This is a genomic window from Bacillus sp. CGMCC 1.60114, from assembly GCF_042676365.1.
GTDB classification, from domain to species: domain Bacteria; phylum Bacillota; class Bacilli; order Bacillales; family Bacillaceae_G; genus Bacillus_A; species Bacillus_A rhizoplanae_A.
Genome location: NZ_JBHTHG010000118.1, coordinates 117,513 through 174,943 on the forward strand (window position 1 = coordinate 117,513; position 57,431 = coordinate 174,943).

General features: G+C 34.9%; 60 protein-coding genes and 4 pseudogenes. 47 read left to right on the top strand and 17 right to left on the bottom strand.

From position 1 onward, the window contains the following. A pseudogene (locus ACFQZ1_RS21885) lies at nt 1–268 on the top strand (chemotaxis protein); the annotation flags it as partial. 75 nt (nt 269–343) lie between these two features. Here the strand turns inward: ACFQZ1_RS21885 and ACFQZ1_RS21890 are convergent. Continuing rightward, nucleotides 344–1,384 carry a YkvI family membrane protein gene (locus ACFQZ1_RS21890; RefSeq protein ID WP_377884267.1) on the bottom strand — a complete coding sequence of 347 codons (1,041 nt, stop codon included), beginning with the start codon at nt 1,382–1,384 and terminating at the stop codon, nt 344–346. Nucleotides 1,385–1,726: 342 nt separating this feature from the next. Here ACFQZ1_RS21890 and ACFQZ1_RS21895 point away from each other — a divergent pair, with 342 nt between their 5' ends. Together ACFQZ1_RS21895 and ACFQZ1_RS21900 are read left to right on the top strand one after the other, a co-directional pair. After that, entirely contained in the window at nt 1,727–2,185 is a 459-nt protein-coding gene (locus ACFQZ1_RS21895; protein WP_377884268.1) for a DUF3939 domain-containing protein, read from the top strand. A gap of 74 nt (nt 2,186–2,259) precedes the next feature. Beyond that, nucleotides 2,260–3,525: an MDR family MFS transporter gene (locus ACFQZ1_RS21900; protein WP_377884269.1), complete on the top strand. Its 1,266-nt coding sequence runs from the start codon at nt 2,260–2,262 to the stop codon at nt 3,523–3,525. 178 nt (nt 3,526–3,703) lie between these two features. Here ACFQZ1_RS21900 and ACFQZ1_RS21905 read toward each other — a convergent pair whose 3' ends face one another. Continuing rightward, entirely contained in the window at nt 3,704–4,705 is a 1,002-nt protein-coding gene (locus tag ACFQZ1_RS21905) for an LLM class flavin-dependent oxidoreductase (protein ID WP_377884270.1), read from the bottom strand. A 75-nt stretch (nt 4,706–4,780) separates the two neighbouring features. Continuing rightward, nucleotides 4,781–5,191, bottom strand: a complete 411-nt coding sequence (locus tag ACFQZ1_RS21910) for a DUF1259 domain-containing protein (protein ID WP_377884271.1) — start codon at nt 5,189–5,191, stop codon at nt 4,781–4,783. 108 nt (nt 5,192–5,299) lie between these two features. Here ACFQZ1_RS21910 and ACFQZ1_RS21915 point away from each other — a divergent pair. Then, nucleotides 5,300–5,581, top strand: a pseudogene (locus ACFQZ1_RS21915) (insertion element protein); the annotation flags it as partial. 359 nt (nt 5,582–5,940) lie between these two features. Further along, nucleotides 5,941–6,939 carry an FUSC family protein gene (locus ACFQZ1_RS21920; RefSeq protein WP_377884940.1) on the top strand — a complete coding sequence of 333 codons (999 nt, stop codon included), beginning with the start codon at nt 5,941–5,943 and terminating at the stop codon, nt 6,937–6,939. A 138-nt stretch (nt 6,940–7,077) separates the two neighbouring features. Here the strand turns inward: ACFQZ1_RS21920 and ACFQZ1_RS21925 are convergent, their stop codons facing one another. Further along, on the bottom strand, nt 7,078–7,269 hold the full coding sequence (locus ACFQZ1_RS21925) for a DUF3896 family protein (RefSeq protein ID WP_377884272.1): 192 nt from the start codon (nt 7,267–7,269) through the stop codon (nt 7,078–7,080). Nucleotides 7,270–7,449: 180 nt separating this feature from the next. Here ACFQZ1_RS21925 and ACFQZ1_RS21930 point away from each other — a divergent pair, with 180 nt between their 5' ends. Further along, nucleotides 7,450–8,922 (top strand): flavin monoamine oxidase family protein, encoded by a 1,473-nt coding sequence (locus tag ACFQZ1_RS21930; RefSeq protein ID WP_377884941.1) that lies wholly within the window; start codon nt 7,450–7,452, stop codon nt 8,920–8,922. A gap of 39 nt (nt 8,923–8,961) precedes the next feature. Here ACFQZ1_RS21930 and ACFQZ1_RS21935 read toward each other — a convergent pair whose 3' ends face one another. Next, a complete protein-coding gene (locus ACFQZ1_RS21935) occupies nt 8,962–9,864 on the bottom strand; it encodes an aldo/keto reductase (RefSeq protein WP_377884273.1) in 903 nt (300 codons plus the stop codon). A gap of 180 nt (nt 9,865–10,044) precedes the next feature. Here ACFQZ1_RS21935 and ACFQZ1_RS21940 point away from each other — a divergent pair, with 180 nt between their 5' ends. Next, nucleotides 10,045–10,995, top strand: coding sequence for a CobW family GTP-binding protein (locus ACFQZ1_RS21940; protein ID WP_377884274.1), 951 nt, complete (start codon nt 10,045–10,047; stop codon nt 10,993–10,995). A gap of 148 nt (nt 10,996–11,143) precedes the next feature. Here the strand turns inward: ACFQZ1_RS21940 and ACFQZ1_RS21945 are convergent, their stop codons facing one another. Together ACFQZ1_RS21945 and ACFQZ1_RS21950 are read right to left on the bottom strand one after the other, a co-directional pair. Beyond that, a complete protein-coding gene (locus ACFQZ1_RS21945; protein ID WP_377884275.1) occupies nt 11,144–11,620 on the bottom strand; it encodes a hypothetical protein in 477 nt (158 codons plus the stop codon). A gap of 516 nt (nt 11,621–12,136) precedes the next feature. Beyond that, the gene (locus ACFQZ1_RS21950) at nt 12,137–13,072 is read right to left on the bottom strand and encodes a metal ABC transporter substrate-binding protein (RefSeq protein ID WP_377884276.1); all 936 of its coding nucleotides are present in this window, start codon (nt 13,070–13,072) and stop codon (nt 12,137–12,139) included. 270 nt (nt 13,073–13,342) lie between these two features. On the opposite strand from ACFQZ1_RS21950, the gene ACFQZ1_RS21955 reads away from it, so the two are divergent. Both ACFQZ1_RS21955 and ACFQZ1_RS21960 read left to right on the top strand, forming a co-directional pair. Next, complete coding sequence (locus ACFQZ1_RS21955) at nt 13,343–13,486, top strand: hypothetical protein (protein WP_377884277.1); 144 nt, start codon at nt 13,343–13,345, stop codon at nt 13,484–13,486. A gap of 77 nt (nt 13,487–13,563) precedes the next feature. After that, nucleotides 13,564–14,223: an oxidoreductase gene (locus ACFQZ1_RS21960; protein WP_377884278.1), complete on the top strand. Its 660-nt coding sequence runs from the start codon at nt 13,564–13,566 to the stop codon at nt 14,221–14,223. Nucleotides 14,224–14,251: 28 nt separating this feature from the next. Here the strand turns inward: ACFQZ1_RS21960 and namA are convergent, their stop codons facing one another. Continuing rightward, nucleotides 14,252–15,292, bottom strand: coding sequence for an NADPH dehydrogenase NamA (gene namA / locus ACFQZ1_RS21965; protein ID WP_377884279.1), 1,041 nt, complete (start codon nt 15,290–15,292; stop codon nt 14,252–14,254). A 239-nt stretch (nt 15,293–15,531) separates the two neighbouring features. Here namA and ACFQZ1_RS21970 point away from each other — a divergent pair, with 239 nt between their 5' ends. From ACFQZ1_RS21970 to ACFQZ1_RS21990, 5 genes are all read left to right on the top strand, one after another. Continuing rightward, the gene (locus ACFQZ1_RS21970; protein ID WP_377884280.1) at nt 15,532–15,984 is read left to right on the top strand and encodes a methylated-DNA--[protein]-cysteine S-methyltransferase; all 453 of its coding nucleotides are present in this window, start codon (nt 15,532–15,534) and stop codon (nt 15,982–15,984) included. Between the two features lie 248 nt (nt 15,985–16,232). Beyond that, nucleotides 16,233–17,885 carry a peptide ABC transporter substrate-binding protein gene (locus ACFQZ1_RS21975; protein ID WP_377884281.1) on the top strand — a complete coding sequence of 551 codons (1,653 nt, stop codon included), beginning with the start codon at nt 16,233–16,235 and terminating at the stop codon, nt 17,883–17,885. 208 nt (nt 17,886–18,093) lie between these two features. Then, on the top strand, nt 18,094–18,510 hold the full coding sequence (fosB, locus tag ACFQZ1_RS21980) for a FosB/FosD family fosfomycin resistance bacillithiol transferase (protein ID WP_377884282.1): 417 nt from the start codon (nt 18,094–18,096) through the stop codon (nt 18,508–18,510). Between the two features lie 22 nt (nt 18,511–18,532). Next, nucleotides 18,533–19,078 (top strand): short-chain dehydrogenase, encoded by a 546-nt coding sequence (locus ACFQZ1_RS21985; protein WP_377884283.1) that lies wholly within the window; start codon nt 18,533–18,535, stop codon nt 19,076–19,078. A gap of 14 nt (nt 19,079–19,092) precedes the next feature. After that, a complete protein-coding gene (locus ACFQZ1_RS21990) occupies nt 19,093–19,710 on the top strand; it encodes a phosphoserine phosphatase 1 (RefSeq protein WP_377884284.1) in 618 nt (205 codons plus the stop codon). 162 nt (nt 19,711–19,872) lie between these two features. On the opposite strand, the gene ACFQZ1_RS21995 is transcribed toward ACFQZ1_RS21990, so the two are convergent. Beyond that, complete coding sequence (locus ACFQZ1_RS21995) at nt 19,873–20,571, bottom strand: CotG/ExsB N-terminal domain-containing protein (protein WP_377884285.1); 699 nt, start codon at nt 20,569–20,571, stop codon at nt 19,873–19,875. A 568-nt stretch (nt 20,572–21,139) separates the two neighbouring features. Between ACFQZ1_RS21995 and ACFQZ1_RS22000 the strand changes: the two genes are divergently transcribed. Next, the gene (locus ACFQZ1_RS22000; protein WP_377884286.1) at nt 21,140–22,213 is read left to right on the top strand and encodes a CotH kinase family protein; all 1,074 of its coding nucleotides are present in this window, start codon (nt 21,140–21,142) and stop codon (nt 22,211–22,213) included. A 78-nt stretch (nt 22,214–22,291) separates the two neighbouring features. Beyond that, a complete protein-coding gene (locus ACFQZ1_RS22005; protein WP_377884287.1) occupies nt 22,292–22,909 on the top strand; it encodes an NUDIX hydrolase in 618 nt (205 codons plus the stop codon). 204 nt (nt 22,910–23,113) lie between these two features. Here the strand turns inward: ACFQZ1_RS22005 and ACFQZ1_RS22010 are convergent, their stop codons facing one another. Next, nucleotides 23,114–23,317, bottom strand: a complete 204-nt coding sequence (locus ACFQZ1_RS22010) for a hypothetical protein (RefSeq protein ID WP_377884288.1) — start codon at nt 23,315–23,317, stop codon at nt 23,114–23,116. A 154-nt stretch (nt 23,318–23,471) separates the two neighbouring features. Here ACFQZ1_RS22010 and uptA point away from each other — a divergent pair, with 154 nt between their 5' ends. From uptA to ACFQZ1_RS22035, 5 genes are all read left to right on the top strand, one after another. Further along, a complete protein-coding gene (uptA, locus tag ACFQZ1_RS22015; protein WP_377884289.1) occupies nt 23,472–24,074 on the top strand; it encodes an undecaprenyl phosphate transporter UptA in 603 nt (200 codons plus the stop codon). A gap of 240 nt (nt 24,075–24,314) precedes the next feature. Then, nucleotides 24,315–25,694 (top strand): putative polysaccharide biosynthesis protein, encoded by a 1,380-nt coding sequence (locus tag ACFQZ1_RS22020; protein ID WP_377884290.1) that lies wholly within the window; start codon nt 24,315–24,317, stop codon nt 25,692–25,694. A gap of 187 nt (nt 25,695–25,881) precedes the next feature. Then, on the top strand, nt 25,882–26,823 hold the full coding sequence (locus ACFQZ1_RS22025) for a magnesium transporter CorA family protein (RefSeq protein ID WP_154711628.1): 942 nt from the start codon (nt 25,882–25,884) through the stop codon (nt 26,821–26,823). A gap of 211 nt (nt 26,824–27,034) precedes the next feature. Beyond that, entirely contained in the window at nt 27,035–27,931 is an 897-nt protein-coding gene (locus ACFQZ1_RS22030) for a permease (protein ID WP_377884291.1), read from the top strand. 3 nt (nt 27,932–27,934) lie between these two features. Further along, the gene (locus ACFQZ1_RS22035; RefSeq protein ID WP_377884292.1) at nt 27,935–28,825 is read left to right on the top strand and encodes a TIGR03943 family putative permease subunit; all 891 of its coding nucleotides are present in this window, start codon (nt 27,935–27,937) and stop codon (nt 28,823–28,825) included. A gap of 223 nt (nt 28,826–29,048) precedes the next feature. Here the strand turns inward: ACFQZ1_RS22035 and ACFQZ1_RS22040 are convergent, their stop codons facing one another. Further along, entirely contained in the window at nt 29,049–29,138 is a 90-nt protein-coding gene (locus ACFQZ1_RS22040) for a YjcZ family sporulation protein (RefSeq protein ID WP_098310481.1), read from the bottom strand. A 158-nt stretch (nt 29,139–29,296) separates the two neighbouring features. Here ACFQZ1_RS22040 and cls point away from each other — a divergent pair. Together cls and ACFQZ1_RS22050 are read left to right on the top strand one after the other, a co-directional pair. Then, nucleotides 29,297–30,467: pseudogene (cls, locus tag ACFQZ1_RS22045) on the top strand (cardiolipin synthase). A 32-nt stretch (nt 30,468–30,499) separates the two neighbouring features. Further along, a complete protein-coding gene (locus ACFQZ1_RS22050) occupies nt 30,500–30,958 on the top strand; it encodes a spore coat protein (RefSeq protein WP_377884293.1) in 459 nt (152 codons plus the stop codon). A gap of 80 nt (nt 30,959–31,038) precedes the next feature. On the opposite strand, the gene ACFQZ1_RS22055 is transcribed toward ACFQZ1_RS22050, so the two are convergent. Beyond that, nucleotides 31,039–31,824 (bottom strand): SDR family oxidoreductase, encoded by a 786-nt coding sequence (locus ACFQZ1_RS22055; RefSeq protein ID WP_377884942.1) that lies wholly within the window; start codon nt 31,822–31,824, stop codon nt 31,039–31,041. Nucleotides 31,825–32,011: 187 nt separating this feature from the next. On the opposite strand from ACFQZ1_RS22055, the gene ACFQZ1_RS22060 reads away from it, so the two are divergent. Both ACFQZ1_RS22060 and ACFQZ1_RS22065 read left to right on the top strand, forming a co-directional pair. Next, nucleotides 32,012–32,218 (top strand): hypothetical protein, encoded by a 207-nt coding sequence (locus ACFQZ1_RS22060; RefSeq protein WP_377884294.1) that lies wholly within the window; start codon nt 32,012–32,014, stop codon nt 32,216–32,218. A 105-nt stretch (nt 32,219–32,323) separates the two neighbouring features. Next, a complete protein-coding gene (locus ACFQZ1_RS22065; protein WP_377884295.1) occupies nt 32,324–32,944 on the top strand; it encodes an NAD(P)-dependent oxidoreductase in 621 nt (206 codons plus the stop codon). 25 nt (nt 32,945–32,969) lie between these two features. Here ACFQZ1_RS22065 and ACFQZ1_RS22070 read toward each other — a convergent pair whose 3' ends face one another. From ACFQZ1_RS22070 to ACFQZ1_RS22080, 3 genes are all read right to left on the bottom strand, one after another. Beyond that, the gene (locus ACFQZ1_RS22070) at nt 32,970–33,452 is read right to left on the bottom strand and encodes a DUF456 domain-containing protein (RefSeq protein ID WP_377884296.1); all 483 of its coding nucleotides are present in this window, start codon (nt 33,450–33,452) and stop codon (nt 32,970–32,972) included. Continuing rightward, nucleotides 33,449–34,762, bottom strand: a complete 1,314-nt coding sequence (locus ACFQZ1_RS22075) for a hemolysin family protein (RefSeq protein WP_377884297.1) — start codon at nt 34,760–34,762, stop codon at nt 33,449–33,451. Before ACFQZ1_RS22075 ends, ACFQZ1_RS22070 begins: the two co-directional genes overlap by 4 nt. 244 nt (nt 34,763–35,006) lie before the next feature. After that, nucleotides 35,007–35,894 carry a hypothetical protein gene (locus ACFQZ1_RS22080; protein ID WP_377884298.1) on the bottom strand — a complete coding sequence of 296 codons (888 nt, stop codon included), beginning with the start codon at nt 35,892–35,894 and terminating at the stop codon, nt 35,007–35,009. A gap of 265 nt (nt 35,895–36,159) precedes the next feature. Here ACFQZ1_RS22080 and cbpA point away from each other — a divergent pair, with 265 nt between their 5' ends. Beyond that, the gene (gene cbpA, locus ACFQZ1_RS22085) at nt 36,160–36,807 is read left to right on the top strand and encodes a cyclic di-AMP binding protein CbpA (RefSeq protein ID WP_377884299.1); all 648 of its coding nucleotides are present in this window, start codon (nt 36,160–36,162) and stop codon (nt 36,805–36,807) included. A 161-nt stretch (nt 36,808–36,968) separates the two neighbouring features. Beyond that, nucleotides 36,969–37,298: a chaperone CsaA gene (gene csaA, locus ACFQZ1_RS22090; protein ID WP_377884300.1), complete on the top strand. Its 330-nt coding sequence runs from the start codon at nt 36,969–36,971 to the stop codon at nt 37,296–37,298. Between the two features lie 365 nt (nt 37,299–37,663). On the opposite strand, the gene ACFQZ1_RS22095 is transcribed toward csaA, so the two are convergent. Beyond that, a complete protein-coding gene (locus tag ACFQZ1_RS22095) occupies nt 37,664–37,954 on the bottom strand; it encodes a hypothetical protein (protein ID WP_377884301.1) in 291 nt (96 codons plus the stop codon). A gap of 89 nt (nt 37,955–38,043) precedes the next feature. On the opposite strand from ACFQZ1_RS22095, the gene spoIIP (ACFQZ1_RS22100) reads away from it, so the two are divergent. From spoIIP (ACFQZ1_RS22100) to ACFQZ1_RS22180, 17 genes are all read left to right on the top strand, one after another. Next, the gene (spoIIP, locus tag ACFQZ1_RS22100) at nt 38,044–39,198 is read left to right on the top strand and encodes a stage II sporulation protein P (RefSeq protein WP_377884302.1); all 1,155 of its coding nucleotides are present in this window, start codon (nt 38,044–38,046) and stop codon (nt 39,196–39,198) included. 344 nt (nt 39,199–39,542) lie between these two features. After that, nucleotides 39,543–40,283 carry a M15 family metallopeptidase gene (locus ACFQZ1_RS22105; RefSeq protein ID WP_377884303.1) on the top strand — a complete coding sequence of 247 codons (741 nt, stop codon included), beginning with the start codon at nt 39,543–39,545 and terminating at the stop codon, nt 40,281–40,283. 583 nt (nt 40,284–40,866) lie between these two features. After that, a complete protein-coding gene (locus ACFQZ1_RS22110) occupies nt 40,867–41,298 on the top strand; it encodes an NfeD family protein (RefSeq protein WP_377884304.1) in 432 nt (143 codons plus the stop codon). Further along, complete coding sequence (locus tag ACFQZ1_RS22115) at nt 41,298–42,254, top strand: SPFH domain-containing protein (RefSeq protein ID WP_377884305.1); 957 nt, start codon at nt 41,298–41,300, stop codon at nt 42,252–42,254. Before ACFQZ1_RS22110 ends, ACFQZ1_RS22115 begins: the two co-directional genes overlap by 1 nt. Nucleotides 42,255–42,540: 286 nt before the next feature. After that, nucleotides 42,541–43,686 carry a stage II sporulation protein P gene (gene spoIIP, locus ACFQZ1_RS22120; RefSeq protein ID WP_377884306.1) on the top strand — a complete coding sequence of 382 codons (1,146 nt, stop codon included), beginning with the start codon at nt 42,541–42,543 and terminating at the stop codon, nt 43,684–43,686. 352 nt (nt 43,687–44,038) lie between these two features. Then, a complete protein-coding gene (locus ACFQZ1_RS22125; RefSeq protein WP_377884307.1) occupies nt 44,039–45,514 on the top strand; it encodes a 4-hydroxyphenylacetate 3-hydroxylase family protein in 1,476 nt (491 codons plus the stop codon). A 160-nt stretch (nt 45,515–45,674) separates the two neighbouring features. After that, nucleotides 45,675–46,421 (top strand): IclR family transcriptional regulator, encoded by a 747-nt coding sequence (locus ACFQZ1_RS22130; RefSeq protein ID WP_377884308.1) that lies wholly within the window; start codon nt 45,675–45,677, stop codon nt 46,419–46,421. Between the two features lie 33 nt (nt 46,422–46,454). After that, on the top strand, nt 46,455–46,997 hold the full coding sequence (locus ACFQZ1_RS22135; protein WP_377884943.1) for an adenylyltransferase/cytidyltransferase family protein: 543 nt from the start codon (nt 46,455–46,457) through the stop codon (nt 46,995–46,997). Between the two features lie 22 nt (nt 46,998–47,019). After that, a complete protein-coding gene (gene nbaC / locus ACFQZ1_RS22140; RefSeq protein WP_377884309.1) occupies nt 47,020–47,559 on the top strand; it encodes a 3-hydroxyanthranilate 3,4-dioxygenase in 540 nt (179 codons plus the stop codon). Continuing rightward, on the top strand, nt 47,544–48,587 hold the full coding sequence (locus ACFQZ1_RS22145) for an amidohydrolase family protein (protein ID WP_336480330.1): 1,044 nt from the start codon (nt 47,544–47,546) through the stop codon (nt 48,585–48,587). Before nbaC ends, ACFQZ1_RS22145 begins: the two co-directional genes overlap by 16 nt. Then, nucleotides 48,559–49,017, top strand: a complete 459-nt coding sequence (locus ACFQZ1_RS22150; RefSeq protein WP_377884310.1) for a RidA family protein — start codon at nt 48,559–48,561, stop codon at nt 49,015–49,017. The genes ACFQZ1_RS22145 and ACFQZ1_RS22150 overlap by 29 nt, the downstream gene beginning before the upstream one ends. A gap of 12 nt (nt 49,018–49,029) precedes the next feature. Next, nucleotides 49,030–50,499 (top strand): aldehyde dehydrogenase, encoded by a 1,470-nt coding sequence (locus ACFQZ1_RS22155; protein ID WP_377884311.1) that lies wholly within the window; start codon nt 49,030–49,032, stop codon nt 50,497–50,499. A 70-nt stretch (nt 50,500–50,569) separates the two neighbouring features. Continuing rightward, complete coding sequence (locus ACFQZ1_RS22160; RefSeq protein ID WP_377884312.1) at nt 50,570–51,349, top strand: 2-keto-4-pentenoate hydratase; 780 nt, start codon at nt 50,570–50,572, stop codon at nt 51,347–51,349. Nucleotides 51,350–51,382: 33 nt separating this feature from the next. Further along, nucleotides 51,383–52,291 carry an acetaldehyde dehydrogenase (acetylating) gene (locus ACFQZ1_RS22165; RefSeq protein ID WP_377884313.1) on the top strand — a complete coding sequence of 303 codons (909 nt, stop codon included), beginning with the start codon at nt 51,383–51,385 and terminating at the stop codon, nt 52,289–52,291. Between the two features lie 3 nt (nt 52,292–52,294). After that, entirely contained in the window at nt 52,295–53,320 is a 1,026-nt protein-coding gene (gene dmpG / locus ACFQZ1_RS22170; protein ID WP_377884314.1) for a 4-hydroxy-2-oxovalerate aldolase, read from the top strand. Between the two features lie 5 nt (nt 53,321–53,325). Then, nucleotides 53,326–54,114, top strand: a complete 789-nt coding sequence (locus tag ACFQZ1_RS22175) for a 2-keto-4-pentenoate hydratase (RefSeq protein ID WP_377884315.1) — start codon at nt 53,326–53,328, stop codon at nt 54,112–54,114. Between the two features lie 21 nt (nt 54,115–54,135). Beyond that, nucleotides 54,136–54,330: a 4-oxalocrotonate tautomerase gene (locus ACFQZ1_RS22180; RefSeq protein WP_377884316.1), complete on the top strand. Its 195-nt coding sequence runs from the start codon at nt 54,136–54,138 to the stop codon at nt 54,328–54,330. A 73-nt stretch (nt 54,331–54,403) separates the two neighbouring features. On the opposite strand, the gene ACFQZ1_RS22185 is transcribed toward ACFQZ1_RS22180, so the two are convergent. Next, a complete protein-coding gene (locus tag ACFQZ1_RS22185; RefSeq protein WP_377884317.1) occupies nt 54,404–54,865 on the bottom strand; it encodes a DinB family protein in 462 nt (153 codons plus the stop codon). Nucleotides 54,866–55,031: 166 nt separating this feature from the next. Between ACFQZ1_RS22185 and alr the strand changes: the two genes are divergently transcribed. The 3 genes and pseudogenes from alr to ACFQZ1_RS22200 all read left to right on the top strand — a co-directional run bounded on the left by alr (nt 55,032) and on the right by ACFQZ1_RS22200 (nt 57,243). Beyond that, complete coding sequence (alr, locus tag ACFQZ1_RS22190) at nt 55,032–56,207, top strand: alanine racemase (protein ID WP_377884318.1); 1,176 nt, start codon at nt 55,032–55,034, stop codon at nt 56,205–56,207. Between the two features lie 287 nt (nt 56,208–56,494). Beyond that, nucleotides 56,495–56,815, top strand: a pseudogene (locus ACFQZ1_RS22195) (cysteine hydrolase family protein); the annotation flags it as partial. Nucleotides 56,816–56,844: 29 nt separating this feature from the next. After that, a complete protein-coding gene (locus ACFQZ1_RS22200) occupies nt 56,845–57,243 on the top strand; it encodes a YrvL family regulatory protein (RefSeq protein WP_377884319.1) in 399 nt (132 codons plus the stop codon). Nucleotides 57,244–57,431 lie beyond the last annotated feature (188 nt).

A 57,431-nucleotide genomic window follows, 5' to 3' on the forward strand; every position in this document is an offset into this window, starting at 1 on the left:
AGAGATTCTACAATCTACAAATGAAATTGCAAAACAAATTGGTAGTATGGTTGACATAGCGCAAAAAATGTCCAAAGGGGCAGATGAAGTGTCAGTTTCAGTTGGTGAAATTGCAGTAACCGCACAAAATAATGCATCTAGCACACAAAGTGTAGCGGCATCGGCTGAAGAACAATTAGCATCTATAGAGGAAATTAGTTCAGCGGCTGGAACACTATCACAAATGGCTGAAGAGTTACAAGTGTTAATTGAACGATTTAAAGTGTAATGAAAAGGCGCGTGGATAAGGTAATTCACGCGCTTTTAATTGTGAAAAAAACATCCGTTACTAACGGATGTTTTTTTATGTTTTTTGCTGTTGTTTGAAAGCGATTATTGGAAGAAGAATTAAGCTAATCCATCCAATTACAGGATATAGCATATGGAGTAATTCGCTATAACCGATATAACTAAAACAATAACTAATAAGTAAGATGAAATAAATAATGATGTTACTCTTCCACCCAGTGATAGACTGGAGTTGTTTTGTCATACCAAATACATTACCAACAAGTGTTGTAAATACTTCTCCAAAAATAATTAATACAAAGAAGAAATGAAAAGTATCATTGAAGCGTCGTACTACTTCTGCCATTGGAATATTGTATTGATAAAATTGTTCAACAGATAAAATAGCGAAGTGACTACATAACAAAATTAAACAAAGGCCGGTTCCACCTAATATTCCACCCCATTTAATAGCTTTCTGATCTTTCACTTCACTTGCTAATGGCACAAGTACACTTTGGGCAAGGGAGAGGTTGAGTGCAACATATGTGATTGGACTTGTAATCCATTTAGTATTCCACTCTTCAGAAGGTATTACGTTGTAAAGAGAAGTTGCATCATGAAAGAGTGTTGTAATAGATAGGCCTATAACAAAAATCATCATTATTGGTACGACAAGCGAGTTGACTTCAAAGACCCCTTGTAATCCTCTGCTACCAATTACAATGCAAGCAAGTATCGTAATAAAGATACCAAGCTGTCTTGGTAGGCGAAGTTGCTCTTCAAACACCGCTCCAGCTCCGGAAAGCATGACACTTGTTACACCAAATAATACAAGAAGTAATAAAATATTTACAACGCTACCAAAGACATCCCCAAATAAATATTTATTAAATTCTTGAGAAGAAAATGCTCCGATTTGTGAAGCGAGAAGCATCATTTTTGTACCTAACCAAATAAAGAAAATGCCGCTTACTAAAATACCAATTGTCCCGTATGTACCATGGATTGTAAAGAATTCAACGATTTCTCTTCCTGTTGCAAATCCAGCTCCAACAACAGTACCTATATAAGTAGCAGCAATTTTCTTTGCTACTTTCCAATGTTGATTATCCATTTAATCCCTCTTTCTCGTATGATGAGCTTGACTTATCTTACACCCTTATCCTAACCTTCACTTTATTCCAACTGATAGAAAGCTTGACTAATAGGGTTATAACGAGCGGTTATTCCCTGCCTGACTGTGAATCTTTAGGTGAGGGTTATACTACTGTTTACAAGGATTGAGGCAACTAACAAGCAATGAGAGGTAAAGCACTTACTCACTACTGAAATTTTCACTTTATTACATACATATGAATGAGTTTGGACAAACATACGATGAAGTGATATTTTTTGCATTATTCATATTTGTCTTGTAATTTATGGTATAATGAAGCAAAAAAGGGGGGAAGAGAAAATGTTTCGCTTTTTTAAAAAAGGCAAGGAAGAAAGGGAAATTACACAAGATGAGCTAGAACTTGCTATGGCGAAATTTCTTGAAACGAATGCGAACGTGGTATATACGGTATTAGTAAATGATGATTACACGGTTAATTATGATTTATTAAAACCATATTTACCGGCCTTTCCTACAAATGCGTTTATTATTACGAAGGAAACACTTGAAGTATTTGAGAATACACAAGAAAATCTTGCTCTTGTCAAAGAAATTGATGATGTACAGCGCGCTGTCGATCAATATGTAACAGAAAAAGAATCCTTTCCAATCGTTGAAGGAAATAAGAATCGACTAATATGTTCGATAAAGTTAGGACCATACTTAAAAAGGGCGTTAGATCGTGATTTATATATATCAGAGAAACATTATTTAGTGACAAGTAAGCCTGATAAAATGAATAAAAGTATTGTACAATAAAGAAACAACAATGGAGAATTGTTGTCTTTTTTTTGTAAATATTATGTGCAAGGGCATAGAGATGAGGGAACATCATGATTTTAAAGGAATGGGATGTAAATTTAAAGATTCGTCTAGTAGGAGAATGGCTCTTTGGATTGTTCTTTTGGATGTTTCTTCCGTTTATGGCAATATATTTTGCGGAAGAACTAGGAAAAACGATGGCCGGAGTATTACTTGTATTATCGCAAATATTATCTGTTTTGGCTAATTTAGTAGGTGGTTATTTAGCAGATACATATGGCCGTAAGCGTATGATGGTGATTACCGCATTTGTACAAAGCGCTGCATTTGTATTATTTGCTTTTGCAAATTCACCGTGGTTGCAATCTCCTATCTTAACATTTGTAGCTTTTTCTATTATTGGTATTATGGGTTCTTTATATTATCCAGCAAGTGCAGCAATGGTTGCGGATTTAGTATCTGAAGAACAGCAAAGTAAAGTATTTGCTGTTTTTTATACAATGATTAATATTAATGTTGTGTTAGGCCCGATTTTGGGAGCGTATTTCTTTTTCTCTCATCGCTTCGAATTGTTAGTAGCAAGTATTGCAATTAATTTTATAGTAGCATTTGTATTACTTAAGTTTATAAAAGAGACGTTACCAGAGAAGAGGAGAGAAGTAGAAAGGCAAACAGGATGGCTTACTGTTGTGAATGAACAGGTAAAGAATTATCGAGTTATTTTTCAAGATCGTGTCTTTTTTCTATTCATTATTGCAGGTATTCTCGTTGCCCAAACTTTCACGCAACTTGACTTATTGTTAGCAGTATACATAAAAGAAAATGTTCCTACGCAAGAGTTTTTTCATTTAATTTTAAATAGAGAAAACTTGTTCAGTTGGATTATTGCAGAAAATGGATTTTTGGTTGCTCTATTTACAGTATATGTAACAAGACTAGCGAATTACTTTTCTGAGCGGACTATTTTTCTTTTATCTTCTTTTGCATATGGGATGGCAATGATTATTTTTCCTCATACTATCTCAGTTTGGGGTCTCATTATTGCTATGCTCATTTTCACGTTCGGTGAGCTATTAGTTGTTGGAATTCAAAATAGTTTTGTTTCTAAATTGGCGCCTGAACATATGCGAGGACAATATTTTGCGGCAGCAACACTTCGATGGTCTATCGGCCGAACAATTGCACCGATTGCGATTCCTTTAACAGCGTGGATAGGTTATCAATACACATTTTACATCATTGCAGTACTTGCGTTTTTGAGTGCATTTTTATATTCCGTGATGTTCAGGTTGTTACAAGGACGAAAAATCCAGGTGAAAAAGGCGATGAATGAATAAGTAAAATAAAACGCTCTCTTTTTGAAAGGGCGTTTTATTTTATACATAGATTTTCTTTTTCGTTCTAGTACTAGTTTAATTTCGAATTTTGTAAGTGCAATGTCTGTAATACTTTTCATAATGCGTGGGTGAAAGTTTTTTTCATAAATGTACGAACATGATGAATGGAGGTTTCACTTTACAATTGAAAAGCCTCTGCTAATAAGCGGTAGGAGTTTAATTTATCTTCAAAATCATGCGTGATTGTTACAATCATGAATTCGTCTGTGTTATAAGCTGTGTTTAAAATAGAGATTTGTTTTTTTACTTGATTTGGATTGCCAACAATCATTCGTTTTCGATTTTCTTTTATACGTAAAAAATCAAATGCACTATATGGATAATTGAGAGCTCTTTCGATTGATGGTGTGCCGCTTGAACGTACACCTTGTTCAATTAATAAAAGGGCTAGATCTAAGCTAGATGCAATTTTTTGTGCTTTTTCTTCTGTTTCTGCACAAATGACAAAAATAGCTACGATTGATTGCGGTTGTTCTCCTAAGAAAGAAGGCTGGAATTGATTTTGATAATTTTTTATGATTTCTGGACCGCCATAACTATTAATAAATTGTGCAAATGTGAAAGCTGTACCTTGTTTAGCGGCAATTATCGCACTTTCTCCGCTAGAACCAAGTAAAAAAAGATTTGGTGCAGTTGGAATAGCTGGAGAAGCATGTAAATGTGCAAAGCGATGATTATCTGGTAAACGGTCGTGTAAATACAGGGATAAATCTTGAATTTGTTCAGGGTATTGATCGATTGAAACCATTTTACCTTCTTGGAGAGCCCGTGTGGCAATAGGCATTCCGCCTGGAGCTCGTCCAACTCCAAGGTCAATACGATTTGGGTATAGTGCTTCTAACACGCGAAAATTTTCGGCTACTTTATAAGGGCTATAGTGAGGAAGCATAACACCGCCAGAACCTACTCGAATATGATTTGTTTTAGCAGCTATGTGAGAAATTAAGATTTCTGGACTTGAACCTGCTAAGCTAGTAGAGTCATGATGTTCTGATACCCAAAAACGAGTATAGCCAAGTTGTTCAACTTCTTGTGCAAGTCGAACTGTATTTGAGAACGCTTCTACTGCTGTACTTCCTTCTGCGATAGGAGATTGGTCAAGAACGCTTAATTTTATCATATATAATACCTCTTTTTTGTTATTTACGAGGTATTATATATCTACTTACTAAAAATGTATAATAAAATGCTTACCTTATCTATCAGCAACGGGATAGCTACTTAAGACTGAAAAAGAATTTGCCATTTTTTTTGCAAAATTTAATGGTGGCTCTACTGATTGGACATGAATATACATGATTACTGGATTCGTATATAACCAATGATTATGTAGAGCACTAACAATAATTCCCTGTTGTACAATGGATTGCATAAATGAAGGAATTTCTTCTTGCAAAACAGCAATTTCCCCTAAATTCAACGAATTACCATTTTGATCCAAAGATTCAAAGCCAACTCCTGCGGGTATTACAGACATACTTGGTTTCCCTTGAACAAGCACTCTAAAATTGCGATGGAAAGATACCGAACAAGCACCTTGATCTATTTTGCTTTTTCCTTTAAGGATTGTAGCAAATTGTTCGCAAAGAAAATTAAAGTTGTTCATAAATTTAATCCCCCCTTTATCACACAAAATGATGCATTTAGAGATTTAATATAAAAAAGGATTTAGTCCAAATTCCATTTATAAATTGGCTTATTTAAGATTGGCAAACCAATTGAGCATCCTTTACCATCAAAAGATAAAGGTGATTTTCTTGTAGATTGTAAAACAGATTTAAGCTCATATGATGCTGAGTATATTGCAGATATGGTTTTATAAGTAAGCGATAGAACAACAAACAACTTTATGCAACAAATGAGAAGAAGGTTATCAATATTAGAAAGACCGCTTGTTACAGCCAGAGGCGATGGCAAGAGTTACATTTATGCAAACTTCAATCCAAAATATGCTCAAATGGCTGTAACTATTCTAAGAACTTTCAACAACTTTTGTACTAAAAAATAGTGTGTTATTTTACGTTTTACACTTCATAAGTAAACTTGTTAAGAAAATCTGAAGGGGTTTTATTTTTACATAATCAGTGTTATCGGAAGTTCGACTGTTGGAAAAGATATAGCTATATGGTTAATCAGGGGATAAAAAGTATAGAACAGGGCAGGGGGAATAATTATATCCATGAGATATCCGTTTTTGTAACCATTTTTACAGTAAATGTAGGAATGCAAGAACTGTAACATATCAAAAATGTATGTAAGATTATTCTTTGAACAAGGGAGTTTTTATGCCAAAAAAAAACGGGTAAACAAAAAACAGGTAAACAAAAAACTGGACTACGAAAAGGATTAATACTGATAACAAAAATAGCTTTAGCTTCTGGTCTATCATGGGAATTAGCAAAAATGTTAGGATCAAAACACCCTTATTTGGCACCATTAACTGTTATTCTTTCTATGCAAGAAACCGTCCAGCATTCTGCCACGTATGCCTTTTACAGAATTATCGGCACTATTTTTGGAATTTCTATTACTGTTTTTATTGTCAGCCATTTAGAAGTGAACGGATGGACGATAGGATTATTACTGTTAGGAGGAATGTTGATTCCAGTTATACTAAGGGTACATAAAACCATCATACATCAAGTGGCTTTAACCATTTTACTTGTATTTGTCTTTGTGCATAAAACGAGCTATTATGTCTCCGATCGAATCAGAGATACTATCGTAGGAGCGCTTATCGCCATTATTATTCATATGCTGATTTTTCCATCCAATTATGTGAAAGAAGCTCGTTGGACGTTAAATCAATTTGGATGCCATCTTGTACAGCTGTTTGAAAAGACAGCCCATTGGGTAAATACTAACTGCGACCCTGTTAAAGGACAAGATCTAAGAAAGAATATAACAAATCTACTGCAGGAGTTGCATCAAGTACAAGAAGATTTTAAGCTGGCAGAAAAAAGTTTGAAATTAAATCCATTTATTAAGAATAAAAAACAAATATTAAAACAAAACGAACAATTTCTCTTGCAGTTAAAGACAGGGTATAACTATATTTCTAATATACTAAACACATTCAATGACTGGTCCAAAACAGATGTTATTTCAAAAGTTGATCAACAACAATGGGCTATTCAATTACAAATGTTGGGGAGATACATAGAAAAGCAACTTAACGTAAGTCCAGAAAACCATCAAAACTCTAAGAGTTTTAAATTTACCTTAGACTTACTGGATTTATCTTCGATTTCTGTACATATCAATATCTCACCAGAATTAGAGCCCTATAGATATCAATTAAGCTTGTATAATGATACGCTCAAACTAATTCAGGAGTTAAGAAAAGAACAATAGTAACTACTAGCTTTTCCTCTAATCTATGGTGCCGTGTGTATTGAACAAAAAATAAGAGGTAAGTATATATTAAACATAACTAATATATACTTACCTTTATTTTTAATTTTTAAATCTTTATAATTTGCACACCCGTTTTTAATGAGAAATTCCTCTTTCAAAATGATTCATGTCAACTAAAGTAAGAATATATTCGTAATTATCAATCGTTCTCTTGATTTCATCGCGCTCACTTTCTGTTAATTTTACATCTGCTAATCGTTTACATAGTTGAGATTTTTGATTTTCTAATTGTTTCTTAATTTCATGATAGTTGTAAGAGCGTTTCATGTTTCCATCCCCTTCCTTACATTTCCTATCTACATTTTCATTATACGGTTAAATAAAAGAAATGAGTGCATAACATTTGAATTTTTTATGGAAATTCAGAAAACAAAGAATAGTTCATTTCTTCCATGAATACAATGCATTGAAATATGATTTTGTACTGATGAGTAGGGGTGTGGGATGATGCAAATAAATATGCAATCCCGTCTTACAACAAATGAGATGTTGTCTATTATTGACAATGGTTTACCGAAAACGACAGTACCGAAAAATATTATTATTATTGGAGCAGGCATGGCGGGGTTAGTGGCTGGATCGTTATTGAAGGCTGCTGGTCATCGCGTGAAAATATTAGAGGCCAATGATCGAGTTGGCGGGCGTATTTATACGGTTAGAACGCCGGAAACAGGCTTATATCTAGATGTTGGAGCAATGCGAATTCCTTATACACACGAACTAACACTTGCATATAATAAGAAGTTTGGATTAAAGTTAAATCCATTTATTAATCGAAATGACACGGATATTATATATGCAAATGGTCGCAAAACAACATTGAAACAATACGAGAAAAATCCGAGTATTTTACGTTATCCAGTTGCAGTGAATGAAGAAGGAAAATCATCGGAAGAGTTGTTGATGTTGGCAATACAACCAATTCTTGATTTTATTAAAAGAGACCCAGAAAAAAATTGGAGTATTGTAGAGAAAGATTTTGGTAGGTATTCAACAGCAGAGTTTTTAAAAGATTATCCTCACCAATATAAAGTATCTTTTTCACCAGCTGCAGTAGAAATGATAGGGGTACTTCTTGATTTAGAGGGATTTTTAGAAAGATCTTTTGTAGAAACATTGCGCTTTATTTATATTTTACAGCAATCCACAGGGTTTTATGAAATTGAAGGTGGTAATGACGCATTGCCCAAAGCTTTTTTACCGCAATTACAAGATGATATTGTCTTTCAGCAAAAATTAATGAAACTAGCGCAGCACGAAAAAGGAATTACAGCATATTTGCGTAATGAAAAAACGTTTGAATACAGCAGTATTACAGGTGATGTTGTCATTGTCACCATTCCGTTTACAACAATGAGATTTGTTGAAATTGATCCGTTTGATTCGGTTTCTCATGGGAAATGGAGAGCCATTCGGGAACTACATTATATGGCTGCTACGAAAATAGGAATTCAGTTTAAAAGTCGCTTTTGGGAAAAACAGGGTCAACTTGGTGGCCGCATTATTACTGATTTGCCTATTCGTTATGCATATTATCCAAGTCATGGTATTGGTACAAAAGGTCCTGGAATGGTACTTGGAAGTTATACATGGTCGTATGATGCATTGTTGTGGGATGGCTTATCTGAAAGTGATCGTATTTATTATACTTTACAAAATTTAGGGACAATACTTGGAAATCAAGTGTATGATGAATTTATTTCGGGGATATCGAAAAGTTGGACATTGGACCCGTACGCACTAGGAGGGTTTGCAATCTTTCAGGCAAATCAACAATCAGAATTACAGGATGATATTGTGAAACCAGAAGGAAGAATATATTTTGCAGGTGATCATACTACGTTGTATCATGGCTGGATACAAGGCGCAATTGAATCAGGAATTCGTAGCGCAGCAGCAATAAATCAATTACAGATGTAAAAAGAACATGAGAATGAATCTCATGTTCTTTTTGTGTACTTATGGAACTGGATGACCGTTTGAACTTTCAAAGATTGTAAACCATTGCTGACGGTCTAATGTTAGTTTTGTTGCTTCAACAGCTGTTTTGACACGTTCTAGTTTACCAGAGCCAACAATCGGCAGCATATTGGCTGGATGAGCAAGTAGCCATGCATACATAATAGTATCGATTCCCGTAATGCCAAAATCAGTGGCAATTTTCTCCAATGTATGGCGTAAGCGAATTGCACGTTCACTTTCCCTTTTGAAAATTTCACCGCCAGCAAGAGGAGACCAAATCATAGGAGAAATTCTGTTTTCTTGGCAATGTTCAATCGTACCTTTTTCAAAATGTTCAAGTTGCATAGCAGATACTTCAACTTGATTTGTAATAAGCGGGAAATCTAAATATGAACTTAACATGTTGAATTGAGAAGGAAGAAAGTTGGATACACCAAAGTGTCGTACTTTTCCATCTTGTTTTAAACGAGAAAAAGCTTCTGCAACTTCTGCTGGATTCATGAATGGATCCGGACGATGAATAAGTAATACATCGATATAGTCTGTATTCAGATTTCGTAATGATTGCTCTGCGCTTTTTATAATATGCTCAGCACTTGTATTATAGTGAACGACGTAGCGTTCTGGAAATTTAGGTGATGTGAGAGTGATTCCGCATTTTGTAACAATTTGCATATTGTCACGTAAACTTGGTTTTAATTGAAGCGCTTTACCGAATAAAGCTTCGCATGTATAGTCGCCGTAAATATCGGCATGGTCAAACGTTGTAATGCCCATCTCCATACAAGATTCAATGAAGGAAAGTAATTCTTGATCTGTCATATTCCATTCTGCTAAGCGCCAAAACCCTTGGATAATTCGAGAAAATTCTAGGTTTTGAGCCATTTGAATTCGTTCCATTTATGAAGCTCCTCCTTGCTGGTATGTATGAACCTAATCAATATGAAAAGGTTTTCTTATTTACCATTATTATATATTCGTGTAGACATGCTTACAACTAATATGTTTCGTAGTTAGAAAATAAGAAGACAACCTATGATATAATACGTAATTATATATGTAACAAGGAGATGTAACACAGTGATTCCAGTAACGATATTAACCGGGTTTCTCGGATCAGGGAAAACAACTTTATTAAATCGTATTTTATCTGAAGAGCATGGAAAAAAGCTTGCGGTTATTGTAAATGAAATTGGACAAATTGGTATCGATAATCAATTGATAATGAATGTAAAAGAAGAAATTATGGAAATGACAAATGGTTGTCTATGTTGTACTGTACGTGAAGATTTGCTTGTCGCACTAAAGCATTTACTAGAAGTAAAAGCGACAGGTCAAATGGATTTTGAAGGTTTAGTGATTGAGACAACAGGGCTTGCAAATCCGGGCCCAATTATTCAAACATTCTTTTTAGACCCTATTATTCAGTCTGCATACCAAATTAATGGTGTAGTAACTGTAGTAGATAGCTATCATATACATAAACACTTTGAAAAAGGTTTAGAAGCAAAAGAACAGATTGCCTTTGCTGATATGGTTTTAGTAAATAAATTGGATTTAATAGAGCCAGCAGAAAAAGAAAATTTGCTTATTGAAATACAAGGGATTAATCCAACTGCAAAATTAATCCCAACAACAAATTGTGAAGTAGATATTCCCTCATTACTAGATATACAAACATTTAAAACGCGTGATAAGTTAGAAATTTATCCGCATAAAGAACAGCATCATTTAGAAGGTGTAAAGTCATTTGTGCTAAGGGAAGAGCGTCCTCTTGATTTACAAAAGATAAATGAATGGATGTCAGCTGTTGTACAAGAATTAGGAGAGTATTTATATCGTTATAAAGGAATATTATCTGTTGAAGGAGTAAATCGCCGCATAGTTTTCCAAGGTGTACACACGTTATTCGCTGCTTCATATGACAGGGAGTGGCAAGAAGGAGAAGAACGTGTAAGTGAGATTGTTTTCATTGGTAAAGATTTAAATAAAGAATGGTTTCAAGAGCATTTTCAGGAATGTATAAAATAAGCCTGCGTTTTGAACTGCAGGCTTATTTTTAGTGTGCAATTAATCTTTTCAGCTTCAGCTAGCTTTTTTGAACTAATAGCTGTTTTAACATGAATTTTGGTTATTTAAATTTTATCCCGCTATTCGCGGGCAGTAAGACCCCAACCTTTTATTTTTTTAAGAAATTGGTTACTATTTTAGAATTTTCGGTGTTTATTATGAAACCTTGAACGTAGTTTTGGTCTGTACTTTCTGCTATTGTAATTTGACTTTTGTCATCAATCCAAACAAAAAAGGTTTCCGTAGAACTATCTTTAAATGTAACTGTCATATTAGAGTGAATAGAATCTTTAGTTTTTTGATCTAAAGTTATTTTCTTAGGTGTCCCATTTTGTATGGCTGTAGTAATAGCTTTTATCATAGCTTCATTGTACGTTTCTGTTTTAGTAAGGGTATTATTATTTGTTCTAGTTAATTTAATTTCTTGTATATCATTTTCTTTTAATTGAATGGAACTTTCTTTATCTTGTTGTTGTTCTTTTGAAGTAGAAGATTTTAAAGAATTTGTTTTATCAGATGTATTTGAACAACCAACTAGACTTAAAGATACTATAATAGTAGTGCACAAATATAGGGTTTTCTTCATTACTCTTCCACCTTTTTATCTCGATTATACCAAATTTTGGATGAAAATAAGAAGGGTTTCTTGACGTATTTTTATATTTTTATAAAGGGTAGCATCAGAGAAATGCAAATTTACAACGGATAAAACTATTAAAATATTCACACGTATAATGCACATAGCCCCGTTACGTATATAAATAAAAATTAAAAAAACGATATAAAATTCTTCTTTCTTTTTAGGTGGGAGAGATCATCTAGCCATACATAGAAGCGGTTAGGGCTTTTTTCTGCCACATGCAAGGGTAAAAACAGAGGGAGAAAGCGAGAGCATGTTATGTTTTGTTCTGCATAGCAGCGACTGAACGCCAATTATGTGCTGTTACTTCACAAATGTGAAGATTCATAGTTCCAACTCACTTTCTGAATCATGTTTTTAAAACTAATATGGATAATTTTACTTGTTGTTTTATTTAAGTCAAGCTGCGGCCTATGAAAAAGACAGCTGAAAAAACTCAGCTGTCTGAAAGGGAAAACACATTTAGTTTGTTGCTTCTTTTAAAGTGTTAATATTTTCTTCCATCAATGTAAAGTAATCTTTATTTTTTTTCGCATCATCATCGGAAATTGTTGCAAGATGATTTAAACGTAAGATTTTTGTTCCTGTTTCTTTTTGAATGACTTCTGCTACTTTTGGTGTAGAGAATGTTTCAAATAAAATATATTTTAAACCATGCTCTTTGGCCGTTGCTGCGATAGCAGCCAAGTCTTTTTGAGAAGGTTCATCAGAAGCAGAGATACCTGCAATTGGAATTTGTTTGAAACCATAGCGTTGCTCCCAATATCCGTATGCAGCATGAGAAACTAAAATTTCTTTTGTCTTTGCATGATCAGCCACTTCTTTAAATTGACTATCTAAATCTGTGAATTTTTTTTGCAATGCAGCGAAGTTCTTCTCGAATACTTCTTTATGTTCCGGTTGTAGTTCTACAAGAGCATTTTTAATTGCTTCAGCTTGCTTCATGGCAAGTGTTGGGTCTAACCAAACATGAGGGTCTTTATCATGATGTTCGTCTTTATGTCCATCTTCATGTTCTTGTTCAGTTGAAGATCGTAGTGCTATATCTTTTGATGCATTCACAATTTTAACATTTTCATTTTTTAATGTTTTTTCCATTTTTTCAGCAAATGGTTCTAATCCAGCTCCGTTATATACAAATAAATCTGCTTTGGCAACTTGTACAGTTTGTTTTTGAGTTGGCTCATACGTATGAGAGTCTGCACCTGGTGGATAAATGGCTGTTACGTCAACATAATCACCACCGATTTTTTTAGCAAAGTCAGCTAAAGGGAAAATAGTTGTATAGACGGAAAGTTTGCCATCTTTCTTATTTGCTGTGTTATTTTGTTTCGAACATCCAGCGAATATAAGGGTAAATATTAGTACGAATGAAAATATAAGTAATCTTTTCTTCATTTTATTCTCCTCATTTCTTTACTTACTAGAATTCATTTTCTCCAAAAAAGAAAAAATATCTATCTTTTTAATAAAACGGAATAATTACGTTTTGATTTACCGATTTAGTATAATACATATTTGGTAATGTTGCAATAAATAATAATGATTACGATTTATGATTTGTTCTAAATTTGTCACAATGCTTTGGTTTATTTTTTATGTTTTTGCATATATCTTCTCGTTCCTTTCATATAGTGTGATAGAGGGTGCAGAAAAGGGGATGAGCGAATGGAATATGGAATCGAAGCGATTTTATTGATATTAGCTGTTGTGTTTCCGTTATCATGTGTACTTCTTTTTTTAAAAGCACTTATTCGAAATTTAGGAGATCCAAGTACAATTACTGAGATGCCAAAAAGAGAAAAAGAATAAACAAAGCGCTTGCATATTGTATTACGCTGTGCTTATGATAGAGAAAGAGATTAGAAGATAAAGAGGTATAGAAACGGATGAAAACAAGAACAGCCTTAGTACTTGGAGCTAGTGGCCTAGTTGGACAAGAAGTGACACAGTTACTAATTGATTCGGACTATTATGATTCAGTTACGATTTTTGTAAGAAAGCCACTAGAATGGGAACATGAAAAATTGCAGCAAAAGCAGGTGGATTTTTCGATTTTAGAACAATATAAAGAATTTTTTGCTGTAGATGATGTGTTTAATTGCCTTGGTACGACAATTAAAAAGGCAAAGACGAAAGAAAACTTTAAAAGGGTTGATTATGATTATACAATACGTGCTGCTCGTTTAGCAGAAGAACAAGGAGTACAAAATTTTCTTGTTATTTCTTCCATGGGTGCGAATCCGAAGTCACTATTCTTTTATTCACAAGTAAAAGGACAGATGGAGGAAGCTATTAAAAAGCTAGTCATAGAAGGTATTCATATTTTTAGACCATCTCTTTTACTTGGAGAACGAGAAGAGTTTCGTTTTGGAGAAAGAATGGCAGAAAAGATTTCGGGGATTATACCGTTTTTATTTAAAGGGTCGTTTACAAAATATAGACCGATTTCAGCAGAGCAAGTGGCAAGAGGAATGTATGTAACAGCGCTTCGTGAAGAGTCTGGAGTTCATGTACATGAATCTTCGGAAATTGCTAAGATGAAATAAAAAAGAGAGAAGATGTCTTCTCTCTTTTTTATTTTGTAGCATTTTTTATTTTTCCTGGAGCCCGACTATACTGAAATGGCTCAGATAATTCAAAACCAAGTTCATTCGCTGCGGTTCTCGGAAAATATGGGTTTCGCAATAATTCCCGGCCGATAAAGATTAAGTCGGCAGAATCTTGTTGTAAAATTTCTTCTGCCTGTATTCCACTCGTGATAAGTCCAACAGCACCTGTAGCGATAGAGGCATGTTCTTTTATATGTTTTGCATAGGATACTTGGTAACCAGGATAGACATCAATATGTGCTGGTACAACAGCCCCGGAACTACAATCAATAAGGTCAACGCCTTGCTCTTTCATCCACTTCGCAAATGTTACATAATCTTTTACGGTTAAACCTTCTGAATGGTAATCATGAGCGGAAATACGAATGAATAATGGACCGTTCCATACTTTTTTTACTTCAGTAATAATTTCACGTAAAAAACGATAGCGGTTTTCATGGGATCCTCCATATTCATCTGTACGGTGATTTGCTAATGGAGATAAGAATTCATTAATTAAATAACCATGTGCTCCGTGTAATTCGATGATATCAAATCCAGCTGCTTTTGCACGTGCCGCTCCATTTCGAAATGCTGCGATCGTTTCTTGTATTTGTTCTTTGCTCATCTGTACAGGAATTTTCATAGAAGAATCAAAAGGAATAGCTGATGGCGCAATAGGATCTGTATTGAGAACAGCTTTTCTACCTGCATGTGCAATTTGGATAGCTGCTTTTGCTCCATTTTCATGAATCATATCGACAATTTGACGTAGACCAGTTATGTGTTCGTCATCCCAAATCCCTAAATCTTTGTGGGAAATGCGCCCTTCTGGCGTTATTGCTGTAGCTTCTAACATAACAAGTCCTACTTGACCAGCTGCACGCGATGCATAGTGAACAAGATGGAAATTTGTTGCTTTTCCATCTTCGTTGCTAGAGGAGTACATACACATAGGTGACATAACAATTCGATTCTTTAGTGTAACATCTTTAATTGTATACGATGAAAATAATTGGTTGTTCACAATAATGTTCCTCCTTTATTCCGTCTAAATGGGAATGATTCAATCTTAATTTGCTTATAAATCCAGAGTGGGTGAATAAATCATTTTGATAATATTGTAGCATTGCGTTCTTTTTTTCCATAACGAAATGCTTAAAGAGATATTATGTTATGATTAGTCTACGTTTAGTGAATCACTACAAATTTAATATTTTAGAATGAATGGTTTACGTCATTATATGAGGGGCTAGGAGGTTTTTTATGTATCAAGCATATTATGAAAGTGAAATTGGATGGATTGAAGTAAAAGGGGATGAGAACGGCATTTCTTCAGTATTATTTGTAGAGCAAAAACAAGAAGATATTTTGCATCCGATTGTTGAGCAGTGTGTAATGGAACTAGATGAATATTTTCATAATAAACGAACAGTATTTACTGTACCGCTCCAAGCAACAGGAACTTCATTCCAGAAACAAGTATGGAATGCGCTTTGCAGTGTTTCATATGGGAAGAGTGCCTCTTATCTTGATATTGCTGAGAAAATTGGAAATCCAAAGGCTGTACGTGCTATTGGCGGAGCGAACAGTAGAAATCCGATTTCTATTATTGTTCCTTGTCATCGGATTATTGGGAAGAATGGGAAATTAGTAGGTTATGAAGGAGGACTTTGGCGGAAAGAATGGTTACTAAAGCATGAAGGGTTTTTAAGATAATAGAACAAATCTTTCAAGTGCAAATACTTTTACCATTAGCTTATTAGCTAATGGTAAAAGTATTTTATAAGTAAAACATGTATTAATAGGATCGCACTTTCTGCTAATTATGAGGTAAAAGTGACACATGTCACTTTTACTTTTTTTATAGATAGTATTTGAAATTATCAGAAAATTATGTATAATACTATTCAAGAGTACTTGGTCTTATTTTTAATCGTTATATACAGAAAGAGGGGAAAAGGTTTATGAAGAAGAAAGCATCACTTATTACAGCAATTGCACTCTCTACAAGCGTGTTAGTTGCTGGGTGTGGAAATGGAGAAAAAGCATCAACAACAGAAAAGAGCGGTAATGAAGCGCTTGCTGATAAACAAGTGCTAAATTTACTAGAAACAGCAGAAATTCCTTCTATGGATACATCGAAGTCAACTGATACTGTATCGTTTCGTGTATTTGTAAACGCAATGGAAGGATTATATCGGTTAGATAAAGAGAATAAGCCAACGCCTGGTATGGCTAAAGATGTGAAAATTAGTGAAGATAAGAAAACGTATACATTTCATTTGCGAGATGCAAAATGGTCAAACGGAGAGCCTGTAAAAGCACAAGATTTTGTGTTTGCTTGGCGACGTGCTGTTGATAAAGCAACTGCATCGGAATACGCTTTTATTTTGTTTGATGTGAAAAATGCGGAGAAAATTAATAAAGGAGAACTACCGCTTGAACAGCTCGGTGTCACAGCAAAAGATGATAAGACATTAGTGGTTGAGTTAGAGAAACCTACACCATATTTCTTAGAGCTTACGACATTCCCAACATTTTTCCCGCTAAATGAAAAATATGTGAAAGAACAAGGGGACAAATACGCATTAGAAGCAGATAAATTATTGTATAATGGACCGTTTGTGATGAGTGAATGGAAACATGAACAAAGCTATCAATTAAAGAAAAATCCAAACTATTGGGATAAAGATAATGTGAAGCTAGAAGAAATTAATGTAAATGTTGTAAAGGAAACATCAACAGCTGTAAATTTATATGATAGCAACCAAGTAGACCGAGTAATTTTAAGTTCAGAATTTGTTGATAAGTATAGAAACAGCAAAGAATTTAAATCAGAATTAGACCCACGTATGTATTTTATTCGTTTTAATGAGAAGAATCCGATTTTTGCGAATAAAAAAATGCGTGAAGCTATTGACCTAGCGTATGATAAAAAAGGAATTGCAAATACTATCTTAAATGATGGCTCGTTACCTGCATACTACTTAGTACCACAAAAGTTCACAAAAGGACCGGATGGAAAAGACTTCCGTGAAACAAATAAAAACTTCCGTGATGGTAAAGATAATGCAGCAAAAGCGAAAAAACTATGGGAAGAAGCGAAAAAAGAGTTAGGTCAAGATACGATTACAGTTGAAATGTTAAACTACGATAAAGATAATTTGAAAAAAGTAGGAGAATACATTAAATCGGAGCTGGAGAAAAACTTACCTGGTTTAAAAGTTAATATTAAACAGCAGCCATTTAAACAAAAGTTAGATTTAGAGAAGAAGTTACAATATGATTTCTCCTTATCAGCGTGGAGCCCGGATTATCCAGATCCAATGACATATATTGATATGTTTACTTCAGATAGCGCATTTAATGAAATGGCATATGCTAATCCAAAATATGATGAACTCGTTGCAAAATCAAAAGGTGAGTTGCTAACAGATGAGAAAGCAAGATGGAAGGCACTTTCTGAAGCGGAAAAAATCTTATTTGATGATGCTGCAATTTCTCCAGTTTACCAGCAGAGCGTTGCTTTCCTTGAAAAATCTAAGGTAAAAGGAACTGTTAAGCATACATTTGGCGGAGATTTTAGCTATAAATGGACATATATTACAAAAAAATAGTACGATAAAGATGCGCGAATATTGCGCATCTTTTTTTTGTCCCGCACTAACGGGCAGTAAAACCCCACCTTAAGATTGAGAGAAGGCGAAGAAGATAGTTGGGGGATAACTGCTGGCATGCGCCCGATTGGTGAGAGCTTTCCATCAGTGGAGGATGAAGCCCCCCACACTGATGGAAGTTTCACTTTATTGAGAGGAGATAACGACAGTGATAAAAGGAATGAACCATCTTTGCTTCTCTGTTTCTAACTTAGAGAAATCAATACAGTTTTATGAACACGTGTTGGAAGGAAAGTTACTTGTAAAAGGTAGAAAGCTCGCCTATTTTGACGTATGCGGAATATGGTTTGCGTTAAATGAAGAAAAGGATATTCCAAGAAACGAAATTTATCAGTCGTATACACATATTGCCTTTTCGGTAGAAAAAGAGGATTTCGCAGCTTTATTACATCGTCTTGAAGCTAATAAGGTACATATTGTACAAGGACGAGAACGTGATGTGCGAGATTGTGATTCTATTTATTTTACTGATCCAGATGGTCATAAATTTGAATTTCATACAGGGACACTTCAACAGAGATTACAATACTACAAAGAAGAAAAATCGCATATGTTATTTTACTGAAAATTGGAAGAGGAGATAGGTTATGCATGTACTTGTTGTTGGGGGAACTGGAATGTTACAGGAAGTTTCAAAGTGGTTTGTTGCCCAAGGATTTCATACTTCTGTAATTGGTCGAAATGTAAGTCGTCTAGAGAGGATAAAAAACTCATGTAATGTTTCTGAAAGAGTTACGTGTTTAGCTGTTGATTATCATGAAAGTGATGAGTTGCGTGCTAAAATTAAAAATTCAATCAAGAGAAATGGTCCAGTTACTCTTGTTGTCGCTTGGATTCATTCAACGGCTGTAGATGCATTGCAAATAATTAGTGAAGAGATTGAAGTGTTTTCGAGAAAATGGGAGTTATTTCATATACTTGGAAGCAATGCTTATAAATCTGATAAAAAAGTAAGATACTCTTCTTTATGTAGTTATTATCGAATTATATTAGGTTTTGTGGTAGAAGAAAAAAGTTCTAGATGGCTAACACATGATGAGATTGCAAGTGGTGTGATAGCTGGAGTTCAACATAAACAACGGGAATGGATTGTCGGAACATTAGAGCCATGGGATGATAGACCGAGTTGGTAAAGGGGAAAATGATGATGAAAACAATGTTATATATTACACGTCACGGGGAAACAGAATGGAATGTAGAAAAAAGAATGCAAGGTAGAAAAAATTCAAATTTAACGGAAACTGGAATGTTGCAAGCAAAGCAATTAGGGAAACGTATGAAAGATATGCCACTTGATGTTATTTACAGTAGTCCAAGTGAAAGAGCAATGCATACCGCTCAGTTAATTAAAGGAGACAGAGATATTCCAATTGTAGCAAATGAACACTTATATGAAATTGATATGGGAGTTTGGGAGGGGGATACACAAGTTAAAATACAGGAGAAATATCCGAAAGAGCTTGATTTATTTTGGAATGCGCCGCATCGATATGAATCGAAATCAGGTGAAAGTTTTTATGAGGCGAGAGAGCGTGTACTAAAGGGGCTTACATACATTCTTCAAAAACATAAGGGGGAAAATGTTTTAATTGTTTCTCATGCGATTACTTCATTACTTATGATGGGGCATTTTGAACAACGGCCCCTTGAAAACATATGGAATGGTTCTTTTATGCATAGCGCAAGTTTAAGTATGATTGAAGTTAAAGAAGGAGAAAGTACAATTCACTTATTTGCAGATATTGCACATTTTGAAGAGAGGTAAAAGGAGAAGCTTTATAGGACAATGTTTTTTTCTAATAGACAAATAGACCGCTTCAAGCGGTCTATTTGCACTTTTGAACTAACGAGGAATTTTGTTGATAAGGTAGAGTAATAGGTTAAATCATATTTTATATTAACGACCAGAGTGTCCGGAACGAGATTGTCAAGAACGGTAAGAACGTTTAGATTTGCAAGAACGGTAAGAACGGTAAGAACGGTGAGATTTGCAAGAACGTTTAGATTTGCAAGAACGTTTAGATTTGCAAGAACGTTTAGATTTGCAAGAACGTTTAGATTTGCAAGAACGGTGAGATTTACAAGAGCGGTGAGATTTACAAGAGCGGTGAGATTTACAAGAGCGGTGAGATTTGCAAGAGCGGTGAGATTTGTGAGAACGGTGAGATTTGTGAGATTTGTGAGATTTGTGAGATTTGTGAGACTTGTGAGACTTGTGAGATTTGTGAGACTTGTGAGATTTGTGAGACTTGTGAGATTTGTGAGACTTGTGAGACTTGTGAGATTTGTGAGATTTGTGAGAACGGTGAGATTTGCAAGAACGATAAGTACGCTTAGATTTGCAAGAACGGTAAGAACGTTTAGATTTGTAAGAACAGTAAGAACGCTTAGATTTGCAAGAACGCTTAGATTTGCAAGAACGATAAGAACGTTTAGATTTGTAAGAACGGTAAGAACGCTTAGATTTGTAAGAACAGTAAGAACGCTTAGATTTGCAAGAACGCTTAGATTTGCAAGAACAGCGAGAACGTTTAGAGTAAGACTCAGGCTCTTGATTCAAGAAATCTTCCATGCCAGCGCTCTTCACTTCTTCTACGGCTTTTTGAATATCATCTTTGCTATACATCTATCAAAATCCCCCTTGGAAAGAAATAAGATTTCCATCTGTTTTTAAATAATGTGTTTTCTATTAATAAAGTATGTTAAGCAGATGGATTGTGTTTGTTCTTTTTGGAAAATGGTGGTTTATCCTAAGGGATGAACTGTTGTAGGTAGTTTGCTCTGTTTAGTGAAACTAAGCTATTAACAGTTAAATTTTCTAATCTGCAGGAATGTTTTGTTCGGTAGTGTTTTTGAATAACGGACACATTTCGTCATAGAAGTGCATTTTTTTATTTTTGTACAGTAGGAACATTGTCAGATTTCTGATTGTGGGAACAAGGCTCTTGATATGAAAGTTATTTTATTCCAGTAAGCCTTATTTCCTCCATTACTTTTTGAATATCATAGTTCATAACTCCCTCTTTTTATCTTTATAGATCGAAAAATTAATCCTTTTCGTATACACTTATGAAGGAATTTCTTTATTTTCCTAAAAAAACGTTAAAATGTAATAAAAAACATATAGCGGATGTGGCAAGAGGAAAAGGAAAAGCATACATTGATTGTAGATGAAAGAGAAGGGAAGGGAGAATATGTTACCTTCTTATGAATTTTATATTCATCCAATGAATATTGTAGCGCTGCGAAAGGATGTTTGGTCTGATGATCCTGTTCCGGCTAAGTTAACATATGGAAAAAGAAAGCATGATATTGATATCGTATATCGCGGCTCTCATATTCGGGAATTTAAGAAAAAATCATATCATGTGACGTTTTACAAGCCGAAATTTTTTCAAGGTGTACAAGAAATGCATTTGAATTCCGAATTTAATGACCTGTCTTTAATCAGAAATAAGTTATCACTGGATTTTTTTTCTGAAATTGGTACGTTATCTCCAAAGTCGCAACATGTTCTTGTAAAGATTAATAATCGATTTGAAGGCGTTTATTTGCAGTTAGAATCTGTAGATGAAAATTTTTTACGAAGCCGTAATTTGCCAAGCGGCTCAATTTATTATGCAGTCGATGATGATGCCAATTTCTCTTTAATGAGTGAACTAGATAATTGTATAAAAACGAAATTATCAGTCGGGTATGAGTTCAAATGTAGAAATGAACATAGCGAAGATTATATAAATGAATTTATTTATCAGTTGAATACAATTTCAAGAGCGGCGTATGAGAAAGAGATTGTAAAATATGTAGATGTTGATAAATATTTACGATGGTTAGCAGGTGTTGTATTCACACAAAACTACGATGGATTTGTTCACAATTATGCACTCTATCATAATGAAGAAACAAAGTTGTTTGAAATGATTCCATGGGATTATGATGCAACGTGGGGGCGAGATGTGCGAGGTCGAAAAATGGGGCATGATTATAGTCGCATTCAAGGATTTAATACATTAAGTGCTAGATTACTTGACGTCGATGTATTTAGGAAGCAGTATCGAAAAATTTTGGAGGATATTCTCTCAAACCAGTTTACAGTAGATTATATAAAATCGAAAGTAGAAGGAATGCATCGAGAAATTCGGCCATATATTTTGCAAGATCCGTACATGAAAAAGAACATAGATGTATTTGATAGTGAACCAAATTTGATTTTTCAATATGTTGAAAAGCGGCGTGGATTTATAATAGAACATTTAGATGAATTATGAAGGCGAAAAAAGAGATTGATCTTTCAATCTCTTTTTTGTTATACAATAAATGTAATCTACATTGAGGAAGGTGAAATGATGGAAGTAAAATGGATCGAATGGGTAAAACAAGTACAGGCAATTGCGCAGGCAGGATTAGCATATTCAAAAGATGTTTATGATATAGAACGTTTTCAAGAACTTCGGAAATTATCAATTGAAATGATGGCGCATTATACCAACATGGATTGGGAAGTGGTCGAGTATTTATTTGCAAATGAAACGGGCTATCAAACTCCAAAAGTGGATATACGAGCGGTCGTATTTCAAGACGAAAAGATGCTTTTCGTAAAAGAAAAAAGTGATGGGAAATGGGCACTTCCAGGTGGTTGGGCTGATATTGGTTATACACCGACGGAAGTTACACAAAAGGAAGTGTTAGAAGAAACAGGTTACAAAGTAGAAAATTTTCGGTTACTATCTATCTTTGATAAACAGAAACATCAGCCATCACCTTCTGCAATTGATGTATACAAAATATTTATTAGCTGTGAAATAGTAGGCGGTGAAAGACAAATTGGTATTGAAACAGAAGATGTTCGCTTTTTTGGCGAAGAAGAATTGCCGGAACTATCGATAGGAAGAAATACAGAATGGCAAGTCCGGCAAATGTTTGCTTATATGAAAAATCCCAATAAAGAAAGGTTAATAGATTGAAAAAATAACAAAGATTATATGTAAAATTATTTTGATAATTACAATGTTTTTTCTAATATGATTTTTATTTCGCCTGTTTCTCTATATATTTTTTGTTTTTGTTTGGATTGTTTTATTGCTATTCACTTTGCACCATCTATGTTACATACGCATCAGTTTTTAGGAAATACCCTGTTTTCTATAGTTTGGATGCACGCCGCTAATTCAACTATAGAAATGTTTTTCTTTCCTTTCGTAGCCAATTACAGTTTCATGATCGAAAACAAGTGTTAAAAGTAAACGTTTCTTTTCAATTATTTCTTTTAGTAGGTTTGTATTAGAAATTTGAAAAATTTCTTGGTATAAGGTCAATAAATCTTTTATTAATTTCCTGTCATTTGGAATGGTTTCTAGTAAACTATACTTCATTGAGCCGTCTCTCCTGTCTGTTTAGAAATTTTTTAGTATATACATTTCTACTAATTCATAGTTTTATATGAATAGACGGCTACATATTGGCAAGGACATGGTTTTATGAAATAATAGGAAAGTGTGTGAAGTAAAAAAAGGAGATAAGTGAAAAATGCTAGCAAATTTGATTGATCAGTTACTACAATTTTTTATAAGTCTAGGTTATTTTGGGATTGCGCTAGGACTCATGATTGAAATCATCCCAAGTGAAATTGTACTGTCTTATGCAGGTTTTTTAGTTGCAAGGGGAGAACTTAATTTCGTTGGGGCAGTCATTGCCGGAACGATTGGTGGAACTTTAGCACAAATTTTCCTTTATTGGCTTGGATATTATGGTGGGCGTCCAGTTGTTGAAAAATATGGTAAATATATATTGATTAAAAAGAAACATTTAGATGTGGCAGAAGAATGGTTTAATCGATATGGTGTAGGTGTTATTTTCTCTGCGCGTTTTATTCCAGTTGTACGTCATGCAATATCGATTCCAGCAGGGTTAGCTAAAATGTCATTACAACGATTTACAATATATACGGTACTAGCAATTATTCCGTGGTCTATTCTGTTTATTTATTTCGGTGAAAAACTTGGTGGGAATTGGCGTCATATTAAAGAATACGCTGCTGACTATACGCATTATTTCGCAATAGCAGCCATTCTTTTTATTGTTGTATACATAGGCATGAAAATATTGAAAAAAAGAAAAACAGGTCGTTAAAGTCAATGGATTTTCATTGGCTTTTTCTTTGTTTATCCCACTATTCGCGGGCAGTAAGACTCCCGCAGAGAATAGCGATGAAGATAGGTGGGGGATAGCCCGTAAAAGCCCGATTGGTGAGAGCTTTCTATCAGTGGGGGATGAAGAAAACCCCCACTAATGGAAGTTTCACTTCGTATAAGTTCTAAAAGTAGAAAGTTGTCCATATTGTGTATTAAAACAGTATAGCGGAGGAATTTCATGAAAGGATCACTGTTTTTACGCGGAACATTCTTCTTAACAATGGCAACGATGATTTCGAAAATGTTAGGTTTTATATATGTTATTCCTTTTACAGCGATGGTTGGAACGGGAGGATATGTATTATATACATATGCTTATCGTCCTTATACAATTATGCTTAGTATTGCAACAATGGGGCTTCCTTTAGCTGTTTCCAAAATGGTATCTAAATACAATGAATTAGACGATTATTACACGGTGAAACGAGTATTAAAAAGCGGGCTTATTTTTATGGGGAGTATGGGAGTTATATCGTTCTTATTGTTATATTGTTTAGCTCCCTATCTAGCAAAGGTTGTTATAGATGGCGGAGATCAAACAGGCAATAGTGTAACAGCCGTTACATATAATATTCAAATTGTGAGCTTTGCTTTACTAATAGTTCCTTCTATGAGCTTATTACGTGGATTTTTTCAAGGGTTTCAATCGATGGGACCATCTGCTTTAAGCGTAGTAGTAGAACAGTTTTTTCGAGTGTTAACAATCTTAATTGGAAGTTTTGCAGTGCTTCAAATATATAAAGAATCAACAGCGTTGGCGGTTGGAGTTGCTACGTTTGGTGCTTTTATAGGAGCTGTAGCAGGACTTGGAATATTAATTGGATATTACTTAAAGAGAAGACGTCATTTAAAGAAAAAAGAAAATATGAGTGTTCCGCAAACAACAAAATCATTTTTCGCACTGTACAAAGAATTATTTACATACTCCATTCCATTTGTTGTTGTAGGTCTTGCGATTCCCTTGTATCAAACAATCGATACATTTACAATTAATAAGTTATTAATGCAAATAGGATATTTACAGCGGGAAGCGGAAAAAATAAATGCTGTGATAGGGCTCGTACAAATGGTTGTGTTAATTCCAGTTTCGGTTGCTACAGCTTTTAGTATGTCACTCGTTCCTGAGATGACGAAGGCCTATACAGCCAAAAATGATCAGTTATTATATAAACATTTTACAAGAACAAATTTGCTTGTAGTATTTCTAACGATCCCAGCATCGTTAGGAATGATGGTTTTAGCGGAACCAGTATATACATTACTATTTGGGGTAGGGAATGATCCTGCGCTAGGAAGTGTGATTTTACTCTATTATGCCCCGGCTTGTATATTATTCTCGCTCTTTGCTGTAACGGCCGCTATGCTACAAGGGATTAATCAACAGCGAAAAACAGTAATTGGTTTGTTTTTAGGAATAGGGATAAAAATTGTGTTAAATATTATATTACTTCCACAATTTGACTATGTTAGTTTTATTATTGCGACATATGCTGGTTATACTGTTTCTGTTTCCTTTAACTTGTGGATACTTTCCAAAAATGTTATAAAAGCAACATAATGTCTATTAAAGACAGGGAGATCTCTGTCTTTTTCTATTTTAATAATTTACGAAGGAAAGCGCTTTCGTGGTATTTTTCTATTGAAATCTTCTCATTTGTTTCATATGCTGAAAATGGCGGTTTAAAATAGACTGTTATTTTAAAGTGAGGTTGATTCCTACATGTAAAAAGAATCGGGGTGATAGTATGTTAAATATTTATTTAACAGACCGAAACGGAAAACTACAAGAGATCGAGGAGATTCAAAAGGGATGCTGGATTAATGTACTGCATCCAACGGAGGAAGAAATTCAATTTTTAGTTCAAACATTAAATGTTGAACTAGACTTCATTAAAGACCCCTTGGATGATGAAGAACGTTCACGTATTGAAAAAGAAGATGATAATGTTTTAATAATTGTCGATATCCCAACAGTTAGACATGACGAAGAAGGAAATTCAATGTATGATACGATTCCGATTGGTATGATCGTAATGCCGGAATGTTTTGTTACCATTTGTTTGGAAGAAAATCCGATTTTTGAACGTTTTATTAATCAGCGTATTAAAGAATTTTATACTTTTAAAAAGACACGTTTTGCACTGCAGCTCTTATATACGATTTCTACTTATTATTTACGTTATTTAAAACAGATTAATCGAAAAACAACTGATTTAGAGCATGAGCTCAATAAATCGATGAAAAATAAAGAGATTTTTACTTTATTAGGACTTGAAAAAAGCTTAGTGTATTTTACTACATCTTTAAAGGCAAATAAGATTGTGATTCAAAAGTTGATGCGAAATAATACATTTTTGAAAATGTATGAGGATGATCAAGATTTACTTGAAGATGTATTAATTGAAAATAAGCAGGCGATTGAGATGGCCGAAATATATAGCAATATTTTAAGTGGTATGATGAATACATTTAGTTCTGTCATTTCCAATAATTTAAACAGTGTTATGAAGTTTTTAACTTCTATGACAATCATATTATCAGTGCCAACAATGGTTTCCAGTTTTTTTGGAATGAACGTTCCGGTTCCTTTAAGTGGAAATCCTCACGGCTTTTTAATGGCAATGATTATATCTGCAATATTATCTTGCATAATGGCATTTGTTTTTTGGAAAAAACGTTACTTTTAACATGAAATTCAGCTGTTTTGGAGTATTTCCAGAACAGCTTTTTTGCTGTAAGGTATTGAGAAACTGCTACTTTTGAACACTGTTATTTATTACTTTAAGAAATAGAAATTGTATAATATACCATTTAAATTAATGTTTATAATTACTTGTTCAATTTATGTATTCCAGTTACAATTACTTATTGTTACTGAATAGATGGGGGATATGCATCATGGAAATGTTTCATTTACCAAAAGCGTTCCTGCAAATGAATACGATTTTTATTTCAATTTTAATTGAAGCACTGCCATTTGTATTAATTGGTGTATTCATTTCAGGATTCATTCAAATGTTTGTGACAGAAGATATGATAGCAAAATGGATGCCGAAGAATCGTTTTCTGTCTATATTATTAGCTGTTTTTCTAGGGATGCTGTTTCCGGGTTGTGAATGTGGAATTGTTCCAATCGTTCGACGCCTTATCGGAAAGGGAGTACCACCTTATGCTGGGATTGCCTTCATGCTGACTGGACCGATTATAAATCCTATCGTTTTATTTGCGACATATGTAGCATTCGGTAGTAGTATGCATATGGTTTGGTATCGTGCTATTGTAGCTATTGTTGTAGCTGTTATTGTCAGTCTTATATTATCGTTTACGTTTAAAGGTCATCAACTACGGAATACTAATTTTCCAGTAGTCGATCATAATCGACCATTTCGTCAAAAATTTTGGGACGTATGTACACATGCTGTTGAAGAGTTTTTCTCAATGGGGAAATTTTTAATTATTGGCGCACTTATTGCGGCAAGCGTACAAACTTTAGTAAAGACTTCTACACTGCTTGCGATTGGACAAGGACCGTATTCTTCATCAATTGTTATGATGGGGCTTGCTTTTATTTTATCCTTATGTTCAGAAGCTGATGCGTTTATTGCATCTTCATTCCAAAGTACATTTGCAACACCAGCTCTAGTCGCCTTTCTTGTATACGGACCGATGGTAGATATCAAAAATATGATTATGATGTTTGCAACTTTTAAAACACGTTTTGTTATTGTTTTGATTGCTTTAATTACAGTTGTTGTTTACGCAAGCTCACTACTCATTTATGCGATGGGGGGATAATCAATGTTTCGAGCTTACATTTTACTTGGGTTTACAATTTTATTGGCACAACTTCATATTTCTGGTAATATCACGAAATATATCAATATGAAATATTCATATTTATCAACAACAGCAGCGATTATTTTAGGTTTTTTAACTGTAATTCAAATGATTATCGTATTTCAAAAAGAGCATGGTAAACATGACCATGATCACGAACATAAACATGGTCATGAATGTGGTTGCAATGCAAGCCATTGTGGTCATGATCATTCAAAAGATGAAAACACACGGTGGAAACGTCTTCTTACGTATACACTATTTTGTTTTCCGATCATTACGGGGCTCTTTTTCCCAATTGCAACATTAGATTCTGATATTGTAAAAGCAAAAGGGTTCCATTTCCCAGTTGCGGAGCCAGGAAATACAGACCCGTTTATGAATCGACAGTTTTTAAAACCTGATACGAGCATTTACTATGGACAAGAAGGTTATCGGGAACTCATGGAAAAAGAGAAGAAGCAATTCGTAACAAAAGATAAAATTGCTTTAAACGATACAGACTTTTTGAAAGGGATGGAAGTAGTATATAACTATCCTGGCCAATTCACGGGTAAAACCATTTCGTTTAAGGGGTTTGTATTCCGTGATGATTCTTCAAAAAAAGAACAATACTTTGTATTCCGCTTTGGAATTATTCACTGTGTTGCTGATTCAGGTGTGTATGGGATGTTGGTCAAGAAACCAGAAGATGCTCAGTGGAAGAATGATGATTGGATTCAAGTTGAAGGAACAATTTCAACAGAGTTTTATCAACCGTTTCACGCAAATATACCTGTATTAGAAGTTACAAAATGGAGTACAGTAGAATCTCCAAAAGATCCATATGTATACCGAGGAGCCGATTCATAAAATCGGCTTCTTTGTTATAGATAAACAGCTCATAAAATGTGCTCCGTATTAACGGACAGCAATACCCTATTTTAGAAACAAAGATTAGGTGCTGGATACAGAAAATCTCCGCTGAATAAGGTTTTACAATATCATTACAAACAGAAAAAGAACATCTAATCACTAGATGTTCTTTTTCATAGTTTTTTGGTCTACATAAAAGTTGTATGAAGTGGGTAGCTAGTTAGCAAAAACAAGCAGCACCAACAATAATTAAGAGGATAAATAATACAACAACTAACGCAAACCCACCGCCGTGAACTCCAAAGCCCATTGTTTTTTCCTCCTTTTGTTTTAGGTTACAGAATACAATATGCACTTTCGGAATGATTTGACAGGGATATATGCCATGTAAATGATGTTTTTTATTGAATAGGGATATAGTGAGGGGGAAACATATAAAAATGATGATTTGAAAGGAAAGGATTTTTGATGAGACAACTCCTGTTCCTCCTTTTATGTATAGGAATTTTGGTGATATGGATGAACGTAGATGTAGAAGTAGGCAGAAACAGTGTAAAAGAAAATCCGATATCACAGATTCGTCATGGTGATTTTAAGCTTTATGTAGATGGAAATGATTTATATCGAGATCTTTTTGCTGATATTGATCAGGCGAAACAGTATATTTATCTTCATTTTTATATTGTAGGTAAAGATAAGGTAAGTAAAAAATTTTTACAATTATTAAAGCAAAAAGCAGCTTCAGGTGTTGATGTGAAATTGTCTGTGGATCGGGTTGGAGGATATAAAATAAATAAAAAAACGATACAAGAATTAGAACGTAGTGGTGTGCAGTTTACGTTTAGTAAAAAGCCTCATTTAAAAAATTTCTTTTATACACTTCATAATCGCAATCATCGGCGTATTGCGGTAGTAGATGGGAATATATCATATGTAGGGGGATTTAATATAGGGCGTGAATACCTTGGAGAGGATCCTCGTTTTGGAAAATGGCGTGATTACCATGTTCGTATTACTGGTTCAGGTGCACAGGATATGAAAAGACAGTTTGCAAAAGACTGGGAAAGAGTTATCCTCACATGAGATAACGCCTATACAAGGGAGTAACAAGTATCGATATGTATTTACAGATGGAAAAGGTTTATGGACACATTACAAAGAGATGATACAAAGTGCGAAAACATCAATTGTTATTGCCACTCCTTACTTCGTGCCCAGTAAAGAAATGATGGCGGGGTTACAAAATGCATTGCAGAGGGGAGTACGATTACAAATTCTTGTCCCTTTCAAAAGTGATGCTTTGCTATTAAAGCAGGCGGCTTATTCTTATTTGGAAAAGTTACTTCGTTCTGGTGCAGAAATATATCAATATCGAGATGGTTTCTTTCATGGGAAAGTGACTCTTATTGATGATAAGTTTGCAGACATCGGAACCGCGAATTTTGATAATCGCAGTTTTTATATAAATGCAGAATCAAATTGTTTTATTTATGAAGGAAAAATCATTGGTGAAATACAACGGCGTTTGCAAACGGATTTCCAACAAGCAAAGAAATTTTCGGAGAAAGACTTTGAAAAAATGAGTATGTGGGATAAGTTTCTTGCAAGAGTGTCAAAGGTTCTGTCGTTCTATTTATAGCATACATATCAGTAGAGAGGAGGAAAGATTGGATGAATCATATTGAAGAACTCATGAGTTATAGCTATGAAGTAATATGTGTAATTGGTGAATATATGAGAGAAGTACGTGATAATGAATTAAAAGAGTTGTTACAGCAACATTTACCATACTTATTACAAGCGTATAATGAACAGATTAACTTTCAAGAAGGTGAAAATGTACAGCATGTTATTGGCAAGTATCCAGTTTCATCATCAATTGAAACAGTGCATACTAACTATAGTGGACAAAAAGATGATATAGAAATTGCCTTTTCGTATATTTCACATTTGAAGCGGTTGGCACTTGGGTATGCACAGGTGGCAATCCAAGTGGCAAATCCAGAATTTCGTTCTTTTTTAGAAAGTTGTTTTTTGAAAATGAATCGAAACGCATACAGCGTGTGGCAATATGTTATGAAAAAAGAGTATAGCATACAGGCAATGATGGATGAAGAAAAATATGGATGAAAAAGACAGCGATACCGCTGTCTTTTTGTTGTTTTCCATTCAATATGTAACAGGAAGTAAATCTTTGATATTTAAATTCTTTATAATCCTTTTACCATGCCACCATCTACTAAAAAGGATTGACCCGTCATATAGGTGTTTGCATCGGATACAAGGAATGTGGCAAATGTCGCAAACTCTGAAGGTTGCCCGTATCTTCCGAGTGGAATGGTTGCTTTGGATTCTTTTTGCACTTCCTCTACTGAAATACCACGTTTCTGAGCAGCCATAGTATCAAGAGAAGCAACGCGTTCAGTAGCAATTCGTCCTGGTGCAATCGTATTAATTAAAATGTTATACGGTGCAAATTCAGAAGCGAGCGTTTTTGTTAAGCCTGTAATACCTACACGGAATGTGTTAGATAGAAGTAGACCTGGAATCGGCTCTTTTATAGAAGAAGAAGCGATATTAATAATTTTTCCGCCGTTCTTTTTCATGTGTGGAAGTACTTCTCGTATCATCCGAACGTAGCTTAATAAATTTAATTCAAAAGAATGATACCAATGTTCGTCTGATAATTGTTCAAATGTACCTGGCGTTGGGCCTCCGGCATTGTTTATTAAAATATCGATTGTTCCGAATGTTTGAGTGGTTCGTTCCACGGCTTGCTTAATATGTTCAGTATTTGTTATGTCACAAACAGTATAAGCAACGTTTCCGTTATTCAATTGAGTGAGTTCCTTTTGAATTTTTTGTAGTTTTTCTTCGTTACGGCTCAATAACATTACATTTGTGCCTTCTGTGACAAGTTGAGTAGCAATTGCTTTTCCTAGTCCTTGACTCGATGCAACAACAAGCGCTGTTTTTCCTTGTAATCCAAGTTCCATTTCAATCAACCTTTCTTCCTGAATTTTTTTTAGTATAAACGAAATGAGAAAGAAATTAAAATAGTTCACTCTTAATATTCGAAAAATTTACAATTATTTACCATTTCTTTACTAATCTCTAATATTTCCTTCAAACAAGAAAAGTAATATGAGAATGTACATATTCTATCAAAAGGGGGATAAGCAAATGAATAAATGGGTTAAATCGTTAACTGCTATTGCACTTGCTGGCTCTTTATTTATGGTAGGTTGCAGTAAAGATAAGGAGAAGAAAGAGGAAGAAACGACGCAACAAGAAGATACGAACAAGGATAAAGAAACAAGTGGAGAAGTAAAAGATAACGATTCGAAAGATTCAAAAGATAGTTCCTCTAGCTCTAGTGAAAAGAAATAAGTGTTATATGATGATAGAAGCTTTCTCGATCAATGAGAAAGCTTTTTTGTTGTATATTTTTGCTTTTTCAGAAACAATAGAGAGAGTGAAAGGGTGTGAGTTAGTATGAATATATGTTTATTTGGGGCAACAGGTCGAGTTGGAGTCGAAATTTTAAAATTTGCATTACAGGATAATCATAAGGTGACAGCGCTTGTGAGAAATAAAGAGAAGCTACAAATACAACATGAGAATTTTCGTGTAATAGAAGGAAATGTATGGAATGAAGAAGATGTGAAAGATTGTGTAAAGGGAGCAGATGTTGTAATTAGTGCACTTGGTACCGATGGAAACGGCACGTTATCAAAAAGTTTGCCAAATATTATAGACGCTATGAACGAGGAAGGGATTATAAGAATTATAACAATTGGAACGGCTGGGATTTTACAGGCACGTGTGAATCCGCAATTATATCGCTTTCAATCCAGCGAATCACGTCGAAAGACAACGGCTGCAGCGGAAGACCATGTAGCGGCTTACTTGGCTTTAGCGAATAGCAAATTACAATGGACGATTGTCTGTCCAACACACTTAATAGATGGAGAAGAAACAGCTATTTATCGTACTGAAGAAGATGTGTTACCGCAAGATGGTATGAAAATCACAGTTGGAGATACAGCCCATTTTGCTTATCAATTACTTTATCATGATATTCATTATAAAAAACGAGTTGGCATTGCCTATTAAAAAGCCATCCTTATCATAAGGATGGCTAAAAAATAATATAGCATACAAATATAATAATCATAATGATTTGTAAAATCGCTTTAGCTATTGTGCTGCTTAAAAATCCGATAACTGTTGCAACTCCAACCATAAAGGCTTCTTGTGGTGCTTTTTTATGTATTAATTCTGTTACAAACACAGAAAGGAATGGGATAATAATTAGCCCAAATGGTGGGAAAAAGAACGATCCAACAATAATAGAAACCATGCCGATACGTTCGCTCCATTTTGTACTTCCGTATTTTTTTAAGAAATAGCTATTCGTAATAAAATCAGTAATGAAAATAATAATTGTAAATACAATTTGAATAATCCAAAATGAGCTTGTTAATTCTAAGCTGTTAATGCCAAATTGATAAATACAAAATCCAGCCCATAAAGCGAGTATACCTGGAATAATCGGATAAATAAACGCTATGAACGATATAATGAAACAAGCGATAATGCATATAGTTAATAAGGTATTCACAGTGTAACTCCTTTTTGTGAATCTATTTTACTGACGGCAATTTTTTTTATTTGATGTCCATCTAATTCTAATGCTTTAAACTGATAATTTTCATATTGAATAATATGACCTGGTTCAATATTTACGTCAATTGTTTGTGATAAGAACCAGCCTCCGATTGTATCTAAATCACTATCATCTATATGAAGGCCAAATATATCATTTACATCAGAAATAAGTACTTTTCCGTCAAGTAACGTTAATGTTGGATTGCGTTTCTCGATCATTGGTGTTTCATCTATATCGAATTCATCTTGAATTTCACCAATAATTTCTTCAATAATATCTTCCATTGTAAGAAGACCTGCAGTTCCACCATATTCATCCATAATAATTGCTAGCTGGACACGATTTTTTTGTAGATGAATGAGTGCTTTTTTAATTGGTACAGTTTCGAATACTGTTAAAACGGGATGTATGTATGACTCTAGCGGCTTACGGATTTCTTTTGTTTGATCATGAAAGATTTCTTTTGTATTAATCATTCCAACAACATCATCTTTATCCTTTCCAATAACTGGATAACGTGTATATTTTTCGTTAGAGATAATTTCCATATTTTCCGCTAATGAATTTTCAGTTGATAAACAAATCATTTCAGTGCGTGGAACCATAATCTCTTTTGCAACTCGATCATCAAATTCAAAAATGTTGTTTACATATTTATATTCAGATTGATTAATTTCCCCGCTCTTATAGCTTTCACTTAAAATAAGGCGCAGTTCTTCTTCAGAGTGAGAAAGTTCATTTTCTTTTACCGGTTGTAATCCAAATAGTTTCGTGAAAAAGAGTGCTGTGCTATTTAATAACCAGATAAAAGGATACATTATTTTATCGAATAGAATTAAAGGTCTTGCGAATCTCAATGTAATTTGTTCGGCCTTTTGAATAGCAAATGATTTTGGAACGAGTTCACCCAGTACCACATGAAAGAATGTAATTACGCTAAAAGCTATAATAAATGATAACGTATGTTTCATCGAACCTGTTATATTCAATTTTTCAAAAAGCGGTTCCAATAAGTGTTCCACAGTAGGTTCACCAAGCCAACCGAGTCCTAATGAAGTAATGGTAATACCGAGCTGACAAGCAGATAAGTATACATCTAAATTGGAAATAACTTTTCTCGCTAGTATTGCTTGTTTATTACCTTCATTGGCAAGTTGGTCAATCCGGCTTTTGCGTACTTTAACAACAGCAAACTCTGATGCTACAAAAAAGCCGGAAATAAGAATGAGTAAAGCGATGAGAAAAAGTTTTAGTATGTCCAAGGATATTCTTTATTCTAAATTTAGAATAAAGATGTCACCTCCTGAATAAAAGTTTTACTTTAATAATATATGGAAAAGGAAGGAATAGTCAAAGAAAGGGGGAGGGAAATGTGAAATTTTATAAATGGAAAATGTATCTATTTATAAAAAATTTACTTTATCCCGCTACTTTTGGGTAGTAGGACCCCGATTGGAAGGACTTTCCATCAGTGGGGGATGAAGGAAACCTTCACTGATGGAAGTTTTACTTTATTGTTGTGCGTGATAGTGTATGGATATGCGCAATATGGCGATTTTTTTTCCATAATATTTGTAAGAGAGAAATCAGCATGTATGGAATATACAGTAATAAAAGGCCTATTGTAACAAGTATGGGGGAACTAATACAATACTGTACAATAAATTGAAATAACCCATTTACATGAAAAATACATTCCATATATATAAAGGAAATTAATATGGAACCTGCGATAGATTTATGGTTTGCAAGTAGAGAAGTGAATAGTGTATTACTCAAAAAAGCTGAATCTTGCTTATGTTTTGGTTCTTCCACAGTATATAAGAAAGGAATCCATGTTTTGATGGCTTGGATAATAATAATCATGGACGTACTACAAATGATTAACAGGGACGAGAGGTATGGAAAGGATATGTACGGTGCTGTAAATAGAAAAAGAGTAATGATGATACATTGTAGTAGGACAGTGCCAAATGAAAATGGAACCCAGCGTAAAAATGAAAAATGTTTTTTATTTTTAGGAGATAACTTAATAAAAAATCGACCAATTCTAAGACTGATGAGAAAACCGATAGTAAGTGAAAGGAAGAGCCGCATCATAGATAAAAAATATAATTTCCATATGTACGGGAACAACGAGGTTGAACTTTCATGTAAATCAAATGATTTTGACATACTATGTGGTTGATAAGAAGAAAAAAAGAATGATTCATGAATCCAATCAGTCATTGGAATAGAGATAGAACGAAAATGTACAAAATGATTGATGATGGTATATAGTACTTCAAAATAGGAGTGTTTGTTGCTTAGAAGCACAGCAGGGACTGGACTAATAAGAATAATGAATATAAAGCTCAAAAGACAACGATACATATAAGAGATAATAGAAGACACTATATGTTTCACCTACCTTTAAAATATTCAGAAAATTATTACTATTATTTTAACGTTTCTTTTTGAAAGATACAATTTCTTTTTGATAGGAAAGGAAATTTTTATATGAAATCTTCTCTTGTATTTTTCGGAGAAATGAAAAAGTATGAAGAAATGATGACAGATGATGAATGAAGTCAGAAAAAAGTAAATAAAATATTTATTTTTTTCTGAAAATATTATATATTTATGACACAGAAAATATTTTAACATAAGGGGGATTTTTATGAGGGTAAAAGGAAACTATGTTCCAAAAAAAGAAGTGTTATTTTGTACGGATACATATACGTTACAAGAAGCGCTAGATCATTTAAATAGAACAGGATATCGCTGTGTTCCAGTTCTAGATAAAAGAGAAGAAATATTTTTAGGGAATATTTACAAAGTAGATATTTTAGAATATAAAGGTTCTTTAAATGATAATGTGAAAGAGTTATTGCGCAATAAAGATGGGTATGTAAAAGAAGATTCTTCATTCTTTAAAGTGTTCTTTACAATTAAAGAATTACCATATATTGCTGTTGTGAATGACAATGGATTGTTTCTTGGTATTTTAACACATAAAAAAGTATTTGAATTATTAGAAGATGCATGGGGCCTTCATTCTAGTATGTATTCAGTTATGGTTGGAACGCAAGATTATAACGGTGCTATTCAAAAGCTTTCAACTGTACTGAAAAAGTATAGTGGAATTCAAAGTCTAATGACATTTGATAACAATGCACTTTATGTACGCAGAATCATGTTTACATTAGGAGAAGGATTTGCGGCAGAAGAATTGCAGCCACTTTTAAAAGATTTAGAAGATCATGGATTCCGTGTTATACATGTGGAAGAAATGAAAAATTCACGTGAAGTGGAAATTGTAGAGTAAGAGGGAAATCCATCTCTGAAAGTAGGAGGTGGATTTTTTCTTATATAGTTCGAAAGAATTGCAGGAAGTACAAAAGAAAGGTGCATAAGCATCTTTCTTTTTTGAAGGGAAATAATAGTAACTGTCTAATATGAATATAAATGGCAAGGAGGAAGATAGAAATGGCTACTTTTGAAGATTTTATGAAATTAGATATTCGTATTGGGACAATTTATCGAGCAGAAGCATTTCCTGAAGCTCGAGTACCCGCTATTAAGCTAGAGATTGATTTTGGTGAACTTGGAATGAAACAGTCAAGCGCGCAAATCACGAAACGATATACGCCGGAAGAACTTATTGGAAAGCAAATTGTTGCAGTTGTTAATTTTCCGCCAAAACGAGTGGCCGGATTTAAATCTGAAGTACTTGTACTTGGCGGTGTTCCTGGAAAAGGCGATGTTATTTTATTAGAGCCAGGTATGGAAGTTCCAAATGGAACAGTGATTGGCTAAAAGTATGAGAAAAAAATGGACATGTTTAAGTATTCCAAAACGATAGTCCAATCAGTTTTTTTATAAGTAACGTTGAAAGATTGGAAGAAAGCAAAGCATACTAAGCCAAAATACAGAAAGGTCTGTCAGAAGTAAAATGAGACCAATACAAAGTGTATAAGAAGAAAACAATTTGCCAAACAGTGTGTTTAAGGGAAGGGATTTGGACAAAGGAAAGCGTAGTTCGTGTAAGTCTTGTTCAAAACAGCAACTATGATAAGTGAGGATTTGAAAAAATAAAGCAACTGTAACGAGATCACGCCTACGAGAAATGCACTTTTTACATTTATGGCAACGTATATAATTTTTCATCATAGCACCTGCCTCTAATTTCTTATACTTGAAATGAGTTTATGCAGTATTAGATATAAAAAATATATACCGATATACGCACCGGTAAGAAGAAATAAAGGGTTTAATAATATACGATGAATGGTTGTCATAAAAACAGTCTGTTGAAGTAATACATCGTATACAGCAAATGCAATAATGGTTCCAAATCCATATAAACAAACATACGCAAATATATCTAACCAAATGCGAATGCGTGGATGTACTGCGAGTAAGACAAAAAAACAAGATAATATAATAGGAAAAAATCCAATTATCAGCTTCAATTTTTTTCACCTCAATGCCAATATTTCCAAATCTTCTTTGGTCTATTCTCTATAGCTTGTACATATGTTCATAGAGAGAGGGTGATTTAATGAATCGAAGCTATTTTTATGTGAAACGGACAAGTCTTCCCAAATTTATTTTTCTATTTTTAATAGGAATGTTGGCTGCTTTTTTGTTTGTTAGTATGATCGTAACATCATTGAAAGAAACAAAGTCAACGTATTTATATAAATGGTTAAATGATCTTTCTATGAATGGATATATGTATGTGCTTGGTTCAGAAAATCGTTACTTTACACAAGAATATCGGCATTTAAATACAGATTTTTCGATCTCTTCTTTTCTTTTATCTGCAATGACAAATATCCGCTTTGATGACGTTCGTAGTTTAATTGGAACAGAACTTCCAGGGCTTGCGAAATATGATACGGAAATTGTGATTGCTGGAGAAGGAACAAATTATTCAAATTTGCCTATTGAATCGAGTGTACCTTTAGAAGAGCTTGTAAAAGAGCGGACGGGAGAACAAGGAAAACCTGAAAAAGCAGAGTCAAATAAAGAGAAACCGAAGCCAGCACAAACAACGGGAAATAAGCAAGTAGTATTTATTTATCATACACATAGTTGGGAGTCATATTTGCCATTATTAAATTTAACGAATGACCCGGATCCAAATAAAGCAACGAGTTCAACAACAAATATTTCTTTGTTTGGAAACAGATTTCGTGAACAGCTTGAAAGTCTTGGGATTGGAGCAGTAAATGATACAACAGATGTGGGTAAAAAACTAATTAGTAAAGGGTTAAACAGTAATAGCTCTTATAAAATGTCTCGTGAAATTGTACAAGAAGCAATGGCCAGCGATAAACAGCTTCAATATTTTTTTGATTTGCATAGAGATAGTGCAAGGAAAGATGTAACGACGAAACAGATTGGTGATAAATCATATGCAAAGTTGGCATTTGTTATTGGAAAAGGAAATAAAAATTATGCAAAAAATCTTCAATTGGCAACGGCACTGCATGAGTCGTTAAAGGAAAAGTATCCTGGATTGAGTCGAGGAGTAGTTCAAAAAGATTTTAGCACAGGAAATGGGGTATACAATCAAGATTTATCCGGTCAAGCGATTCTAATTGAAGTAGGCGGTGTTGATAATACGGAAGAAGAACTTAAGCGTAGTATTGATGCGCTTGCAGAAGCGTTTAGTGATTACTATTGGAAAGCGGAGAAAGTGAATGGTTAAGCGTAAGCAAACGTTGCTTACGCTCTTTGCTTTGTATCGAAATTTGTCTCTTTATCTTATGAAAAAGGAAAAGGGATTTAGAAAAATAGTAGCGAATGTTCATTTATAAAATGACCATTACAAATAATTTTATTATGTAAACAATGGGATTGTAATAAGTAGGTAAATTGCAGTATAAGAAGCAAAAGCATCTTTGAAATTTGGAAATAAGTTGAATCGAATTGTTTAAACAGATGAGAGAATGGGAAAAAATATATGATATGTGATGTTTAGAACAATTGTTATGGAGCGTAATGGAAGTTGATAAGTAATGTATAGAAAATATTAGAATAAAAGGATGTTATATGAAGAAAAAATGGATGTTGTTTAGTATAGCGATTGTCATTGGAGTGATTACGATTGCAATGCTGCAATATAGAGAGTATAAGGAAAAACAAGCGATAGAAGCGCAAGGAAATGTTGTTTTTCCGAAGGTACAAGAAACAATTGCAAAAGTAGAAGGAGGACTTGCGGTTGTTAACAATCCAGACTCAACTCTTGTCCTTGTAAATAAGAAAAGGCGTTTACCAGATTTGTATGAACCGTACGATTTAGTTATACCAAAAGTTCGTTTTTTATATGAAGGCGACAATGAAAAAAAGAAAATGCGTAAAGAAGCTGCAGCAGCATTAGAGCACATGTTTCAACAAGCAAATAGTGAAAAAATCTTTTTATATGCTGTTTCCGCATTTCGTTCATTTGAACGGCAAAAAGCATTAAATACGATGTATAAAAAACAAGATGGGGAAGCAAAAACAGCGATGTCTAGTGCAGTTCCCGGTACAAGTGAACATCAAACAGGGTTAGCAATCGACATTACATCACAATCTGCAAATTTTCAATTAGAGCCTTTATTTGGAGATACGAAGGAAGGAAAGTGGCTTGCTGAAAATGCTCATAAATTTGGTTTTATTATCCGTTATGAGAAAGAAAAAGAAGCCATAACAGGGTATACATATGAGCCGTGGCATGTTCGTTATGTTGGGAATCCATACGCGACGTATTTATATGAAAATCAGTTCACTTTAGAAGAAGTTATAAAGTGAAATTTTTGTTAGTGAGGGCTTCGTTTTCCTTCTTTTCTAAGGATTTTTAGAAGGGATGGCGGAATGACGGTGTTATCTAAGAAAAAGTAAATGCGTAAACAAGAAAGCGATGTTTCTATCTAAGAAATATCGCTTTTTTACTGTTATATATACATAAGTGATAAACATCATAGTGTAAGCAATAGCAAGACGTATATATGATTGAATGAAATGTTTACTTAGATCATGTCATTGTGCCTTATCTAGGTTATTTATGTCGTGGTCCCCTTTCAAAAAAAATTGTCATTCTTTGAGAGGAATTAGCATATTTAATAAGGAATATATTAATATAACGTTTTTGTGTATTCTTCATCTGTTAATAGATGGGATACCGTATACTTTCTATGATAGTAAGATTCTAGTATTTGTGGGTGGCTGCTTCAGCTTTTTAGCGGTTTTTAGGCGTATGTCAGCAGTAATCCCCCACCTATCTTCTTCGCTTTTCTCAATCTTGAGGTGGGGGGCTTATTACCCGCGAATAGCGGGATAAAGTTTTCTTTCTCTCATATACATATAAAATATAGAATGGAAGCGAGGGTTGCACATGGCAGGATGGGTGATTTGGTTTGTCATTGCTGGGCTTTTATTTATTGCAGAGATGCTGACTGTTACATTTTACTTATTATGGCTTGGAATAGGTGCGGTGGTCGGAGGTCTAATTGCGCTATTTATACCAAACTCTTTGCTACTTCAAGTTGTAATAGCATCTATTGTCAGTCTTATTTTGACAATATTAACAAAACGTATTTCCAAGAATTTTCGGGAAGCAAAAGGGTATACAGATACAGTGGATCAACTTGTTGGTAAAAAAGGTATAATGGTGCAAGCGGTTACAAATGAAGCGAATGGCATTGTGAAAATAGATGGAGACATGTGGACTGCTGTTTCAGATAAACCAATTTTAGATGGAGAAAGCGTTATTGTTGTAAAGAGGAGTAGTACAGTTGTACATGTGAAAAGGGAGTGTGAATTATAATGGTTGGATTAACGTTATCGATTATTTTAGTATTAATCGTTATTGTATTTATTGCATTAACAATTAAAATTATTCCGCAGCAAAGAGTAGGTGTTATAGAGCGTTTAGGTAAATTTCAGCGTGTTATGCATCCGGGTTTAAATATGATTATCCCGGTTATCGATCGTGTACGTCTTTATCACGATTTGCGCATCCAACAAACAAATGTACCACCGCAAAAAGTAATTACAAGAGATAATGTACAAGTTGAGATTGATACGATTATTTTCTATCAAATTGTTGACCCAGAGCTTGCGACATATGGTATTTCAAATTACGAATTCGGGGTTCGTAATATTACATCTGCAACAATGCGACAAACCATTGGGAAAATGGAGCTGGATGAAACGTTATCTGGTCGTGAGAAAATTTCAACAGAAATTCGTTTAGCGCTTGATGAAGCAACAGATAAATGGGGTGTTCGTATTGAACGTGTTGAAGTTGTAGATATTAATCCGCCAAAAGACATACAAGCAGCGATGGAAAAACAAATGAAGGCAGAACGAAATAAACGTGCAATTATTCTCGAAGCAGAAGCAGCTAAACAAGATAAAGTACTTCGCGCGGAAGGGGAAAAACAAAGTAAGATCTTAATGGCTGAAGGTGATAAAGAAGCGCGTATTCGAGAGGCTGAAGGTTTACGACAAGCGAAAGAACTAGAAGCACAAGGGGAAGCAAAAGCAATTGAAGAAATTGCGAGAGCAGAACAAAACCGTATTCAAATGCTGCGCCAAGCAGGACTTGATGAGCGTGTTCTTGCATACAAATCATTTGAATCTCTCACCGAGATTGCAAAAGGACCAGCAAATAAAGTGTTCCTTCCATCAAATGCTGTTGAAACATTAGGTAGTCTTGGAGCAATTGGAGAACTGTTTAAAGAGAAAAAATTGCCTTCTATAGATACGCCAACAGAATAATAGAAACGAAGAAGAGAAATGGTTGCCATTTCTCTTCTTTTTTTGAAGTTGATAATGGTAATTTCTCTACCATAATTGAAGAAGTACAAGAACTTGTTTATCCTACTATTTTGAAACTTACTGATGGCATGTGTTCGATTGGTTCAAATAGTCATCAGTGGAAATTTTAGCTGGGAAATATGTAGAATTATATATTTCAACTTGAAAAGTTGCTGGGCATAGTAGTGGAATCAGAATGTATATTGTATAAAGCTTGTACATACCCATGTATAGAAAGGGTGGTATGATGAAAAAGTATTTTATACATTCTCACACACATAGTAAGCAGATAATAATTTTATTGTGTTCTTATGCATTTTTTATTTTAGTGGCTGCATCGTTAATTACAACGATGTTACATACAATGAAATCATATTATGTGAATCAATGGTTTGGAAAAATTTCTTCACAAGGATTTATGCAAATGATTGAAATGGAAAATCATTATTTTTCTTTTGAATATTTTCAAACAAAGAAACGAGAATCAGTAGGAGCTTTATTGTTTTCATTAACAACTGATATGCGTTTACAAGATATTCGAACATTTATAGGGAAAGAAATACCAGGAATGGCGAACTATTATTCTGACATTCTTGTAGCTGGAGAAGGAACGGATTATACAAATATACCAAATGAATCAAGTGTACCAATAGAAGAAATTACGAAAGAACGTGAAGTGGCCAAAGAAAAAATTCAGGAAGCAGAAAAGAATAATCCTGTTCAAAAGAAGGGAAATGACATAGAGGGGAAAGATGCCGTATTTATTTATCATACGCATAGTTGGGAGTCGTTTTTACCGTTATTACCTGGAGCGAAAATCCCAGATGAAGCATCAAGTCCAGATGTAAATGTTTCACTCCTTGGTACGAGATTAAAACAGCAATTAGAAGGACAAGGAATTCCAGCATTACATGACAAAACAAACATGGGAGACTTATTAGCGCAGAAAAAGATGAAGTGGTATCAGGCTTATAAAGCATCGCATGGATATGTAAAAGAAGCGTTAGCTCAAAATAAGCAAATTGTATTTCCGATTGATATTCACCGAGATGATCAGCGTAAGAATGTTACAACAAAAGTGATTAATGGAAAGTCATACGCAAGGCTTTACTTCATTATTGGGATGGAAAATGAAGGACGAGAAGAAAATATGAAAATCGCAAACGCAATTAATTCATATTTAGATAAACATTATTATGGACTTAGCCGAGGGATTTTCAAAAAAGACAAAAGTAAGGGAGACGGTACATATAATCAAGATTTATCTCCTAACGCTCTACTTGTAGAAGTTGGTGGTGTCGATAATACGTTGGAAGAACTGTATAATTCTATTGATGTATTAGCAGAAGCCTTTGGCAAGTATTATTGGGATGCTGAGAAAGTGAATCATTAATAGAAAAATAAGAGCAATAGAAAAGGGACGGAAAACCGTTCCTTTTCTATTTCGTGAAGACAAATGAAAGTTGTACTCTATCCTGCTATTCAAGGACAGTAAGAACCTGCCTCAAGATTGAGAGAGAAGAAGATAGGTGGGAGATGGAAGAGATTCCACTGGTGAAAGTTTCACTGTATTTCAAAAAAAATGATAGGATTTCATAATGTGAAATAAGCGAGTTGTTTGGGCATAGTAATCCTTCTTATAATAATTAAAAATTCTGCCTAATAAAAAGAGGGGGAGATATTTCGTATTTCTAATATTGTTTGTCTATTAAATTTTGAAAACGTATACATTGGAGGGATTATGTATGGCGATTCGAACAGGGGCTCAGTATATTGAGGGGTTAAAAGCAAGAAATCCAGAGATTTGGATAGGTGGCAGAAGAGTAACAGATGTGGTGAATGAAGATGTATTTCGTGAACCGATTTTGCAAATTGCGAAATTATATGATATGCAGCATGATCCAGCGTTTCAGGATAAGATTACTCACGTATGTGAAGAAACAGGAGAACGAGTGTCTAATGCGTTTTTAGTACCGAGAAACCATGAGGATTTAAAAGCACGGCGTGAATTATTTGAGGTATGGGCGAAAGTAACTTTTGGCTTGATGGGAAGGACACCCGACTTTTTAAACGTTACGGTGACTTCAATGGCAAGTAACACTTGGTTTTTTGAACAGTTTGATCCGGCGTGGGCGAGAAACATTAAAAATTACTATAAACATATTAGAGATCGGGATTTATTTTTAACGCATGCCATTATTAATCCGCAAAATGATCGAAGTAAAGCTTCCCATCAACAAGAAGATGCGACAATGCATCTAGGTGTTGTGAAAGAAACAGAAGAAGGAATGTATGTGAGCGGTGCTAAAATGCTAGCAACTCTTGCACCAATTACAGATGAAGTCATTATTTATTCCTATCCAAGTTTTAAACCTGGTGATGAGCGCCATGCAATTTCATTTGCGGTTCCAATCGATGCGCCCGGATTACGTATCCTTTGTCGTGAACCGATGCAAGATGGAAAACGGTCATTATTTGATCATCCGCTCGCATCAAGATTTGAAGAAATGGATGCACTTTTAGTATTCCACAATGTGTTCATTCCGTGGGATAAAGTATTCATTTATCAAAGTGTTGAGGCAGGAAATCAACTGTATCCAAAGACAGGAATTGGTCACCAACCTGCTCATCAATCGGGAGTAAGAGGCCTTGTAAAACTTTCGTTTGCAGCGGAAGTGGCAATCAAGCTAGCAGATTCGATTGGAGTAGATGGCTTCTTAAATGTACAAAATCAGTTAGCAGAACTCATGCAAGACGTAGAAACAATTCGTGCTCTGCTTCAAGTTGCGGAATATGAATATGAAATGAATGCATATGGTGAAGCGATACCAGCAAGATTGCCACTTGATACAATTCGCAGTTTATTACCAAAAATGTATCCGCGTGCAATTGAAATTATCCAAACGATTGGTGCAGGTGGTCTTCTTATGTCTCCAACAGGCGCCGATTTTATGAATCCAGAGATTCAAGATGATATGCATAAGTATTATATTGGCCGTGAAGGTGTATCTTCTGAAGAACGCGTCCGCTTATTTAAATTAGCGTGGGATTTATGTGGTGAAGCATTTGGACAACGATTATTACAATATGAGCGTTATTACTCTGGTGATCCAATTCGGAAAATGGGTATGTTTTATAACGCGTATAAGAAAAAGCAATCATTGTCTTTAGTAGAAGACGCTTTGCAAGGGGCAATTGCATCTGAAAGAGCACTAAAGTGATTATTATTTTTGATTGCGCTTACAATGTTAATGTGAAAGGAAGGAGCAACAGATAATTAAAAAGAATTTTACTGTTAGGATGTAAAACTTCTTACGAATTTTAGCTATGTATGTATGAACCGAATTGTATATGTAACTGAAATATAGGAGGTAATCTATTTTGATAGCGTCTGTCAGTAAAATTTGCAAAATTCTAAATTGTTTTACTAGTGATGAACCTGTATTGGGGAATTCGGAAATTGCAACAAAATTGAAGATGAATCCAAGTACAATTCATCACCTTGTTCGTACATTATGCGAAGAAGGAATGTTAATTCAAGATGAGCAAAGAAAATATCGTCTAGGTTGGAAATTATTAGAATGGGGCAACCAAGTGATGTTTCAACAAGAAATTTATAGCGGAGCAATTCCATTTGTAGAAGAGCTCGTACGAAAATTTAATGGAACCGTGCACATTGGTATGTTTGACCGTGGAGACGTTGTTTTTATTTTGAAAATATCATCAAAAGATTCTATCCAAATTTCAACACATGTTGGGTCAAGAAAACCTGCTTATTGTACGAGTACAGGAAAGGTACTTCTTTCTTTTAATCCTTCTTTTGTTGAACATGCTGTCAGAAATGGTCTTTTACCACGAGCGCCGAACACGATTACCTGTATGAAACGGTTTCAAGAAGAATTACAGGAAATTAGACGTCAGGGATATTCTATTAGCGATAACGAAAACGAGCATGGTTTATATGGAATTGCTGCGCCTATTCGCTCTTATACAGGTAGAACGGTTGCAGCCCTTAATATTGTTGGGCCTATTTCTTATATGCAAGGAAGAGACCGGCAAGTAATTATTCGTAGCGTGATGAATACAGCGCAAATGATTTCGAAAGAGTTTGGTTACTTAGATATTTAATATCAGTTTCAGCAAAGAGATGAGGAGGTATGAATCATCTATATACATGATGAAGGTGTACCGATATTACAAAAATCAGTTGTCGCAATTGGTGCTTTTGATGGTGTACACAAAGGTCATCAAGCTGTGATTCGTAAAGCGGTTGAGAAAAGTAGGGAGTTGCATGTTACAAATGTCGTGTATACATTTGATCCTCCGCCGCGTTCTTATTTTCAAGGAGCACACGTGTTAACGCCAATTCCAGAAAAATTAAATCGATTTAATGAGTTAGGTGTAGACCATGTAGTTGTCGTTCGCTTTGATCAATCGTATGTAACAAGGAAGGCCATTTGTTTCATTCAAGAGTTACAACGATTACATCCAGTAGAAATTTTTGTTGGAGAAGATTTTCGGTTTGGAAAAAATCGTGAAGGCGATATAAATCTACTTGCAGATTACTTCACTGTTTCCATTGTAGAAACAGTTTGTTGTGAAGAGGGAGAACGTATTTCTTCAACAAGAATTCGTGATCAATTATATCAGGGCGAATTACAGCATGTTCAACTTTTATTAGGAAGGCCGATTGAAATAATGTAATCAAATACGAGGAGGAATAAGAATGTCAGGAATATTACAATCTTTTAATTTATTAAAATGGGTCGATGAAAATAAAGAACTATTAAAACCACCAGTAAATAACAAAGTCATATGGCAAGATTCAGAGTTTATTGCAATGATTATAGGTGGTCCAAATAGAAGACGTGATTTCCATGTCGATCCTTCTGATGAATTCTTTTATCAAATTAAAGGGGATTGTTATGTGGAATGTATTACTGGGGAAGGCAAACGTGAAGTGGTAACGGTAAAAGAGGGTGATGTTTTTATGTTGCCAGCTATGGTGCCTCATTCACCTCATCGAGTTGCAAATACGTACGGTCTTGTAATTGAAAGAAAACGCAAACAAGGGGAATTAGAAGATTTTGTTTGGTTCTGTGATAAATGTAATCATGAAATGCACCGTGTACGTGTGCAATTAGAGGATATTGAAAAACAAGTAAAGGAAGCTATTTATAGCTTTAATTCTAATAAGGAAATTCGTGCATGCAAAAATTGCGGACATATTATGCCGGAAGAAGTGGAGGAATGGAAGTGCGAATAGATTTTCATACACATATTATCCCTGAAACATTTCCGGATTTTGAAAAAAAATTTGGTGGAGGACGTTGGCCGATATTGGAGCGTACTTGTACGTGCGGAGCTTCCATTATGGTTGGAGGGAAAAACTTCCGCGATGTTACAGATCAAGTCTGGTGTCCAGAAAAACGAATCGAAGATATGAATCGTGAAGGCGTGGATATTCAAGTTTTATCTCCGATTCCAGTTACATTTTCATACTGGGCAAATCCAAATGAAGCGGAACAAATGGCTCGTATTCAAAATGACTTTATAGCAGAAACCGTTTCACAATATCCAGATCGTTTTGTAGGTTTAGGAACAGTTCCTATGCAAGATGGTCCGACTGCAATACGAGAGATGGAAAGATGTGTAACAGAATTAAAACTGCATGGAATTGAAATTGGTACGAATGTGAATGGTAAAAACTTAGACGATCCGTCATTTATTGAGTTCTTTCAAATGGCAGAACAATGGCAAGTTCCAATCTTTATTCATCCATGGGAAACGCTTGGCCGTGACAGAATGCCGCATCACAATTTCATGTATACAGTAGGGATGCCAAGTGAAACAGCCCTTGCAGCTGCTACTCTAGTGTGGAGCGGTATTATGGAGAAATTTCCTAAATTGAAAATTTGTTTTGCTCATGGAGGTGGATCGTTTCCTTACATTCTTCCTCGTTTAGACCAAGGATGGCATGTATGGCCTCATTTAAGACTCACAACATATCCGCCAAGTTATTATGCAAAGAAATTTTATTTTGATTCTTTAAACTATGATCCAATTAATATTAAGTACATGATCGAGCGGTTTGGTCATGAGAAAATTTTTATGGGTTCTGACTATCCATTTTTACTTCGCGAGATTCATCCTGGAAAAGTAATCGATGAGACGCTGGAATTAACAGCAGAACAAAAAGCAGCGATGTTAGGTGGAAATGCTGCTCAGTTTTTAAATATTGATATGAAAAGAAGAGGTGTTGTTTATGCAGAAAGTGCAAACACCAGAGAATAAATTAGCAGAACTCGGTCTTATGTTACCGGCACTTCGACCAGCTGTTGGGAACTATGTCAGCTGTGTGCGAGTGAAAGAGTTATTGTTTACAGCTGGTCAAGGTGTCGATCAGTACCATGGAAAGTTAGGAAGAGATTTGACAGTGGAAGAAGGATATAAAGCTGCGCAGCAATCAATGCTGAATTTACTAAGTGTTGTTAAGCAAGAGTTAGGTGATTTAAGCAAAGTAAAACGGGTTGTAAAACTTCTCGGTTTTGTAAATAGTACAGAAGATTTTACAGAGCAGCCAAAAGTCATGAACGGAGCATCAGATTTACTTGTACAACTATTTGGAGAAAGTGGAAAACATGCCCGCTCAGCTGTCGGAATGGCACAGTTACCAAATAATACAGCGATTGAAATCGAAATGATTTTAGAAGTTGCAGAATAGGGGGCCTGCTTTGTGAGGAAGGAACTGTTAGCTGAAAAGGTGAATGTAAAAGACGCTAAGCTGTTTATCGATGGGAAATATATCGATGCTATTTCGGGTGAAACGTTTGATACGTTAAATCCGGCAACGAATACAAAGCTTGCTTCAGTTGCACAAGGAAGTGAAGAGGACGCCAAGCTTGCGATTGAGGCTGCACAGCGTGCGTTTGAGAGTGGTATCTGGAGTAAAATGCCTGTGGAAGACCGTTCGCATATTTTGTGTAAGATGTCGGATTTAATTATGGAGAAAGTAGACGAACTTGCTTATATTGAAACGCTTGATGTCGGAAAACCAATTAAAGAAAGTAGAGGCTTTGATATTCCTAGGGCAGCCCATAATTTTCGATTCTTTGCAGAGATGGCAAAGTATATGGTGCATGAACATTATGATCAACACCATGTAATGTCTTATGCAAAATATGCACCTGCTGGTGTAACGAGTTTAATTATTCCGTGGAATTTACCGTTTATGCAAATGACGTGGAAAGCGTCTGCTGCTTTAGCATCTGGGAATACAGTTGTGATTAAACCGGCATCGTATACACCGCTAAGTGCGGTGATGCTTGGAGAGATTGCAAATGAAGCAGGGTTACCGCCAGGAGTTCTTAATATTATTACAGGACCGGGTAGTACGGTGGGCACTGCTATGACGACACATGCAGCTGTGCGGCGCATTTCTTTTGTAGGAGAAAGTAACACTGGGAAAACGATCATGCGTAATGCTTCGGAAAACTTAATTCCAGTCTCATTAGAATTAGGTGGGAAGTCAGCTAATATCGTGTTTGAAGACGCGAATTTAGATGAAGCAGTACAAGGATCAATTGAGGCGATTTATCGCAACCAAGGAGAAATTTGCTTAGCGGGATCAAGGCTGCTCGTACAAGAGAGTATTTATGAACAATTTCTTGAAAAGTTTATATCAGCTGTAAAGAAAATTAAAGTAGGTAATCCGCTTGAGGAAGACACAGATATGGGTGCGCTTGTGTCAAATTCTCATTTGGAAACAGTAGATAAATACGTGGAAATTGGAGTTTCTGAAGGAGCTAAATTAGCCTGCGGAGGAAAGAGAGTAGAAGGATTAACAGAAGGGAACTTCTATGAACCTACTGTTTTATATGATGTAGACAATCGTATGCGCGTGGCTCAAGAAGAGATTTTTGGACCTGTTTTAGTTGTTATTCCATTTAAAACAGAAGAAGATGCAATTCGCATTGCGAATGATTCAATTTATGGTTTAGCGGGTGTCGTTTGGACGAATGATTTAAGACGAGCACAGCGGGTAGTTTCGGGAATTGATTCCGGACTATTATGGGTCAATTGCTGGTATATTCGAGATTTACGAACACCGTTTGGCGGTACAAAAGCGAGCGGAATTGGAAGAGAAGGTGGACGCCATAGTTTTGAGTTTTATACAGAAGCAAAAACAATTACGATGAAACTTTAACGAAAGAAAGCCCACAAAAGCGGAGTGGATTAGCGTTTTCTGTGGGTTTTCCAAATGGGGTGAACAATGGATGAGAAGTTTAATAGAAAAATTAGCCGATGAACTTATACAAGCGGAACGTACTTGTAAACCGATTTCCGCTTTTACAGAATGTTATACAGATTTATCAGTTCGTGACTCCTATGAAATTCAATTAGAAGTTGTAAACCGGAAGATACAGGAAGGTCGGACTATTATTGGGAAAAAGGTAGGGCTGACTAGCGCAGCAATGCAACAGATGTTAGGTGTGAATGAGCCGGATTATGGTCATTTACTTGATGATATGAAAGTGAATAATGGAGAAAAACTTTCTATAGATTCATTTGTTTCTCCGAAGGTGGAAGCTGAAATTGGTTTTATCTTGGAAGAAGATTTAATCGGTCCTAACATTACATATGTAGATGTTTTGATGGCGACAAAATACATTGTTCCAACGTTGGAGATTATTGATAGTCGTATTACAGATTGGAAAATTAAGCTGGTAGATACTGTTGCTGATAATGGCTCATCAGCAGCAGTTGTTGTTGGGGAGAAATTTTCTTTTTTACATGAAGTCGACTTACGTACAGCGGGGATGTCGCTTTATAAAAATGATAAGTTAATTGCAACAGGTGCTGGCGCAGCTGCTCTTGGTCATCCAGCACATGCAATCGCATGGCTAGCCAATAAATTATATGAATTTAATATTTCACTGAAAGCAGGAGAACTAATTTTGCCAGGAGCTTTATCAGCGGCAGTTACAGTTTCTCATGGAGATACAATTACAGCAGAGTTTGGTTCTCTCGGTTCGGTATGTGTACATTTTGCGTAATATGCAAATCATGCAAAGGAGTGAAGCATAAGCATGGTAAAAGTGAAAGCTGCGATTGTGGGTTCAGGAAATATAGGGACGGATTTAATGTATAAGTTACAAAGAAGTGATGTACTAGAATTGACAGCAATGATTGGCATTGACGCTGAATCAGAAGGGTTAAAGAGAGCGAAACAAGAAGGGTATGACATTTTTGATAATGGCATTCAGGCACTTATTGATAATCCGAGTTTAGCAGATATCATATTTGATGCGACCTCAGCGAAAGCACATGTGCGACATGCAAAAATTTTAAGGGAATTAGGGAAAGTAGCCATCGATTTAACTCCTGCCGCTCGTGGACCGTTTGTATGTCCTGCTGTAAATTTAGGAGAACATTTAGAGGCTAGAAATGTGAATATGATTACATGTGGCGGTCAAGCGACGATTCCAATTGTACATGCAATTAATGAAGTAGCAGATGTTACGTACGGAGAAATTGTTGCTACGATTGCTAGTTTAAGTGCAGGTCCTGGTACAAGAGCAAATATCGATGAGTTTACGATTACAACGCGCCGGGGGATTGAAGAGATTGGTGGTGCTGATTGTGGAAAAGCTTTAATTATATTAAATCCAGCTGATCCACCAATCTTAATGAGAGACACAGTATATTGTGAAGTAAAACATATGGATGAAGACGTCATTCGAAAAGCAATTTACAAAATGGTTGAAACCGTACAAACATACGTGCCGGGTTATAGCTTAAAACAAGAGCCGATGTTTGATGGGAATCGTGTAACCGTATTTTTAGAAGTAGAAGGGGCGGGTGATTATTTTCCTCCTTATGCTGGAAACTTAGATATTATGACCGCTGCTGCTATGAAAGTAGGAGAAGATTATGCATGTCATATGTTGAAGTCAAAAGACAACGAGATGATTTCTAGCGAAGTGAAAGGGGTGTAATATATGAAACGAAATACGGATAAGCTTGTTAAAATTACAGAAGTATGTTTACGAGATGGCAGTCATGTTATGCGTCATCAATTTACAGAAGAACAAGTTCGTACTGTAGCGAGAGCGTTAGATCAAGCTGGTATGCATTATATTGAAGTAAGTCATGGGGATGGATTAGGGGGATCGACGCTTCAATATGGCAAGTCACTTGTAAATGAAATGAAATTAATCGAGGCAGCGGTAGAAGAGTGTCAGCAAGCTACTGTAGCGGTGTTACTTCTTCCTGGCATTGGAACGGTCCATGAGTTAAAACAAGCAAGGCAACTAGGAGCAGGTTTAGTACGAGTTGCGACGCACGTTACAGAAGCAGATGTTTCTGCGCAGCATATTCAATTCGCACGCGAACTTGGAATGGAAGTATGTGGGTTTTTGATGATGGCACACTCAGCGCCAGTTCATAAACTTGTAGAACAGGCAAAACTCATGGAAAGTTATGGGGCACAAGCAGTGTATGTAACAGACTCGGCGGGAGCTTTATTACCGGATGAAGTTCGTGAGCGCATTCGTGCATTACGCCAATCTTTAAATATTGAAATAGGGTTTCATGGTCATAATAATTTATCACTTGCAGTGGCTAATACAGTCGCAGCAATTGAAGAAGGGGCGACTCGAATTGACGGTAGTGTACGATGCTTAGGAGCAGGTGCTGGAAATGCGCAAACAGAAGTATTGCTTAGTGTCTTACAACGGATGGGAATGGATGTTGGGATAGACTTATATAAAATGATAGATTTAGCAGAAGACATTGTTGGTCCGATGTTACCGGGGCCTCAAGAAATTCAAAAAGGAAGTCTTATAATGGGCTATGCCGGTGTATATTCTAGTTTTTTATTACACGCGGAGCGAGCAGCGAAAAAGTTTGCTATAGACTCGCGTGATATTTTAATAGAGCTTGGAAAGAGAAAAGTAGTTGGTGGACAAGAGGATATGATTCTTGATATAGCAGCAGAACTAGCAAAAGCGAAATTGGAGGTGTAATTCAAATGGTGCTTGTAAGAGGTGCAGATACAGAAATTATTGAATATTTGTTACATGCAGAACGAGAAGTACGCGAGGTTGTCAAGGTTACGGATCAATATCCAGAGTTAACAGTAGCGGATGCTTATGTACTACAAAAAAAATTGGTGCATCGTAAAATAGTAGAAGGTTCCAAGAGAGTCGGTGTAAAGCTAGGGTTAACAAGTAAAGCAAAACAACAAATGATGGGGATTAACGAAGCAATTTATGGATACTTAGTAAGTGATATGTTAGCCCTGGAGTGGGAGCCGGTCAAGTATGACCAATTTATCCATCCGAAAGTAGAACCAGAGATTGCGTTTCTTATGGGAGAAGATTTGCAAGGAACAAATGTTACAGCGGAAGATGTTATGAAAGCGACAAAATATGTAACACCAGCTCTAGAGGTCATCGATAGCCGTTATTTAAATTTTAAGTTTACGCTTCCTGATGTAATTGCAGATAATTGCTCATCTGCACGATTTGTTTTAGGAAGTAAATGGATTGATCCAGTGCGAGTAGATTTAGCAAAAGTCGGAATGGTTATGTCTAAAAACGGAGAGATGGCTACTGTTGGAACTGGAGCAGCTGTACTTGGCCATCCTGCTTCAGCAATTGCTTGGGCAGTGAATAAGCTGGGTATGCAAAATGAAGGATTAAAAAAAGGTGATATTGTTCTGAGTGGAGCTTTATCAGAAGCTATTGCTTTTCAAGCGGGCGATTCAATAATTGCGCAGTTTGATGGACTTGGAAGCGTATCGATGTTTTGTAAATAAAATATAAAGTGAGAGATAGATATGCCTATTGTACAAATTCAAATCCTTCAAGGAAGGGAACAAAAGCAAATACAGCATCTCATTATGAATGTAACAGATGCTGTAGTAAAAAGTCTGGAAGTAGATATAGAGCGTGTACGTGTATTAGTTACTGAAATTCCTGATACACATTGGGGTGTTGGAGGAAAGCCAAAAAGCGGTGTAGAAGAATGCTAATTTATCAAAAGCAACCACTTGTATGAAGGTATGATTGGTTGCTTTTTTTATTGAGATGTATATCGCATTTTTTTCATTCAAACAAAGGAATTAATGGATCTTTAACATGTCCTATTAATAAAGTATGTAATTGTCCGCGATGATGATAAAAATGAGCAACAATTTCAAGTAACCATTCGAAACGAGAATAAGAAACGCCCCAATAGGAATGTGTGGTTTCTTTAAGCTCTGCTAAAGAGTATGCTTGAAATGTTTTAGCAAGAAGATGGTAACCTTCTGTCATTGTTTGCTGAACTTCTGCAAGCGTATATGGTACATGTTGTGAATAAAATGTATGTAGTTCTTCTTTTGATGCCCCGTTTAAAATAAGAAGATCGGCATAACAAATAAGGGATAGATGTGTATAAATTTCAAAGAGGGATCGCTTGTTTGTGATAGGGCGATGTTGTAATTCATCGTAAGTAACGTGTTCTAACATCTGTATTGTAGAATCAATCCCAAATTTTAATTGGTGCAGTGCAGCTTGAACAAACATTGAATTTCTCCTCACATCCGTTTATAATAGTATCTTAAGAGTATTATATCATACTAAAAATTTCGAAAATTCTTGTAGTTTGACGAAGAAAATGAAAAGTATTATATTGTTAAATGTCCTATTGAATGATAAATAGAATGGAATTATTGAGTTAGGAGTTAGAATAATGATTTCAAGATACGGAAGAAATACAATTATTGAAATTAATTTAGATGCTGTAAAACATAATGTAAGAGAATTTAAAAAACGTGTAAGCGATGAAAATATTGCGATGATGGCAGCAGTAAAAGCGAATGGATATGGTCATGGGGCTATTGAAATTGCAAAAGCAGCGATTAAAGCTGGAGTAAGTCATCTTGCCGTTGCTTTTATAGATGAAGGAATTGAACTGCGTGAAGCAGGAATTACTGTACCAATTTTAATTTTAGGCTATACGCCAGAAGAAGCTGTAGAAGATGCAATTGAATACGATATTATGATGACGGTATATCGGACTGAGGATTTAAGAAATATTGACCGCATAGCGGAACGTCTGCAAAAGAAGGCACGTATTCAAATTAAAATTGATACAGGTATGAGTAGAATTGGCTTACAAGAAGAAGAAGTGACACCGTTTCTTCAAGAATTGAAAGAAATGAAACATGTAGAATTAGAAGGAATGTTTACACATTACTCAACTGCTGATGAAGTAGATAAAGCATATACTTTTATGCAAAAAGGTTTATTTGAAAAGGCTGTAAATACTGCAAAAGATATGGGGATTCATTTGCCGCTCATTCATAGCTCCAATAGTGCAGGAACAATGGAGCTAGATAATGAATTTCAAAACATGGTTCGAGTTGGAATAGGGGTATATGGAATGTATCCATCAAAAGAAGTGGACCATAAAACAGTTTCACTTCAACCAGCTTTAACATTAAAATCAAAAGTAGCCCATGTGAAACATGCGAAAAAGGGGCGTGGTGTAAGTTATGGTAATACTTACGTTGCGACAGGTGATGAATGGATTGCCACAATTCCAATTGGATATGCAGATGGATTTAGCCGTCAATTATCAAATAAAGGATATGCGCTAGTTAATGGTGTAAAAGTACCTATTATTGGGCGGATTTGTATGGATCAACTCATGCTTGATGTGACGAAAGCTATGCCTTTACATGTTGGAGATGAGGTTGTCTTTTATGGTACGCAAGGTAATGAAGAGATTACAGTAGAAGAGATTGCTGATACGTTAGGGACAATTAACTATGAAGTAACGTGTATGTTAGACCGAAGAATTCCACGTGTATACAAAGAAGATGGTAAAACCGTTGAAGTTATAAATCCATTAAGAAGAAAGTAAAAAGGAAGAATTACTCTGTTAAATAAAAAAGTACATCACTTAAAGAAAGTGGTGTACTTTTTTATTGGATTTTCGCCTTGTAAGGACCTTAACTTATTAAAGTTTGTTATTTAATGTAAGTTCCAAGCGTGATTAGAAGTGTATACATATTGAATATCTTTGTTGAGAAATAAATTAATTACTTAACAATAAAAGGAAAATGATTGTAACAAGCGAATGAGATTTAAGAAAAATTTGCCGATATGTGAACTTTCTCCTATTACATTAGCTTAAGGGGGGACTATTAAATGTCTGATCTCTATTCTCGTCTTTCTAAAAATGATGCCGCTGTTCTTCTAGTGGATCATCAAACTGGTCTTATTTCCAGTCTAGTGCGTGATTATGGTGTTGATGAATTTAAGAATAATGTTTTGGCTCTTGCTAATACCGCTAAGTTTTTTGATTTACCAGTTATTTTAACAACAAGCTTTGAAAATGGACCAAACGGCCCGCTAATACAAGAATTGGTTGAGCTTTTTCCTGGTGCGCCAAAAATAGCTCGGCCTGGACAAATTAATGCATGGGACAATGAAGAATTTGTTAAAGCCATTGAAGTAACAGGTAAAAAGTAACTAATTATCGCAGGGATTGTTACTTAATGGGTATTACTTTTTTTGAATTTTTATTATTACGATTGTTAGGTTTGCAATATCAATCATTTGGATCTTTAGTAACTTTCTTTGTAATTTATTTGTTTCTTGAATTTCCACTTTCTTTTATTATAGATAATATACTGAAAGCTTTAAAAACAGTTGGAATTATAAAATCAAGTAGAGGTTTACTATCAATTATTTTAGATATAGGAAAAGCATATATATTAATTATAATAATTGATTATTTTATGGAAACTATTATAATATCCTGGCAAGGGACGTTAATATTTGCTTGGATAAGCAGTTTTATTAGTTGGAAATTGAAGGAGAATGATGAAGAACCTCCTATGATTGATAGTGAAGAATTTAAGAAATTGGAAGAAAAAATAAATTCTAAAAAATAAGATATTAATTTATTAATCTGTAATGTAAGTATAGAACAAGTAAAAATATAAATGCATGCATGCTAATTTTGGGATTAATATAAAACTGAAATATTTATTGCTTAATTTAAAAAGAGCTTGAATTAAAGCTCTTTTTTATTTGTTATAAGAGAGGTATATATAGGGGTACAGCCGCATGCCCATCAAGC

Bases quoted from the DNA above. Each gene is read 5' to 3' on its own strand.
- dmpG (WP_377884314.1), top strand. From the start codon at position 52,295: ATGAAACGAAATACGGATAAGCTTGTTAAAATTACAGAAGTATGTTTA.
- ACFQZ1_RS21960 (WP_377884278.1), top strand. From the start codon at position 13,564: ATGAAAACAAGAACAGCCTTAGTACTTGGAGCTAGTGGCCTAGTTGGA.
- ACFQZ1_RS22055 (WP_377884942.1), bottom strand. From the start codon at position 31,824: ATGGAACTTGGATTACAAGGAAAAACAGCGCTTGTTGTTGCATCGAGT.
- ACFQZ1_RS22185 (WP_377884317.1), bottom strand. From the start codon at position 54,865: ATGTTTGTTCAAGCTGCACTGCACCAATTAAAATTTGGGATTGATTCT.
- ACFQZ1_RS22175 (WP_377884315.1), top strand. From the start codon at position 53,326: ATGGTGCTTGTAAGAGGTGCAGATACAGAAATTATTGAATATTTGTTA.
- ACFQZ1_RS22110 (WP_377884304.1), top strand. From the start codon at position 40,867: ATGGCAGGATGGGTGATTTGGTTTGTCATTGCTGGGCTTTTATTTATT.
- ACFQZ1_RS21930 (WP_377884941.1), top strand. From the start codon at position 7,450: ATGCAAATAAATATGCAATCCCGTCTTACAACAAATGAGATGTTGTCT.
- ACFQZ1_RS21950 (WP_377884276.1), bottom strand. From the start codon at position 13,072: ATGAAGAAAAGATTACTTATATTTTCATTCGTACTAATATTTACCCTT.
- ACFQZ1_RS22010 (WP_377884288.1), bottom strand. From the start codon at position 23,317: ATGAAGTATAGTTTACTAGAAACCATTCCAAATGACAGGAAATTAATA.
- ACFQZ1_RS22005 (WP_377884287.1), top strand. From the start codon at position 22,292: ATGGAAGTAAAATGGATCGAATGGGTAAAACAAGTACAGGCAATTGCG.
- ACFQZ1_RS21995 (WP_377884285.1), bottom strand. From the start codon at position 20,571: ATGTATAGCAAAGATGATATTCAAAAAGCCGTAGAAGAAGTGAAGAGC.
- ACFQZ1_RS22200 (WP_377884319.1), top strand. From the start codon at position 56,845: ATGGGTATTACTTTTTTTGAATTTTTATTATTACGATTGTTAGGTTTG.
- ACFQZ1_RS22000 (WP_377884286.1), top strand. From the start codon at position 21,140: ATGTTACCTTCTTATGAATTTTATATTCATCCAATGAATATTGTAGCG.
- csaA (WP_377884300.1), top strand. From the start codon at position 36,969: ATGGCTACTTTTGAAGATTTTATGAAATTAGATATTCGTATTGGGACA.
- ACFQZ1_RS22065 (WP_377884295.1), top strand. From the start codon at position 32,324: ATGAATATATGTTTATTTGGGGCAACAGGTCGAGTTGGAGTCGAAATT.
- ACFQZ1_RS22105 (WP_377884303.1), top strand. From the start codon at position 39,543: ATGAAGAAAAAATGGATGTTGTTTAGTATAGCGATTGTCATTGGAGTG.
- ACFQZ1_RS21890 (WP_377884267.1), bottom strand. From the start codon at position 1,384: ATGGATAATCAACATTGGAAAGTAGCAAAGAAAATTGCTGCTACTTAT.
- ACFQZ1_RS22160 (WP_377884312.1), top strand. From the start codon at position 50,570: ATGAGAAGTTTAATAGAAAAATTAGCCGATGAACTTATACAAGCGGAA.
- ACFQZ1_RS22115 (WP_377884305.1), top strand. From the start codon at position 41,298: ATGGTTGGATTAACGTTATCGATTATTTTAGTATTAATCGTTATTGTA.
- ACFQZ1_RS21900 (WP_377884269.1), top strand. From the start codon at position 2,260: ATGATTTTAAAGGAATGGGATGTAAATTTAAAGATTCGTCTAGTAGGA.
- uptA (WP_377884289.1), top strand. From the start codon at position 23,472: ATGCTAGCAAATTTGATTGATCAGTTACTACAATTTTTTATAAGTCTA.
- ACFQZ1_RS21935 (WP_377884273.1), bottom strand. From the start codon at position 9,864: ATGGAACGAATTCAAATGGCTCAAAACCTAGAATTTTCTCGAATTATC.
- spoIIP (WP_377884302.1), top strand. From the start codon at position 38,044: ATGAATCGAAGCTATTTTTATGTGAAACGGACAAGTCTTCCCAAATTT.
- ACFQZ1_RS22125 (WP_377884307.1), top strand. From the start codon at position 44,039: ATGGCGATTCGAACAGGGGCTCAGTATATTGAGGGGTTAAAAGCAAGA.
- ACFQZ1_RS22025 (WP_154711628.1), top strand. From the start codon at position 25,882: ATGTTAAATATTTATTTAACAGACCGAAACGGAAAACTACAAGAGATC.
- ACFQZ1_RS22145 (WP_336480330.1), top strand. From the start codon at position 47,544: ATGGAAGTGCGAATAGATTTTCATACACATATTATCCCTGAAACATTT.
- ACFQZ1_RS21925 (WP_377884272.1), bottom strand. From the start codon at position 7,269: ATGAAACGCTCTTACAACTATCATGAAATTAAGAAACAATTAGAAAAT.
- spoIIP (WP_377884306.1), top strand. From the start codon at position 42,541: ATGAAAAAGTATTTTATACATTCTCACACACATAGTAAGCAGATAATA.
- ACFQZ1_RS21985 (WP_377884283.1), top strand. From the start codon at position 18,533: ATGCATGTACTTGTTGTTGGGGGAACTGGAATGTTACAGGAAGTTTCA.
- ACFQZ1_RS21945 (WP_377884275.1), bottom strand. From the start codon at position 11,620: ATGAAGAAAACCCTATATTTGTGCACTACTATTATAGTATCTTTAAGT.
- ACFQZ1_RS21910 (WP_377884271.1), bottom strand. From the start codon at position 5,191: ATGAACAACTTTAATTTTCTTTGCGAACAATTTGCTACAATCCTTAAA.
- ACFQZ1_RS22020 (WP_377884290.1), top strand. From the start codon at position 24,315: ATGAAAGGATCACTGTTTTTACGCGGAACATTCTTCTTAACAATGGCA.
- ACFQZ1_RS21975 (WP_377884281.1), top strand. From the start codon at position 16,233: ATGAAGAAGAAAGCATCACTTATTACAGCAATTGCACTCTCTACAAGC.
- ACFQZ1_RS22150 (WP_377884310.1), top strand. From the start codon at position 48,559: ATGCAGAAAGTGCAAACACCAGAGAATAAATTAGCAGAACTCGGTCTT.
- ACFQZ1_RS22050 (WP_377884293.1), top strand. From the start codon at position 30,500: ATGAATCATATTGAAGAACTCATGAGTTATAGCTATGAAGTAATATGT.
- ACFQZ1_RS22180 (WP_377884316.1), top strand. From the start codon at position 54,136: ATGCCTATTGTACAAATTCAAATCCTTCAAGGAAGGGAACAAAAGCAA.
- ACFQZ1_RS22030 (WP_377884291.1), top strand. From the start codon at position 27,035: ATGGAAATGTTTCATTTACCAAAAGCGTTCCTGCAAATGAATACGATT.
- ACFQZ1_RS21990 (WP_377884284.1), top strand. From the start codon at position 19,093: ATGAAAACAATGTTATATATTACACGTCACGGGGAAACAGAATGGAAT.
- ACFQZ1_RS21955 (WP_377884277.1), top strand. From the start codon at position 13,343: ATGGAATATGGAATCGAAGCGATTTTATTGATATTAGCTGTTGTGTTT.
- ACFQZ1_RS22165 (WP_377884313.1), top strand. From the start codon at position 51,383: ATGGTAAAAGTGAAAGCTGCGATTGTGGGTTCAGGAAATATAGGGACG.
- ACFQZ1_RS21970 (WP_377884280.1), top strand. From the start codon at position 15,532: ATGTATCAAGCATATTATGAAAGTGAAATTGGATGGATTGAAGTAAAA.
- alr (WP_377884318.1), top strand. From the start codon at position 55,032: ATGATTTCAAGATACGGAAGAAATACAATTATTGAAATTAATTTAGAT.
- cbpA (WP_377884299.1), top strand. From the start codon at position 36,160: ATGAGGGTAAAAGGAAACTATGTTCCAAAAAAAGAAGTGTTATTTTGT.
- ACFQZ1_RS22035 (WP_377884292.1), top strand. From the start codon at position 27,935: ATGTTTCGAGCTTACATTTTACTTGGGTTTACAATTTTATTGGCACAA.
- ACFQZ1_RS22040 (WP_098310481.1), bottom strand. From the start codon at position 29,138: ATGGGCTTTGGAGTTCACGGCGGTGGGTTTGCGTTAGTTGTTGTATTA.
- ACFQZ1_RS21905 (WP_377884270.1), bottom strand. From the start codon at position 4,705: ATGATAAAATTAAGCGTTCTTGACCAATCTCCTATCGCAGAAGGAAGT.
- ACFQZ1_RS21895 (WP_377884268.1), top strand. From the start codon at position 1,727: ATGTTTCGCTTTTTTAAAAAAGGCAAGGAAGAAAGGGAAATTACACAA.
- nbaC (WP_377884309.1), top strand. From the start codon at position 47,020: ATGTCAGGAATATTACAATCTTTTAATTTATTAAAATGGGTCGATGAA.
- ACFQZ1_RS22060 (WP_377884294.1), top strand. From the start codon at position 32,012: ATGAATAAATGGGTTAAATCGTTAACTGCTATTGCACTTGCTGGCTCT.